Below are 45,728 nucleotides of genomic sequence, written 5' to 3' on the forward strand. Positions count from 1 at the left end.
GTTCATCCGGCTGGGCTCCTGGAAGTCTGGGAGTCCACTGTCATTGTGCAAGACCCTCCAGTCCGGCGCGGTCCCGGCGGGCGCCTGCGGTCATTCTGCGCCACAACGGCCATGGCCCGCCCGCACGGGGCCATGGCAGGGAAAAAATTCAGATCGGCTGCGAAAACGCTAAAGTCGGCGCCCCGGCGAACCGGGCGGCGCTCACGCCATCGCCGTGAACAGCAGGCCGGCGATGCCAAGCCCCACCGCGGCCAGCGCGTCGCCCGCGATCAGCCCGCCGCCCAGCAGCGAGGTCGTGCTCATGTCCTGCGGCAACGGATCCGCCGCGCCGCGGCGTCCCGGCAGGCCGTTGGCCACGCTGGCCACCACGCCGCCGGCGGCGAACCAGGCCGAAGTCGGCAGGTTCACGAAGCCGCCGAACGACGACGCATAGGGCGAAGGCAGCAAGACCGTATCCACCAGGAAATCCACCGCCCTGCCCCGCCCGCCCCCATCGACGAAGCGCCGGTACGCCGGCCACGACCGGACCAGCAGCCGCAGTACCGCCGTGGCCAGGCCGATGCCCATGCCGATCGCCACCGCCAGCCGCTGGTGCGGCAGGTCCTGCGCCAGCCCGCGCAGCGCGCCGACGATCTTGTAGGTCATGGCGGACGCCCAGCGGTGCGGCTGCGCGTCCGCCGCCAGCACCGTCTGGTCCAGCGCCAGCTCGGGATAGGCGCGCATGAACAGCCGCGCGAACAGCACCGCCAGCACCGCGCCGGCCACGATCCCGGCCACCTGGAAACGGAACTGGACGGTACGGTCCGTGCCCAGGCGCCACCCGGTGGAGCGGTCCTGCTGCATGTCGCAGGCCTGGCTGGTGGAGACCAGCAGCACCGTCGCCGCGATCAGCCCCACCTGCGGATCCTTCAGGCCGAGCGCCGCCATCAGGATCACCGACAGCACGAAGGCCGAGGAAATCGGGTTCTGGTCCACCATGCCGACCGAGATGCCATTGACCATCGCGAACACGAACACCAGCACCACCGCCAGCAGCAGGTAGCCCGCCGGCTGGTGCAGCAGGCCCGAGCCCACCGCGACGATGGCCGCCCCCCAGAACACCACCCACGCCAGCAGCCGCCATGAGGCGCCGCGCCCTTGCGCAGCCAGCCGCGCGCCGGGTGCGGCCCGGGCCTGGCGCAAGGCCCGGCGCAGGATCAGGGAGATATCGACCAGCGCCGCGCCCATGATCATGCCGAGCGCGATCAGGAAGGTGATCTTGCGGAACGGATCGCCCGGTGCCAGCCAGCCGATCGAGACGAAGTAAGGCACCAGCGCCTGGCCCGCGAGACCCGCCACCAGCGCCGCCAGCCCGATCCGCGCCCCCACGATCATGCCAGCGCCAAAGGTGGAGGCAGACAGATCGATGGCCGCCAGCCGCGCCACGCGCGCCGCGCCGACGCCGCACGCGATGCCCAGCAGCGTGCCGCCGGCCAGGCGCGACACCGAGTGCCGCAGCAGCACCGGATCGGTCAGCGCGCGCAGGATATTGGCCACCGCCAGCCCCGACGGGAACGTCAGTTGCAGGCGGTCCACCAGGACCGGCGTATACAACATGCCCACGCCCACGCCGAACATGCCCACGCAGAGCATGTACAGGATCAGCTGCCACAGCGGCGGCTCCGGCAGGCCCAGCCACGTCATCGCCTGGATCACCACGGCCATGCCGCTCATGCCGGCGACCGACGCGGCGATGGTCTGGATATAGTTGGCGCCGTGGCGGCCATCCGCGCCGTAGCCGTAGGTGATGGTCGAGCCGAGGATGCCGGCCAGCACCTGCCCGCCCACGAAGAACCCGAGCGAGAAGTTCATATAGGCCGCGGCGATCCCGCCCAGCGGGCCCAGCACCAGCACCCCGATGGCGCCCAGCAGCGTGTAGTAGCCCCACCCGCCCTGGGCGGGCAGCCAGGCCCAGCGGCGGCCGCTGGCGGCATCCGCGACCGGCGGGGCGTCGTATGGCGGTGGACCGCCGGCTTCCGTCATTGGTTTGCCCATGCGCGTTGGCGGGGATCGGATCTGCGGGTTGGAACGAGACGACGAGAACGACCAGGACGACGAAAAAACCCGGGAAAGCCGGGCGACGGGAACGCGGGGGATACAGGGACAGATGCTACCGCAACGCCGCGCGACCGGGCGATGCCGGGCGATGCCGGGCTATTTCTGGCGGTGCCGGGCGATTCCGGGCGGTGCCGGGCGATTCCGGGCGGTGTCGGGAGAACGAGATGCCGGAGGGAGACGGGCGCGGTGAATCCGCTGCCTGGAAAAAAAGTCCGGACACGAAGCGTGTCCGGAAACCCATTTGCTGACTCAGATCGTGTCACAAACCTGAGACTCAAATAATAATGATTATCATTTGATTGGTCAAGGAAGGAACGCGCCGGGCCCGGAGATTGCCGTCACGGACAGGCGCCGGGTCTGCTCCACCGCACCTCAATGCGCCGCCGGCACGGCAGGACGCGCCGCAATGACCACCCCGGCCCGATACCGCCCCAGCCGAAGCATGGTGGCACCCGCGATCACCGCCGGCACGCCCACGATCAGGAACAGCGCCGGCATGGTCAGCCCCATCGACAACATGGCGCCGCCCCCGACCGATCCCACCACCGAGCCCATGCGCCCTACGGCGTTGGCCCAGCTCACGCCGGTGGCGCGGCAGTCGGTGGGATAGTAGGCGGCCGACAAGGCGTTGGCACCGACCTGCGAGCCTGAGATGCAGAAGCCGRCGGCGAATACGGCCACGCTTGCCAGCCACGGCGCCGACGTCAGGCTGCCGATGGCGGCGATGAACAAACCCGCCAGGGCGTAGGTCACGGCCAGCACGTAGTGCGGGTTGATGCGGTCCATCAGCCAGCCAAGCACGATGGCGCCGACGGTGCCGCCGACCTGGAACATCATGGTCACCAGCGCCGCGGTCTTGAGCGACGCGCCGGTGGCGCGCAGCAGCGTGGGCAGCCAGCTCGACAGCAGGTAGATCACCAGCAGGCTCATGAAGAAGGTGAGCCACAACAGCAGCGTGCCGCGCACCAGTTCGGGCTTGAACAGGTGGGCCACCGGCGAGCCGGGCCGGGGCGCGTCGGTGATTTTGAAGCTGCCGGCAACGACCTGCTCGCCCGGTGCGATGCGCTGCAGGGTCGCCGCCACGCGCAGCGGATGCTTGCCGCGCATCACGAGATAGCGCACGGATTCCGGCAGTTGCCACAGCAGCAAGGGCAGCAGCAACAGCGGCAGCACACCGCCCAGCAACAGCACCGAACGCCAGCCGTGCTCTTCGATCAGGCTGGCCGAGGCCAGGCCGCCCAGCGCGGAGCCAACGGTGAAACCGCAGAACATCGTGGTCACCAGGAAGGAGCGGCGCCGCGCAGGGCAGTACTCCGAGGTCAGGGTGATCGTGTTGGGCATGGCGCCGCCGAGGCCGAGGCCGGTCAGGAAGCGCAGCGCGACCAGTCCCCACAGCGAGCCGGCAAAAGCACTGGCCAGGCTGGCGATGCCGAAGAACAGCACGCAGAAGACCAGCACGCCCTTGCGGCCGAAGCGGTCCGCCAGCGGGCCGAACAGGAAGGCACCGGCCATCAGGCCGGCCAGCCCGGCGCCGAACAGGGGCGCCAGATGGGCCGGGCCGAGCTGCCATTCGGCGCGGATGGCCGGGGCGATGAAGCCGATCGCGGCGGTGTCGAAGCCGTCGATGGCGACGATCAGGAAACAAAGCGCGACGATCATGACCTGGTATGCCGATAGCGGCCGGCCGTCGATGAACTCGGTGATGCCGATGGATGGCTTGGGGGTGGGCACTGCGGTCTCCTTTGTCTTTCTCAGGCGGCCGGCTGGAGCCGGCCCGTCCCTGCCCGGCCGGGTATCGCTGACCCTGGCGCGGCTTTGCTGCCTGTCGTTGTCTGCTGCACCCAGGGTGCTTAGCGCGCGCCCTCCAGGCAGTCCTCGGCACGCCAGCCATGCAGCCATTGCAGCGCGTCGTAGAACTGCTCCTGCGTGCGGCCCACCCAGAGCGAGTTGCGCACCAGCCGCTCCACGCCCTTGGCGTGGTAGAGCCGGCCCATCTCGCGGGCGGAATACAGCACGCGCGCGGTACGCGGGATGCGGACCTTCTCGTACAGCGCGAAGGCAGCCTCGAAATCGCCGTCCCTGGCCGCGACGGCCGCGCCCAGCGTGACGGCATCCTCCAGCGCCTGGCAGGCGCCCTGCGCGAGGTACTGCGTCATCGGGTGCGCGGCATCGCCGAGGATGGTGGCGCGACCGAAGCTCCAGCGCTCGACCGGGTCGCGGTCGGCGGTGGCCCAGCGGCGCCAGGAGGTCGGACGGTCCAGCATCTGGCGGGGACGCGCGTGGATGCCCTCGAAATAGGACAGCACTTCTTCCTTGCTACCGTCGCGCACGCCCCATACCTCCTGCTCGCGGCTGTGGAAGGTCACCACCAGGTTGTACTGTTCGCCGCCGCGCAGCGGGTAGTGCACGAGATGGCAGTGCGGGCCCGCCCAGACCACCGGCGCATTGATCTGCAGGTCGGCGGGCATGTCGGCCACGTCCACCACGGCGCGATACACCACATGGCCGGTCACCCTGGGTTCGTCGCCCAGCAAGGCCTCGCGCACGGCCGATTTCACGCCGTCGCAGCCGATCACCGCATCGGCCCGGTGACGTTCGCCATGCTGGTCGACCACGGTCACGCCGCGTTCGTCCTGCTCCAGGGCGCGCACCTGCGTGGCGGTGCGAAAGCGGATCAGCGCATGGTCCTGCACCGCTTCCAGGATGGAGAGATGGATGTCGGCACGGTGGATGACCGCGTAGGGGTTGCCGAAGCGCTGGCGGTAACGCTCGCCGACATCCACCCTGGCCACTTCGGTGGCGTCGATGGCGTCCATCATCACCAGGTGGTCGGTGAAGACCGAGCGCCTGCGCGCCGCCTCGCCCACGCCCAGCGCGTCGAGCGCGGCAAAGGCGTTGGCGCCGAGCTGGATGCCCGCGCCGATCTCGCCGATCTTCTCGGCCTGTTCGAGCAACTCCACGCGGATGCCCTGCCGGGCCAGCGCCAGCGCTGCGGCCAGGCCGCCGATGCCGCCGCCCACGACGATCACCTTGCGGTCCGTGCTGCGAATGTCATTCATATTGGTCTCCTGGTTGCGGGCCCCGGCCTTGGCGCCGGCTGCCCGCGCTACCGGTTAGCGCGCCGTGTAGTCCGGCTGGCGCTGGGGTTCTGCCTGCACGAACGCAGGGTGTTCGCTGGCGTGACGGTAGACGGCCATGGCGCGCGCAAAGGCGGTGGTGTCGCAACCCATGCGCTGCGCGTTGGCGATCTGCGGCACCAGGCAGCAATCGGCCAGCGTGGGCTGGTCGCCGAAGCACCACGGGCCGCGGCCGTCCCCGGCCAGCAGGCGCTCGACCATGCCCAGGCCGTCCTCGACCCAGTGCCGGTACCACGCGTCCTTCTGCTCCGGCGATGCGCCCAGCTTGTCCTGCAGGTAGCGCAGGACGCGCAGGTTGTTGACCGGATGGATGTCGCAGGCAACGGCATAGCTCAGTTCCAGCACCCGCGCGCGCAGCGCGGGCTCCAGCGGGATCAGGCGCGGCTGCGGGTGGCGGGCATCCAGATAGTCGATGATCGCCAGCGACTGGCCGAGGTGGAAATCGCCGTCCGCCAGCGCCGGTACCGCGGCCGACGGGTTGATGGCGCTCACATAGTCCGCGGCGCGATGCTCGCCGGTGCGGATATTGACCCCCCGGTAGTCGTACGGCAGGCCCTTGAGCGCCAGCGCGATGCGCACGCGGTAGGACGTGGAGCTGTTGAAGAAACTATAGATCTGCACGATGCAGCCCTCCTGCTGAAAGCCGCCGGTACATCAGGCCACGCGCACCGACAACTCGCCCAGGCGCTCCACGCCCACCGCCATCAGGTCGCCCGGCTTGACGGCGCCCACGCCTTCGGGCGTGCCGGTGTAGATCAGGTCGCCCGGTTCCAGGCGGAAGAACTTCGACAGGTCCGCCACGGTTTCGGCCACCGACCAGATCAGGTGGGTCACGTCGCTGCGCTGCTTGTCCGCGCCGTTCACGGTCAGCCAGATCGCGCCCTGCTCGAAATGGCCCACGTCGCCGGCCGGGTGGATCGGGCCGATCGGCGCGGACACGTCGAAGGCCTTGCCGATTTCCCACGGGCGGCCCATCTCGCGCATCTTCATCTGCAGGTCGCGGCGGGTCATGTCCAGGCCCACGGCGTAGCCCCACACATGCTCCAGCGCCTGTTCCAGCGCGATGTCGGAGCCGCCCTTGCCGATCGCCACCACCAGCTCGGCCTCATAGTGGAAGTTGGCGGTCTGGGCGGGGTACGGCAGCGTCAGCGTCTCGCCGTAGGCCACGGGCACCACGGCATCGGCCGGCTTGCAGAAGAAGAACGGCGGCTCGCGGTCCGGATCGAAACCCATTTCACGGGCATGGGCGGCGTAGTTGCGGCCGACGCAGTAGACGCGGCGCACGGGAAACTGATCCTGGCTGCCGACGACCGGAATGGCGACGGTGGCGGGCGGGGTGACAACGAACGACATGCGGAACCTCATGGATAAATGGAAAACGGGAGGGCGTGCCGGCAGGCGCGCGCGGCTCAGGCGCGGCGCCTTGCCTTGCCTGCCGGAAAGCGTGAGATCAGCTGCGCTCTTCGCGCAGCAGGTTGAGCGCGGACAGCACCGGGCGGTCCGAATAGCTGAACAACACCGTATCGTCCAGCGAGGCCAGTTGCACCGGCGCCCATGAGGGCACCACGAAGGTGTCGCGCGGCTCGAACTGGAACTGCGCATCGCCGATGCGCACGGTGCCGCGCCCTTCCACCACGGAATACACGGTGGCATCGGTGCTGCGGTAGGTCTTGCCCTGGAAACCCGCCGGCAGGTACTGCATGAAGGTCGCCATGGTTGGCATCGGCCAGCCGCCGGTGGCGGGATTCACATAACGCAGCTTCACGCCGTCCCAGGCGTCCAGCTCGCCATTGCGGTAAAGCTGGTCGAGCGCCTCGCGGCTGCGGGCATAGGGATAGCTGAAGATCGGCGAAGTCGGATCGGTCACGCGGTGGCGCACCGGCAGCATGTTGTGGCCGAAGCGCGCGAAGCTGTCGCCCTCGGGGCGCAGCACGGGCTGCGAAGCCTCCGGGTAGTTCTCGGCAAAGCCGGCATCCAGGTGCACCAGCAGCGGGATGTCCAGTCCGTCGAGCCAGACCACCGGCTCGCCGCCGTCTTCCAGCGAAGGATTGCCATGGTCGTGCCAGGTCCACGACGGCGTGATGATGAAGTCACCGGGTTGCATGGTGGTGCGCTCGCCGTTGACGGCGGTCCAGGCGCCGCGGCCTTCCACGATGAAGCGCAACGCGGACTGCGTATGCCGGTGGCTGGGCGCGATCTCGCCGGGCAGGATCAGCTGCAGGCCGGCATAGAGGGTAGAAGTGATGCTCGACTTGCCTGGCAGGCCCGGGTTTTCCAGCACCAGCACGCGGCGCACCGCCTCGGCCGCGCTGATGACATTGCCCGCCTGCATCACCAGCGGGCGCACCTCGGCGTACTTCCAGATGGCAGGCTGCGCCTGCGGGCGCGGCTGCGGCGGCACCAGGGCGTGCAGGGATTCCCACAGCGGCGTCATCTGGTTGCGGCCGATGCGGTCGTAGTAGGCCGCGCGCTCTGCATTCCTGTTTGCGTCTGACATGGTTGTCTCCGGATCCTGCGCCGTGGTCCGGCGAGGTGCAGCCGCGGGTGAATGGAAGGATGCGGGCTGCGATGACGTATTTATACTTCCGGAGATATACCCTGTAAAATAATCAATTCCTCTTATCCATATTCCAATGGATATACCTCAAAGGGATAACCCTTATGGATTGGACCCAGCGCCTCCGTCTGCGCAACCTTCAGATGCTGCTCAGCCTGGCCCAGACCGGCAATATGAGCCAGACCGCCGTGGCGCTCAGCACCACGCAGCCGGCCTTGTCGAAGTGGCTCAAGGAACTGGAGGACGACATCGGGCTGCCATTGTTCGAGCGCCATGCGCGGGGCCTGCGGCCAACGCCCTACGGCGAGTCGATGATCGCGCATGCCCGGCGCATCGAAGCGCACCTGGACACCGCCCGCGACGACATGCTGGCCATGCGCGAAGGCGGCAGCGGGCTGGTGGTGCTCGGTACCTCGGGCGCGTCGGCCGCCGATACCGTGCCGCTGGCCGTCACCGCACTGCTGCAACGCCTGCCCAGGGCACGAGTGCGGCTGGTCGAAAGCACCATGAACCTGCTGATGGCGCAGCTCGCGCGCGGCGAGGTCGACATCGTGGTGGGGCGTTCCGCGCCGGAACTGCAGGACGGCCATATGCGCACCGAAGCGCTATACATGGAGCCGATCCACTTCGTGACGCGCCCGCGCCATCCGCTGTTCGAACTGGCGGAGCCCGGCTGGAGCGATGTGCAGGCCTACCGCTGGATCATCTGGCCGCGCGGCACGCCAATCCGCAATACGCTGGAATCCGCCCTGAACGCCGCCGGCAAGAGCATGCCGGCCGACTGCGTGGAATCGAACTCGGTCATCCTGAACCTGACCCTGCTCAACCACAGCAATATGATCGGCGTGGCCTCCCATCGCACCGCGCGGCGGCTGGAACAGCTGGGCGCGCTGCGCATCCTGCCGCTGCGCCTCGCCGGGTTCGGCTCCGTGTCGATGTACTGGCGTGAAGATGGCTTCGGCAGGATTGCCGTCAGTGCCGCCCTGGACGCGTTGCGCCGGGTCGCGGCGCGCTCCGCCCTGGATGCTCCGGACGAGGAGGAAAGAAGCGTATGAGTCGCTTTTCGCCGCGCCGCGATTAGCGGTTTTCCTCCATTTTTTCCGCACATTGCTGCGGTGCACCGGCGCCGGAAAAACGGCCACATCCGCCAGCCCGCCCCAGTGCTGGCCTGGCGGACGCCTCGCCAGCCAAGGTGGCAAGTGCGTCATAATTTCTTGCAGTGCAATATATCGTTTCGCCTGCTTGTCATGACAAGCTTTCGGGCTCAGTGTATGGGGCGTACAGCAGGAGTCCGTCATGAACGCCACCAATCTCGCCTGGCACTACACCACGGGGAGCCATCTACCGACGATCGCCCAGTCCCAAGGGCTGATCCCGACCGCCTTGCCGGTGTCCGCCGGCGCCGCCAAGGTGCTGTGGTTCTCGCGCCGGCAACAATGGGATCCGTCCGCGGCCAAGACCGAATGGAAGCGCCGCGACATGTTCCGCCACCGCCCGCAGGCCGGCCTGCGCGCGCAGGCTCCCCTGTTCCGCTTCGGCCTGCCGCGCAACGACACCCGCCTGCTGCCGTGGCCGGCCATCACCCGCGTGGCAGGCATCGATGTGCCCGAAGCCATGGTCATGGTGACCAAGGGGCTGCGCGCCGGCGCGAACCCGACCGACTGGCTGGGAACGATGTCCGCCATCCCGCTGGCCGACCTGCATTTCCAGGCCTGGGACGGCAAGCAGTGGCAGGACGCCAGCCTGCATGAGCATGAACTGGCGGCGCGCCACGGCGATGCCGCCGCGCCGGCCGCATCGCCGGGCGTGCCGGGCGTCGCGGCCCGCAGGGGCGCGGCACACGATCTGCATTGAGCACGGCCGCGGCACCAGCCGACGAGCACGCTGGCGATGGCGCAGGAGATTCCGGCCGCGGACGCGGAACTGCCGCAGCGGCGCCCGGGCCATTCAAGCCATTCAAGCCATTCAGGCCGTCTTGCCCCGGCTCGCCAGGTGACGCCCCGCGTCCGGCGCAAGGCGGACATAGCCGATCAACGACACCAGCGTCAGGACCCCCGCGAACAGGAAGGCCCAGCGGAAATCGCCGAGGGTGAAATGCGGCATATCGGCCTGGCCGCTCTCCCCGCGCATCGACGCCGCCACGCGCAGCGACAGCGAGCCGAACGCGATGCCCAGGCCGATCGTCATCTGCTGGGCGGCGTTCCACAGCGTGTTGGCGCTGCTCATCTGCGGCTGCGGGATATCGGCATAGGCCAGCGTGGCGAGTGTGGAAAACTGCATCGAGCGCGTCACGCCGTAGACGAACACCACCAGCAGGACCACGGCCAGCGGCGTTGCGGGGGTGAGCAGGCCGCACGCGACGATAAACAGGCTGGCGAAAGCCACGTCCACGATCGCCGTGGTGCGGAAACCGTAGCGGTGCAGCACGCGCGTGGTCAGCGCCTTCATGCCGAGGTTGCCCAGCGCACTGGCCAGCAGCAGCAGGCCCGAGCGGAACGCCGACAGCCCGAAGCCGATCTGGAACAGCAGCGGCATCAGGTACGGCACCGCGCCGATGCCCACCCGCGTGACCGAACCGGTGAGCACCGTGACCGAGAACGTCGGCACGCGCAGCGTGGTGAAGTCGAGCAGCGGATGCGGGTGGCCCGCCGCGTGGCGCACGGCCAGCACGCCCAGCACCAGCCCCGCGGCCACGAAGCCGCCTGCCGTCGCCAGGCTGGAGCCTTGCTGGCTGGCCAGCTCGGTGCCGTACAGGACGAAGGTCAGCGTGGCGCCGCTGAGCAGGAAACCGACCACATCGAGCGGCCTGGGCTCGGTCTCGCGCACGTTGCGGATCATCATCAGCGTGGCGACCAGCGCCGCGATGCCGAACGGCACATTGAGCAGGAAGATCCAGCGCCAGGACGCGTAGGTCGTGATGAAGCCACCGATGGGCGGCCCCACCACCGGCGCCACGATGGCCGGCCAGGTGATGGTGGAGATGGCCTTGATAAGGTGGCGCTTGTCCGTATTGCGCACCACGATCAGGCGCCCCACCGGTACCATCATCGCCCCGCCGATGCCCTGCAGCACGCGCGCCGCGGTGAATTCGGCGAGCCCGCTGGACGCGCCGCACAGCACCGACGCCACCGTGAACACCACGATCGCGGCGCCGAACACGGTCCTGGAGCCAAAGCGGTCGGCCACCCAGCCGCTGACCGGGATAAACACCGCCAGCGCCAGCATGTAGGAAGTCATGCCCAGGCTGAGGTCGTTCGGCCCGACCCCGAACGAGTGTGCCATCTGTGGCAAGGCCGTGGCCAGCACGGTGGTGTCCAGGTACTCCATGAAAAAGGTAGCGGCGACGAGATACGGCAGGAATCTCATCGAGGACTGGCTTTGCGTGGTTTCCATTGACGGGCGTGCGTGGAGCGGCGCGATGCCGTCCGGGGCGGAGGATTGGCAGTCTCGGGAAGCGCACCGGGGCCGGCGCGCCGGGGCAAAAGCGCCATCATACCGGGCATCGCCATTTGCCGTTGCGCCCCGGGCACCCCGCCCTGCCGCGCGCTCAGCCCCGCGGGCGCACCGGATCCACGTGCGTCATCACGTCCAGCACGTCGGTCACCTGCATGGCGCGCCGGCGCGCTTCCACCGCGATGCGGTGGCCCGCCTCCACCGTGATCGCGCCGTCGATCTCCAGATGCACGTCGGCCAGGATGAAGTCGCCCATCTTGCGCGTGCGCAGATCGTGCAGGCCTTGCACGCCGGGGGTGGCGGCCATGGCCTGGCGGATGGCTTCCACGGTCTGCGCGTCGACGGCGCCGTCCATCAGGTCATGCAGCGCCGACCACGAGAAGCGCCAGCCCATCTTGCTCACCATCAGGCCGACCACCAGCGCCGCGATCGGATCCAGCATGTGCATGCCCAGCATATTGCCGCCGACCCCCAGCGCCACCACCAGCGAAGACGCCGCGTCCGAGCGCGCGTGCCAGGCATTGGCCACCAGCATGCCCGAGCGCACGCGCTGCGCCACCGCCAGCATGTAGCGGAACAGCAGTTCCTTGGCCACCAGCGCGCCCAGCGCCACCCACAGGGCAATGCCCTTGACCGCCTGCAGCAATTCGGGATGCTCGAGCTTCTGCACCGCCGTCCACAGCATGCCGACGCCCACGGCCAGCAACAGCACGCCGATGGCCAGCGAGGCGGCCGTTTCGAAACGCTGGTGGCCATACTGGTGATCGGCATCCGCGCCCTTGCGGCTATGGTGGCTGGCGAACAGCACCACGAAGTCCGAGACCAGGTCCGACAAGGAATGCACGGCGTCGGCGATCAGCGCCTGCGAGCCAGCGACCAGCCCGGCCACCATCTGGGTGCAGGACAGCAGGATATTCACCCCGACGCTGACCCAGGTGCTGCGGCGCGCCGCCGCCGACTTGGCGGGCGTGTCGGGGGCGTCTTTCTCGTTGATTGCGTGGGCTTCGGCCTTCATGCGTTCCATGTCTTCAGTGCGTGCCGCGGTTTGCCTGCGTCCCCGGCGCGCGGGTCCGCCCGAGCCGTTCCAGCCATTCGAACAAGACCATGCCCGCCAGCATGGCCAGCACGAAAACCATGCCCTGCCACACGCCGGAGCCCAGCAGCACCAGCGCCGGGCCCGGGCAGATGCCCGCCAGTCCCCAGCCGATGCCGAACAGCAGGCTGCCGGCGAGCAGGCGCCGGTCGATCTGGCGCGTGGCGGGCAGCTGCATGGGCAGCCCAAGCCATGACGCGCTGCGCCGCCGCGCCAGCGCGAACGCCGCCAGGCCGACCGCGACGGCGCCGCCCATCACCAGTGCCAGCGAGGGATCCCAGGCCCCCGCCAGATCGAGAAAGCCAAGCACCTTGGCCGGATTCGCCATGCCGGCCAGGATCAGCCCGAAGCCGAACACCAGGCCGGCCAGCAGCGCAGACAGCAAGGGCGCGACACGGCGAACCAGAGGGAATGGGGAAGCACGTACTGTCATCTCAGCCGCCCCACAGGTGGCGAACGCCATAGACAGTGGCGAAGCCGGCCGCCATGAACGCCAGCGTGGCCACCAGTGAACGCGGCGACAGCCGGGACAGTCCGCACACGCCATGCCCGCTGGTGCAGCCCGCGCCGTAGCGGGTGCCCACGCCGACCAGCAGGCCGGCCACGACCAGCACCCCGGTGCCCGCCTCGACGTGGATCCCGGGCAGGGCCGCGAACAAGCGCCAGGCCAGGGGCGCGCCGAGCAGGCCCGCCACGAAAGCCAGCCGCCACGCCACCTCCCGCCGCGCGGGGCGCAGCAGCCCGCCCACGATGCCGCTGATGCCGGCGATGCGTCCGTTGCACAGGACAAGGAGGGCCGCGGCCAGCCCGATCAGCAAGCCGCCGGCCAGCGCGGGCAGCGGCGTGAAATGCGCCCAGTCGATAGTCATGGTGAGCCCTTGGTGGTCCAGTCAGTGCGACATGAATACGGGGATGTCGGCCTGCCGCATCAGCGTGCGCGTCGTGCCGCCGGTGACCAGCTCGCGCAGCCGCGCGTGGCCGTAGCCGCCTGCGACCAGCAGGTCGGCCTGCAGGGTGCCCACCGCCTCCAGCAACAGCGGCCCGGGCCGCTGGCTGCCGCTCACGGCATGCACCGAGGCGGCGATGCCGTGCCGCGCCAGGTGCGCGCACAATGCTTCGGCGGTGGCGGGCGGCTGGAGCACGCCGGCGTCCGCGCCAGTGGCCGATACCACGGTCACGCGCGCGGCCTCGCGCAGCAGCGGCATGGCGTCGGCCACCGCGCGGGCCGCTTCCCGGCCACCATCCCAGGCGATCGCGATGTGCCCGCAGGACAGGCTGCGCACGCCGGGCGGCACCAGCAGCACCGGCCTGCCCGCTTCCAGCATCACGTATTCGGCGGTCTGCGCCACCAGCACGGGCAGCGCTTCCGGGCCCGCCAGCCGGGCCAGCACGATCAGGTCGGCCAGCCGGCCTTCCCTGGCCAGCGCCCAGCCCGTGTCTTCCTCGACGACGCGGTGGGCGCAGCTCACCGCGGGCGCCGTCTCCTGCATGACGCGGTGGAAGTCGGCACCGGCGGCGGCACCCTGCGCCAGCAACTGGCGCCTCGCCAGCTCGGCATAGCGGCCAGCATCATCGCCGGCGCCGCGGAACGGCTCGAGCCGCATGCCGGTCGCGGTCAGGCCGGTCACATGCGCCGCGCTGCGCTGCGCCAGCCCGGCCGCCAGCCGCACGCGATCGGCGCAGCCGGGGTCCGGGCCAAGTTCGACCAGCAGGCTCTTGTATTCCATCATGTCGGTGGCTCCGGGCGGAAGACGGTTGGCGGTTGACGGTTGACGGCTGCGAAACGCGCCGCGGCCAGGGGCAACGCGGCGTGCACTGCCGGGACTCGCCGCAATTATGCCAAGGCCAGGCGCCGCGTGGCAGGCCATTCGCCACCTGCCGGCCCAGACCGGCCCGCACCGTGCCGGGCCGGGCCGGGCCAGCGCCGAAAAAATAACTTCAGGTTCCAGCCCCGGATGCCGATAGCTGTCCCAGAGCCGAGTCATTGTCCCGCGAGGCCAAGCCGGGGCGGGCAGGCATTATCGGTCGTTAGCGACGCATACTCACTCATGTCAGACAGAGACAAAGCGCTCAGCATAGCCGACCCACATCAGCTGTTCCGCAACTCGCTCGAGCAGGCCACCGACGCTGTCTTCGTCCTGAACGCAGACAACCATGTGCTCTTCCTCAACGCTGCGGCGGAAGCGCTCTATGGCGCGAGCCGCAAGCAGGTCGTTGGCATGGATGCCGCGACGGTGGTGCAGCGGCTGCCCGCCGGCGCCGCGCCCGGCGCGCACCCGGGGCCGGCCGGCGAGCACGGCGAGCCCCTGCCGGCGGTGCAGATCCTGCGCGCGGATGGCCAGGTGCGCTTTGGCTTCGTCGCGGAATCGAGCACCACGCTGGGCGATGTCACCCTGCGCACGCTGCTGGTCAAGGTGGCCGGCGGCGCCGGCGCACGCCGCGAAGACCATCCGGTGCTGTCCGTGATCGCCGACGAGATCGACAGCGCGGTCCTGGTGGTGGATGCCGACTGGCGCATCGTCTATGTCAACGCCGGCCTGACGCGCATGCTCGGCTACGCGCCGCACGACATGGTAGGCAGGATGCCCTGCGAGGTCCTGGCCGGCGAATTCACCAATATGGCCGCCATGCAGCGCCTGCAGGCCAACCGTCCCACGCCGGGCGTGGAACGCCACGAGGCCCTGATCTACGCGAGCTGCGGCAGCCCGCTGTGGGTATCGGCCACCGTGCGGCATCTGGTCAGCACCGCGGGCCAGCACCACCACGGCATCGTCATCCTGTCCGACATCACGCAGAAAAAGACCTACGAGCTGCTCCAGCGCAAGGTGCTGCACGCCATGGTGATGGAACAGCCCCTGCCGGCCGTGCTGGAGCTGATCTGCCAGGAGGTGCAGCGCGTGGCGCCTTCGGTGATCGCCACGGTGCTGCGCGTGGATAGCGAACGGCGCCTGCGCCCGCTGGCGGCGCCGGCACTGCCGCCCGAGTATGCGGCCGTGCTCGACGGGCTGCGCATCGGCCCGCAGGTGGGCTCCTGCGGCACCGCCGCCTGGCTGGGCGAGGCGGTGGTGGCCAGCGATATCTCCACCGATCCGCGCTGGGTGGATTATCGCCACCTGGCCTTGCCGCTCGGCCTGGCGGCCTGCTGGTCGTACCCGATCAAGGCCGGCGACGGCCGCGTGCTTGCTACCCTGGCCTTCTATTTCCGCAGCGTGCGCGCGCCCGACGCCTTCCACCAGCAGGTGGTGGAGGTGTGCGCTTCGCTGTGCAAGCTGGCTTTCGAGCGCGACGACGCCGCCGAACGGATCCAGCAGCTTGACCAGTACGACTCCCTCACCGGCCTGCCCAACCGCAGCCTGCTGCAGCGCCAGGCCGGCAAGCTGCTGCTGGCCACGCGCCAGGCTGGCGCGGCGCTCAGCGTGCTGTTCGTCGACCTGGACCGCTTCAAGTACATCAACGACTCGCTCGGCCACAGCGGCGGCGACAAGATGCTGCGCGAGGTGGCCAAGCGCCTGACCGCCCATGCCGGCGAGAGCGCGCTGGTGGCGCGCCTGTCGGGCGACGAATTTGCCCTGGTGCTGCCGGAATCCGACCGCACCAAGACCATCGCCACGGGCCAGCGCCTGCTGGCCGCGCTGCGCCTGCCGCTGCGCATCGACCATGCCAGCATCGCCCCCTCGGCCAGCATCGGCATCAGCCTGTTCCCGTCGGACGGCGACACGCTGGACTACCTGCTGCATTGCGCCGAGATGGCCATGTACGACGCCAAGGCAGCCGGGCGCAATCTGTTCCGCTTTTTCAGCATCGAGATGAACTGGGCCGCGCAGGAGCGCCTGGCCCTGGAGTCGGCCCTGCGCGAAGCGCTGCTGGGCAACGAGCTGCACCTGAATTTCCAGCCACAGGTATTCCTCAGCGACGGCCGGCTGTATGGGCTCGAAGTGCTGGTGCGATGGCACCACCCGCATTTCGGCAAGGTCCCGCCCGACCGCTTCGTGCCGCTGGCCGAAGACAGCGGCCTGATCGGCACGCTGGACCGCTGGGTGCTCGAGCGCGCCTGCGCGCAGATGGCCGCCTGGCGCCGCGACGGCATCCCGGTGCCGACCATCTCCGTGAATATCTCCCCGGCCAGCTTCCGCGACCCGGCGCTGGCCGGCCATGTCGCCGAGACGCTGTCGCGGCACGGCCTGCCCGCCCAAGCGCTGGTGCTGGAGATGACCGAAGGCCTGCTGATGGAAGACGATGCCGGCATCGCCGCCACCGTGGCCGCCATCCACGCGCAGGGCGTGCGCCTGTCGATGGACGACTTCGGCACCGGCTACTCGAGCCTGGGCTACCTGCGCCAGCTACCGGTGCACCAGCTCAAGCTCGACAAGAGCTTCGTGATCGACCTGGAGAGCGACGCCGCCGCGCGCGAGCTGGCCAGCGCCGTGATCCGCATTGGCGACAGCCTGAAGCTCGCGGTGGTCGCCGAAGGCGTGGAGAACGAGGCCCAGCGCCAGTTCCTGCTCGCGCAGGGCTGCCACATGGGCCAGGGCTACCTGTTCTCGCGTCCGCTGGACGCCGGCGCGGTAGCGCAATGGATCAACACGCCGCGGCCGCTGGAGCGCCCCGCGCCACCRCCCGGCCATTCGCTGCGATAGGCGCCGCACCCGGCGGCGGCGGCCCGAGGGCCGGGGCCTGCGCGCGCGGGGCCTACTTCGCCGCCGGGCGCTTTTCCAGCAGCGGCTGGCTCACGCCCTGCACGCCCACCAGGCCAAGCACGGTGGTGAGCCCGACCTGGGCGCCTTCCCAGGCGTTGGCCGGGTCATACCATTCGTCGCGCGCGTGGAAACCGCCGGTCTTGCCGCCGCTGCCGATGATGATGGCCGGAATGCCGAGCGCCATCGGCACGTTGGCGTCGGTGCTGCCGCCGCGCAGGCTGGGCTTGCCCTTGCCGTAGCCGTCGATGGCGCGCACCGCGGCCTGCACGATCACCGCGTCGGGCGGCGTGCGGCCGGCCGGGCGGTCACCGATCTGGCGCACCTGGTAGGTGATCTGGCTGCCGGCGTGGGCCGGGTGCCAGCGCCGGTTTTCCTCGGCCACGCCGGCATCGATCGCCGCCATGATCTGCTTTTCCGTCTCGAGCAGCGMCGGCGTGGCGTTGGAGCGGATATCCACGGCCATGCGCGCATCGCCGGCAATCGCGTTGACCGACGTGCCGCCGCCTACGGTGCCCACGGTGAAGGTGGTCTTGGGATCCTCGGGCGGACGTACGTCGCTCACCTTGGCGATCGCGCGGCCCATCGCATGGATGGCGCTGGGCAGGCCGAACGCGCCGAAGCTGTGGCCACCGGGGCCGCGGAAGGTCACTTCGTAACGGTGGCTGCCGGTGCCCAGCGCCAGCACGCGGTCGCCCTCGCCCGGCTCCATCCCGACCATGCCGTCGATCTCCGGATGATCGCGGAACACCGCCTTCATGCCACGCAGGTTGCCCAGCTCTTCCTCGCCCACATTGCCCACGAAGACCAGGTCGCCGACGGTGCGGACATTGTTGTCGTTGAGCACCTTCAGCCACGACAGCAGCACGGTCAGGCCGCGCGTGTCGTCCGAGATGCCGGGCGCGTACAGGCGGCCGCCGCGCGGCTTGACGGTGACGTCGGTGCCCTCGGGGAACACGGTGTCGAGGTGGGCGGAGATCAGCAGCACGGGGCCGTTGCCGCTGCCCTTGCGGGTCCCGATGGCGTTGCCTTCGGCGTCGAGATGGGCGTCGGCCAGCCCCAGCGCCTTGAGGCGGCCCAGGAAATATTCGGCGCGGGCGCGCTCCTTGAAAGGCGGCGCGGGGATCTCGGTCAGGGCCTTGAGGTCGCCCAGCGAGCGCGCATCGTCCGCCTTCACATCGGCCAGGACCTTCTTGAACAATGGATCGGCTTCCAGGCTGGCGTAGGCGCGGTCCACCGCGGGCGACACCGCCGGCACCGGAATGGTCTGCGCGAAGGCCGGCGTGGCGGCCAGCACCAGCGCCGCGAGGGTCAGCGAGAACGGGCGGGACGCGATGGCATCGGGTTGGGGGCGTGCTTGCATGTTGTGGCAATGGCTCCGGTGACGTTGGGTCGATGGGCTGAGATGGGGGCGCGCGCGCACGACGCGGGCCAGGCGAGGCGCCGCCGCGTGCGGGCGAACCGCCATTCTGCCAGCGGATGGCCTCCGGCGTGGCGTATCGGGCATGCCGGCGCAAGGCCCGGGGTGGATTACCATCTGAGGCAAACGCCCACGGCCCCACGGCCGCCCACGGAACCCGCCATCATGCCGATCCCTTACCTGCGCAGCCTTGCCGGACGCCGGCGCAGCCCGCAGGCCAACCGGCAGCTCGCCTGCTACCTCAGCTTCGTCGCCGGCGCCACCAACGCGGGCGGCTTCCTGGCGGTCCAGCAGTACACCTCGCATATGAGCGGCATCGTCTCCGCCATGGCCGACCACCTCGCGCTCGGCCAGGTGGCGCTGATCCTGGAAGGGCTTGGCGCGCTGCTGTCGTTCGTGGCGGGCGCCGCGACCTCGGCCATCCTGATCAACTGGGCGCGGCGCGAAGACCTCCACAGCGAATATGCCCTGCCCCTGCTGCTGGAGGCCGTGCTGCTGTTGTGCTTCGGCTTGCTCGGCGGCAACCTCGGGACCCACAAATGGATCCTCGGCACGGCCACGGTGATGTTGCTGTGTTTCATCATGGGCCTGCAGAACGCCATGATCACCAAGGTCTCCAATGCCGAGATCCGCACCACCCACATCACCGGCATGGTCACGGATATCGGCATCGAACTCGGCAAGCTGTTCTACTGGAACGCGGCCGGCGCCGGCCGGCCGCCGGTGCTGGCCAACCGCGCCAGGCTGCGCACGCTGGCCACGCTGGTGGCGCTGTTCTTCATCGGCGGCGTGACCGGGGCGCTGGGATTCAAGCATCTGGGCTTCAGTGCCACGCTCTGGCTGGCGGCGCTGCTGCTGGCGCTGGCCGTGGTGCCGGTGGCCGACGACGTGCGCGGCCACCTGCTGCGCCTGGGCGCGTGCTGGCGCGGCTGGGCCCGCGATGCGCTGCGCGATGTGCATGCCCTGTGGCTGGCCGCGCGCGACGCGCGCACGCCCTGGTATGCGAAGGCAATGGCCCTGCTGGTGGCGGGCTACGCGCTGTCCCCGATCGACCTGATCCCGGATTTCATCCCCGTGCTGGGCTACCTGGATGACGTGGTGCTGGTCCCGCTCGGCGTGCTGCTGGCCGTACGGATGATCCCGCCCGAGCTGATGCACGAATACCGCGCGGCAGCCGTTGCTGCACAGCAACGCCCCCGCAGCCGGGCCGCGGCGGTGGTGATCGTGGTGTTGTGGATTTGCACTACCTTGCTGGCTGCGGGGCTGCTTGCCCGCCACTTTGGCTGGATCTGAAGTGGCGCTTCGAATCCTTGCGCCACAAAGGGTTCGCGCGGACACATTCCCTTGCATTTGCCCTGCCCCCGGCTCACTACACTCGAATCATCGAGCGGCACAAACCGCCTATCCAGAGCCAGCAACGCATCATGCAGCAAGAAGCCAATATCCCCACCGTGATCGGCCTGCAGGGCCTGCGCGATCTCGCGGCCCTGCTGACCACCGGATCCCTGCTCCAGCGCGCCACCCTGCAGGTCATCGCCGAGTACGAGCGCGAGGCGCGCAGCTCCGAAGACCGCTACTGCGCCCTGCGCCATTGCTGGGACTAGGTCGCTCAGGCAACACGGGCGGCACGGGCGGCACAGACAACACAGGGCAACACAGGGCAGCGCAGGCGGCAGCCCCCGCTCCCCCGCTCAGTGCTTGCAGGCCAGCGGCGAGCGCACGCCACCGTCGCGCACCAGCGGCAGGATGGTCGGCGCCAGCGATCTCARCAGCGCCACCGACAAGGCACTCGTGAAGTTGTAGCGTGCCGCATAGGGTTCCTGCACGTAGGCGGTGACATTGCCGAAGTAGCGCTCGCCAAGGAAAAACACGAAGGTGGCCGAGCGGCTGACCACGCGCGACGAGATCAGCCTGCCGCCCGGCCCGTAGACCTCGTAGCGGTGGTCGCCGGTACCGGTCTTGCCGCCGGCCACGATGCCGCTGCTGCCCAGCGCGGTCCGCAGCGACCCCGCCGTGCCCGACTGCACCACGCCCACCAGCGCCGCGCGCACCACCGTGGACAGTTCCTCGCTCAGCAGCCGCTTGCCCTCCATGCCCAGTCCGAAATCGGTGGCATACGGCGTGCCTTGCGCAAAGTCCAGGTTGCGCAGCGCGGTGGCCTGCTGGCGCACGCCGTTGTTCTGGATGATGCCGACCAACTCGGCCAGGGCCGCCGGGCGGTCGCCGGCGGCGCCGATGGCCGAGGCATAGGACGGCGTGATGGCGCTGAACGGATAGCCCAGCCGCTGCCAGCGGCGCGCGATCTCGGCGAAGGCCTGGCGCTCGAGCTGCCCGCGGATGCGCCGGGTCTGGCCGCCCGGATTGCGGGTCTTGAACAGCCAGGCGTAAACCTCCTGGCGCTGCTCGGTGCTGTCGCGCAGGACCTCATCCAGGCTGGCATCGGGGCGCTCGCGCAGGTAGTCCAGCAGCCATAGCTCGAGCGGATGCACGCGCGCCAGGTAGCCGCGATCGTTCAGGTTGAAGCTGCGCGGGCCGTACTTGTTGTACATCTTGGCCAAGACTTCGTCGGTCAGCGGCGCGCCCGCGATCTTCGGCAGCGTGGCCCGCATGGTCTTGCTGAACTGCTCGAGGTCGGCGTCCGGCTCGATGCTGCGCAGCGTGACCGCCAGCCCGACCTGGCTGAAGCGCCGGTTCTCCAGCGCGCGCCGGACCCGCTCCGGCCAGGTCTTGCCGCGGTACTTGCCGTAGAAGGCGCGCAGGTAGTCGCTGCCTTCCTTGTCGGCAAAGCGCACCAGGTAGCCACGGCGCTGCGGCGCGGCCGGGTTGTTGAGCCATTCGTCGGCATCGGGATGCAGCCGGTAGGTCTCGTAGCGCACGATGTCGCGCATCAGGCGGACAAAGACCAGGTTGACCGAATGCTCGAAGGCTTCGCGCACCGGCATGATCTTCAGGTTTTCCCAGCGCTCGAAATTGGTGAAGGTTTGCAGCCCGCCGCCGGTGAAGAAGGCTTCGCCCGCGCCGCCGGAATACTTGCGCAGCATGGCGGCATCCAGTATGGCGCGCAGGCTCTTGTCCGGCGCGGTGAGCATGAAGTTCTGCACCCACAGGCTGAGCGCGTCGAGCTTGGCCGGCTTGACCTCCTTGAGTTGCTCGGGCGTTATCGAGGAGAACTTCTCGTGCAGCTCCGAGATGATCTCCAGGTAGGCCACCAGGGTGCGCAGCTTGGCGGTCGAGCCCAGGTTCAGCCGCGCGCCGCGGTTGAGGTCGAATGGCAGGTCGAGGTTGTCGGCCTGTACGCGCAGCAGGTTGGCGCCACCGATGCGCTCGTACAGGGTGAAACTGATCGCCAGGCGGCCGGGGTCGTCGCCCTCGCGCAGGAGGTTGTGCCCGTATAGCCCGGTGGCGCGCGCGCCGTCGCGCGTGCCGGCCTTCAGCAGGGCATCGGTCACCACGCCCTGCAAGGTGGTGTTGATGGTGCTGTGCGCGGTCAGGTCGAGCCGGTCCAGCTCGTAGCTGCTGTCCAGGTTGAGGTAGCGCAGCAGGTCCGTGCGCACGCCGCTGATGGCCTTGCGCGACACAAAGGAGATCTCCGGGCGATCCTGCGCGCCGGCGGCCAGCTTCAGCGGCTGGGCCAGCGAGGCGTCGCGCAGCCAGGGCGGGATGGCGCCGGCGGCCGAGAGCAGCCGGATATAGCTGTCGGTCAGCGTGGACAGCGTGGCGGTATCGCGCCGCAGGAAATGCGACGGGCCGCGCTGCGCGATGATCAGCGAAAGCGCTTCCTTGAACACGCGGGCCTGCTTCTCGCCCTGCTCGCCGGCGGCCTGCCCGCTGTCCGGTCCCGGCCCCGCGCCGGCGGCGCCGGCCAGCAGCCGGTTGGTCTCGTCGAAATCCTGCCCGTACCAGGCCCACAGCCCGTCGCCCAGCCCGTTGACCTCCCCGAGGCCGGGGCGCGCCGACAGCGGCACGGTGTTCAGGTAATCCAGCAGGATGCGCTGGCGCGCGCCGATGGTGTCCGGGCCGTCGAGATAGGCCCGCATGGACGCGCTCGCCATCTGCTTGAGCTTCTCGCGCGGCGAGCCGGTGCGCCCGGCGCGCGAATGACGGTATTTCTCGATCTGGGTGGCCAGCGTGCTGCCGCCGGGCGCCTCGTGGCGCTCGTTGAAGAAACGCAGCCCCTGGTCCATCGCGGCGCGCGTAAAGCGGCGCACGTCCAGCGCGGGGTTGCGAGTGGGAAACTCCGGATCGAGCAGGTCGCGGTTCTCGATATAGAGCAAGGCGTTCACCAGCACCACCGGAATGTCATGGAAGCTGCCATAGGCGCGGCGCGGCACGCTGCGGACATTGAATGGCTCGTCATTGCAGTCGAGCAGCTCCAGCCCTGCGAAGGTCTTCTCGCGGTACGGCGCAAACAGCCCGGAATCGGTCAGCTCCAGCATGCGGTCGGACCAGCGCGCCTGCCGCTCGCGCTTGTAGCCGCGCGCTTCCAGCAGCTCGGTGAACTGCGGCAGGCGGCTATAGCCGAAACGCACGTCATAGGGCCCGTCTTCCGGGAAACGGATGCGCTCGCTCGGCCCCGGCGCTTCTTCGTAGGCCACGCCCTTGACGCGCCCGCTGAAGTAGCGTGCCTGCAGGCGCGAGGTGGCAAGTTCCTCCGCGACGATCGCGCACAAAACGTAGATGCCCCCCACGAGCAGGGCCAGTATCACGAGCCTGGGCCAGAGACGTCGTCGCACGATTCAGGTCCGTTTGCGAGGAAACCGGGGAATGCCCGGCGCTTCGGCCAATGCTGGCATGCTGGCCGCCTGCTGGCAACGATGGCACCATTCAGGCGCCCTCGTCACAGCGTATACCCTAGTCCAATGGGGCCTAACGCACAAAGTGCGCGTGCTGCATCTTGACCACGGAAGCTGCGGCGTGCCGTGGACAAGCCGGAAAGCGCCTCGCGTGGCGGCAGCCACCGCCGGCGAATGCCCGGACCGGACTCCGGACCGGGCGCCTTCGCCCGCGGGCGCGACGCGGCGCCGCCGGGGGCCAGTGCCGCGCCGCGCCCGCGCGGGTGAACGCCGACGCACCCCGGCAACGGTGCCTCCGGTTTGATCTGGCGCAAAAATCCGGCACCCGCGCGCGCGGCGACCATCAAGTCCTGACCGCGCCGTCCGTTAGCGTAAGGATCCCAATTTCCGGCCTGTCCCGGCCTGTTCCCGAGCATGAAAAACCTGAGCGTACGCACAGCCTTGCTGGCGATTCTGGTGACCTTTGCATTGATGATCGTGTTCGGCGCGGTGGTCGGCGTGTTCGCCCTCGGCGCCGCCAACCAGGCCACCGGACGCGTGCAGCAGCTCTCGGCCAGCACCCTGCTGCTCAACGATGCCTACAAGGACATGACGCGGGCCCGCTCCGCGCTGACCCGCGCCTATGCCTCGGCGCGCGAAGGCGGCGGCGACGTGAATGCCAGCGCGCTGGAATCCGCCGCCAAATCGCTGGGCCGCTCGGCACAGCAGATGCAGCGCTTCGCCGCGCAGCCCGCGCAGGAAGGCGAGGCCGACGGCCAGCGCCGCCTGCTCGCCGAGGCCGCGCAGCGGCATGCCGGCGCGGTCGAACGCGCCGCCGCGGCGCTGCGCGCGGGCGACCCTGCCGGCTATGCGGCGATCAACGACAAGGAGATCACGAGCTCCGGCGCCGATTTCTCCGGCGGCGTGGAACGGTTCCAGCAACAGGCGAGCGAACTCGCCCAGCACGAAACCGAGGCCAGCAGCGCGCGCTACCGCCTGGTGGTCAAGCTGGTGGCGGTCGGCATCGCCGCCGCGCTGGCCTTGATCGTGGCCGTGCACCTGGGCCTGCGCGCCTTCGTGGTGGCGCCGCTGGCCGCCGCCGCCGAGCATCTCGACCGCGTGGCCGAGGGCGACCTGACCCAGCGCGCCGAAGCCGCCAGCGGCAACGAGGTCGGCCGCGTGCTGGGCGCCGTGGCGCGCATGCAGGCGGCGCTCACCCGCACCGTCAGCCAGGTGCGCGCCAGCTCGGACTCCGTCAATATCGGCGCGCGCGAGATCGCCGCCGGCAATACGGACCTCTCCTCGCGCACCGAACAGCAGTCCGCGTCGCTCGAACAGACCGCCGCCAGCATGGAGCAGCTCACCTCCACCGTCGGCAACAACACCGAAAGCGCACGCCAGGCCAGCGAGCTGGCCGCCGAAGCGGCCCGCCTGGCCACGCGCGGCGGCGACGACGTGCGCGGCGTGGTGCAGACCATGGGCGATATCAGCAGCAGTTCGCAGCGCATCGCCGACATCATCGGCGTGATCGACGGCATCGCCTTCCAGACCAATATCCTGGCGCTCAACGCCGCCGTGGAGGCCGCCCGCGCCGGCGAGTCGGGCCGCGGCTTCGCCGTGGTGGCGGGCGAGGTGCGCGCACTGGCGCAACGCAGCGCGCAAGCCGCGCGCGAGATCAAGAACCTGATCGACGATTCCGCCGGCAAGGTCGCCGCCGGCAATGCGCTGGTGGCCCAGGCCGGCCAGACCATGAGCGAGACCGTGGACGCCGTGCAGCGCGTGGCGAGGATCGTGGAAGACATCTCGGCGGCCTCGCTCGAGCAGAGCGCGGGCATCGTCCAGGTCAGCCGCGCGGTGACGCAGATGGAGGACGTCACCCAGCAGAACGCGGCGCTGGTGGAACAGGCCGCGGCCGCGGCCGGCTCGCTGGAGACGCAGGCACGGCAGCTGGCCGAGGCGGTGGGCGCGTTCCGGCTGGCGCCGGCGGCCTGAGCGGCGGCAGTTCTCCGGGGCGCCGGCGCCACGCCGCCGCCCCCGGGTCCGTCATCCCGCCAGCCCGCGTTGCAAGGTGGTCTTGAGCATCGAGAAGACCTGGCGCGCGACCGGGTTGGCCGCGTTGGGCCGGGCCCACAGGTAATACGTCACGTCCGGCAGGCGCGGCAGGCCATCCTTGTCGCCCAGCACCCGCATGTCCGCGCCGAGCAGATCGATGCTGCGGGCGGTGATGCCCAGCCCCGCGCGGATCGCTGCCTTGATGCCGATCAGGCTGGGCGCCAGGTATGCCGCGCGCCACGGCACGCCAGCCTCCTTGAGCGCCTCGAGCGCCAGCTTGCGGAACAGGCTGGGCTCGTCGGCCAGGATCAGCGGCACGGTGCTGCCTTGCTCGTAGGCAAAATCCGCCGCGCATACCCAGATGGTGGGCGAAGTGCGCAGCACCAGGCCGTCCAGGCTGGCGTCTTCGCGCGTGGACACCGTCAGGTCGATCTCGCCGCGCCGCAGCGACTCCATCAGGAAGGGGCTGCGCCCCACGTGAATCTCCAGCCGCAGCGCCGGCGACGCCTTCGCGATATGCGACAGCAGCGGCGGCAGCATGGTGTCGGCCACGTCGTGCGGTGCGCCGATGCGCAGCGAGCCGGTCAGGTCGCCCTCGCGCAGCACGCGCAGCGCTTCGTCGTTCAGGCCGAGCAGCTGCCGCGCATATTCCACCAGCTTGTTGCCGTGCCGGGTGAGCTGCTTGCCGCGCCCCTGCCGCTCGAACAGCGCCAGCGCCACCTGTTCTTCGAGCCGCTGCATCTGCTGGGTCACGGCGGACTGCGTGCGGTGCAGGCGCTCGGCGGCGGCGGCGAAGGTGCCGTGGTCGGCAATGGCGACCAGGGTGCGCAGCAGGTCCAGATCGAGATTACGCATTCATTAGACTTGCTTAAGTGTTTTCATGGCTGATTTAGTGGTTTCGGGCGGCTGTCTTCATTAAAGTGAAACCCAGCAACGATAGCCAGCGCCCCGCAAACCCCGAAACATCAAGATTCAGCAAGGATTCTAAAGACATGTCGATCGTACAACAACGCCAGGAAGCCGTTGGGGACACCATCCGATCCATCAAGGAAATCGTAGCCGGCGGCGTTACGCGCGCTTCGCTGGCGGCCGTGCTGGGCCAGGTCGAGGCGCTCGCGGCGCGCCCGCAGTTGTGGGCCGAGAGCGAGTTCGCCCCGCCCGAGGAAGGCGAGCGCCAGGCCCGCTACCTGATCGCCGAAGACCCGGACCAGACCTTCGCGCTGTACCTGAACGTGATGCGGCCCGGCAAGCGCATCCCGCCGCACAATCACACCACCTGGGCCTGCGTGGCCGGCGTGGTGGGCACCGAGTTCAACGACGTCTACCTGCGCACCGACGACGGCAGCGAACCGGGCGTCGGCACGCTCGCGCACTCGCACACGGTGGAAGTCGGCCCCGGCGGCGGCATCGCGCTGCTGGCCGACGACATCCACTCCGTGGAGATCCGCGGCGACAGCGTGATCCGCCACCTGCATATGTACGGCCGCGCGCTGGAAACCCTGACCGAGCGCCTGTCCTTCGACCTCGAGACCGGGCGCTGCCAGGTCATGAGCATGGGCGTCAAGACACGGCGCTGAGCGGCACCGGGCTGGTGCACCGCACCAGCCCCGCACCCTCCGGGGCCGCCCCGGATCCCCATTCGAACGCATTACCGCTTGCCTTCCGCCCTTAGCACGGCCAGGAGGTCAGGCCCCCTTCTTGCCTGGACAAACACACATGCCGGACAACGCTCACGACCTGCCCCGCCACATCGACCCCGCCACGCTCAAGACCTGGCTGCACGGCGAAGGGGAAATCGCCCTGTTCGATATCCGCGAGCACGGCCAGTATGGCGAAGGCCATCCCTTCCATGCGGTGCCGCTGCCGTACAGCCGGCTGGAACTCGAGATCGGCCGCCTGGCGCCGAATACGGCTGCGCGCATCGTGCTGGCCGACGATGGCGACGGCGTGGCGGCGCGCGCCGCGCGGGCGCTGGCCGGCCTCGGCTATGCGCAGGTATTCGTGCTCGCGGGCGGCGTGCCGGGCTGGCAGGCTGCCGGCCATGCGCTGTTCGCCGGCGTCAACGTGCCCTCCAAGACCTTCGGCGAACTGGCCGAGCATCACTACGGCACGCCGCGCGTATCGGCCGCGGAACTGGCCGCCATGCAGGCCGGGGAGCGCCCGCCGGTGGTGCTCGACGGACGGCCCGTGGCGGAATTCCGCAAGATGAATATTCCGGGCGCGATCTGTTGCCCGAACGGCGAACTGGCCTACCGCCTGCGCGACCTCGTGCCCGACCCCGCCACGCCCGTCGTGATCAACTGCGCCGGGCGCACCCGCAGCATCATCGGCGCGCAGACGCTGATCAACTTCGGCGTGCCGAACCCGGTGTTCGCGCTGGAGAACGGAACGCAGGGCTGGTACCTGAACGATTTCAAGCTGGAGCATGGCGGCACGCGGCGCTACCCGGACAACGCCGTGCCGTCGGGGCTGGCCGATGCCCGCGACGCCGCGCAAGCCATGGCCACGCGCTTTGCCGTGCCGCGCATCGGCGCCGCCGAAGCCGCTGCCTGGCTGCGCGACGCCTCGCGCACCACCTTCCTGTGCGATGTGCGCACGCCGGAGGAATTCGCCGCCGGCTCGGTGCCCGGCGCGCAAAGCACGCCCGGCGGCCAGCTGATCCAGGCCACCGACCAGTACGTCGGCGTGCGCCGCGCGCGGCTGGTGCTGATTGACGCCGATGGCGTGCGGGCCACCGTGGTGGCGAGCTGGTTGCGCCAGATGGGCCATGACGCAGTCGTGCTCGAAGGCGGGCTCGATGCCGCCCGCCCGGCACAGCTGGCCGCGCCGTCCGGCCCGCGGGCGCCTGCCTGCGCGCTGCCGCGCATCGACGCCCGGACGCTGGCCGCCGGGCTGGCCGGCCAGGGGCTTGTGGCGCTCGACGTGCGCCCCAGCATGGCGTACCGGGCTGGCCACGTGCCTGGCAGCCGCTGGTCGATCCGCCCGGTCTTCGCGCGCGGCCTTGACAGCGTGCCGCGCGATACGCCGCTGGCGCTGGTCAGCGACGAAGACGGCGTGGCCGCGCTGGCCGCGGCAGAGCTGGCGGCGCTGGGCTACCGCGACGTGCGCCTGCTCGACGGCGGCACGCAGGCCTGGCAGTCGGCCGGCCTGCCGCTCGCCAGCGACGGCGGCGAACACACCCTGCCGGACGCGCGCTGCATCGATTTCCTGTTCTTCGTGCACGACCGCCACGACGGCAACAAGGAGGCCGCCCGCCGCTACCTGGCCTGGGAGACCAACCTTATCGGCCAGCTCGACGCCCAGGAACTGGCCACCTTCCGCTTCGCCTGACCCGCACTTCCCCTGCCCCAGACGTCCCCCACGAACAAAGCACAGAAGGAGGTTCTCATGTCCCGCCCCACGCAAGTCCTCGCCGGCGCGTTCGCCGCCATTGCCGTGCTTTGCGCCGGCGCCGCCGCGGCCCAGCCGCTGGCGCCGCTCGCCCCCGTAGGCGGCTTTCCCGCCCAGCCGTTGCGCATCGTCTCGCCCTTCCCGGCCGGCGGCGGCAACGACGCCGTCACCCGCATCGTGGCCACGCGGCTGGGCGAAGTGCTGGGGCAGACCGCCGTGACCGACAACCGCGGCGGCGCCGGCGGCAATATCGGCACGCGCTTCGTGGCCGAGGCCAAGCCGGACGGCTATACCTTGCTGACCTCGCAGGTGTCGGTGATGGCGGTCAACCCGACGCTGTACAGCGCGCCCGGCTTCGACCCGGTGAAGAATTTCGCGCCGGTCACGCAGATCAACGCCGCGCCGCTGGCCATCGTGGTGGCCGCCAACGCGCCGTGGCAGAGCTTCGCCGAGCTGGCCGCGCAGGCCAGGGCGCAGCCGCAGAAGATCACCTTCGCCACGCCCGGCAACGGTACCTTGTCGCACCTGGTCGGCGTGGTGCTAGACAAGGACAGCGGCATTGCCTTGCAGCACGTGCCGTACAAGGGCGCCGGCCCCGCCATCAACGACCTGATGGGCGGACAGGTCAACGTGCTGATCACGTCGACGTCCTCGGTGGCAAGCTTTATCCAGAGCGGGCGCATGCGCGCGCTGGCCGTCACCAGCCCGCGCCGCCTGGGCGTGTTCGCCAAGGTGCCGACGCTGGAAGAGCTCGGCTACCGCAATGCCCGCTTCGAAGACTGGTATGGCGTGTTCGCGCCGGCCGGCACCTCGCCCGAACGCATCGCCCTGCTCAATCGCGCCATCGTGCAGGTGCTGCAGATGCCCGACGTGGTCAGGCTGATCAACGAGGGCGGCAGCGACGTGGTGGCCAGCAAGCCCGAGGCCTTCGCCAGCCAGCTCAAGGGCGACATCGCACGCTGGTCGCAGATCGTGAAGCTGTCCGGCGCGCGGGTGGACTGAGGCCATGCCGATGAAACACAGCGCCCTGACCCAGCTCGCGCACGGCGGCCGCGCAGCCGCCGTGGACGGCGGCCGGCCGGTCAACCCGCCGGTGGTGCGTGCCAGCACCGTATTGTTCGAATCCACCGCGCAGATGCGCGAGATGCGCAGCCGGCGCGGCAGCGAACGGCTGTTTACCTATGGCGCGCGCGGCAACCCCACCGCCTTCGCCCTGGAGGACATGGTCACCGAACTGGAGGGCGGCTACCGCACGCGCCTGTTTCCCAGCGGGCTGGCCGCCGCCGCGATGACCCTGCTGGCCTTCCTGCGCCCCGGCCAGCACGTGCTGCTGCCCGACTGCGTCTACGAGCCGGTGCGCAAGCTGGCCGCTGGATTCCTCGCCCGGCATGGCATCGCCGCCAGCTTCTACGCGGCCGACGGCCATGACCTGCAGCGCTGCCTGCGCCCGGAAACCCGGCTGGTCTACGTGGAAACGCCCGGCTCGCTCGCCTACGAGATGTGTGACCTGCCCGCCATCGCCGCCATCGCGCACCGCCATGGCGCGCTGGTCGCCGCCGACAACACCTGGGGCTCCGGGCTGCTCTACCGCCCGCTGGCGCTCGGCGCCGATATCTCCCTGATGGCCGCCACCAAATACCTGTCCGGCCATTCCGACGTGATGATGGGCACCGTGTGCACCACCGAAGCCGCGTGGCCGGCGCTGGCCGACGTGGCCGATGCCTTCGGCATCGCCGTCAGCCCGGATGATGCTTACCTGGTACAGCGCGGCATGCGCTCGCTCGGCGCGCGCATGGCCCAGCACGAACGCAGCGCGCTGGGCGTGGCCCGCTGGCTGCAGGCGCGTGCCGAAGTGGCCGAAGTCTTCTGCCCCGCCCTGCCCGGCGACCCCGGGCATGCGCTCTGGCTGCGCGACTGCCACGGCACCAACGGCCTGCTGTCGTTCTCGCTGCGCAGCGCCGCGCCCGGCGCCGCCGAGCGCTTGGTCGACAGCCTCGCGCTGTTCGGCATCGGCGCCTCCTGGGGCGGCTTCGAAAGCCTCGCCGTGGTCGCCGACATGCGCGGCGCGCGCAGCGTGACCGACTGGTCCACGCGCGGGCAGGTGATCAGGCTGCATATCGGCCTGGAAGACGTGGACGATCTCGTCGCGGACCTGGCGCGGGGATTCGCGGCCATCGCGCAGCAAGCGCAGGTGGGCGAACCGGCGGCAATGTAACGCGGCGGTGGCCGGCAAATCTGCCGGCATGCGCGTTCGCGACCGGCCCGCCTGCGGGGCACAGGCGGGCGCCGCACGCCTGCGCGCCTACAATGCCGCCTTTGGCGTCCGCGCTCCCAAGGCATTGCCCATGACCGACACCCCCAGCACCGTCTTCTCGCCCGAGGAACGCGAGAGCTTCTACCGTCTCGTGGCGGCGCGCCGGGATATGCGCCATTTCATCGCCGGGGCGTCGGTCGACGAAGCGGTGCTGCTGCGGATCCTGCAGGCTGCGCATGCCGCGCCTTCGGTCGGCCTGATGCAGCCCTGGCGCTTTATCCGCATCGCCGATCCTGCCGCGCGGCTGGATATTGCGGCGCTGGTGGAGGCGGAGCGGCAACAGACCGCGCAGGCGATGGGCGAGCGCAACAGCGAATTCCTGCGGCTGAAGGTGGAAGGCGTGCGCGAATGCGCGGAGCTGCTGGTGGTCGCGCTGGCGCCCGACGACGGCACCGTGTTCGGGCGCCGTACCATGCCGCGCGAGATGGCGCTGTGCTCGGCGGCCTGCGCCATCCAGAACCTGTGGCTGGCGGCGCGCGCCGAGAACCTGGGCATGGGCTGGGTCTCGATGTTCGCGCCCGCTGCGCTGGCGCAACTGTTGCGGCTGCCGCCAGGCGGCGAGGCGGTCGCCATCCTCTGCCTGGGCCCCGTGCAGGCTTTCTATCCGGCGCCGATGCTGGAACTGGAGGACTGGCGCCACGCCCGCCCGCTGGCCGCGTTCCTCTGCACCGATCGCTGGGAAACGCCCGCGGCCTGAGCGCCGACCCTCTCAGGGCTCGACGGAGGGCTCGCGCTTCATGGTGCGCAGCACGAAGGTGGAATGGCTGTGCCGCAACCCGGGCAGCTTGTAGAGCTTGTGGCGCAGGAATTGCTCATAGCCCTCCGTGCCGGCCACCGCCACCTTGATGAGGTAGTCGTACTCACCCGTCAGCAGGTAAGCCTCCATCACCTCGGGCAGTTCCGCCAGGGCCTCGCCGAAGCGGTCGAGCATGTCGTCGTCGTGCCGGTCGAGCGTGACTTCGATCAGCACGGTGTCGGGCAGGCCCAGCGCCTTCTGGTTCAGCAGCGCCGCGTACCCCTCGATCACCCCGCCTTCCTCCAGTGCGCGCACGCGGTTCCAGCACGGCGTAGGCGAGAGGCCGACCTGCTCCGCGAGCTTGAGGTTGGAGAGCCTGCCGTCGCGCCGCAGCGCGCGCAGGATGCGGCGGTCGGTTTCGTCGAGCTTGGGAGAGGTTGGCATGGCTTCACGGGTCAAAGAAGAATAATTCACCAACATTAGCACATATCAAAGACAAATTATCCACAATCAAGGCAAAACAGAAGACAACAAAGAAGCTCATTCCGGGCCGGCGCTGGTAAATTTTCTGCATGTATCCGGTACCTCTTTCCTACTTCTTTGCGCTTGCGCCCTGTCTCCCATGCCTACCCTGAATCTCGCACTCCGGCTCGATCGCAGCGATGTCTTCGGCACCATCGAATGGACGCTTGCCAATGCCCGCCGCACCGGCCTGACACTGGCCGGCATGGACTTCGATCCTGCCGCGCCCTATCCGCTCGCGCTGTCGGTCGCCGCCGAGGACGCGGACCTGCTGTCCTTGTTCGTCAGGCGCCTGGAGAACGGCGTGGACGTGCTCGAAGTGCGGGAGATGCCCGGCCTGGCCGGACTTGCCGGTGATGCGCACGAACACGATGCGCGCACGCCCGCCCTGCCCGCCCTTGCGGCCGCAACCCCGGCTCGGTATGCTCAGGCCGCCAACAGGCTGCCTTCTGGACCGTCTCATGCCGCTTCGTCTTCCGCCCCTCTCGGCGCTGCGCTTCTTTGAAGCCGCCGGGAGGCACCAGAGTTTCAAGCTGGCCGCCGCCGAGCTGAACGTGACGCCGGGCGCCGTGAGCCACGGCATCGCCGGCCTGGAACAGGCGCTCGGCGTGGCGCTGTTCGTGCGCGAGCCGCGCGGCCTTTCGCTGACGCCGGCGGGCGCGGACTACCTGAGCTATATATCGGAAGCTTTCGCGCTGATCGCCACCGGCACGCAGCGCCTGCCGGACCGCCGCGCCGGCCGCACCATCGCCGTGAGCTGCGCGCCGACCCTGGCCTCGCGCTGGCTGTTGCCGCGCCTGCACGATTTCCGCCAGCGCTGGCCGGAGATCAATGTCACCGTCGATACCTCGCGCCGGCAGGTAGGCTTTCCCGCCGACGGCTTCGACTTTGCCATCCGCATGAGCCGGGCGCCGGCCGCCAGCGCGGCCTGGTGCCGCCTGTTCGGCGAGCAATTGCTGCCGGTGTGCAGCCCGGCCTGCCGCGCTACGGTGCTCGATGCGCAAGGCAACTTCGATCCGCGCCGCGCCACGCTGATCCATGTCGAGCCGGCCAGCGAGGACTGGCCGGCCTGGCTCGACAGCACCGGCATGGCGCACGTGACGCCTGCGGGACACCTGCGCCTGGACACCTTCGGGCTCGCGCTGGAAGCCGCCGCCGCCGGCCTCGGCGTGGCGCTGGGACGACGCCCGCTGGTCGATCGCGATCTGGCGGCCGGCACGCTGGTCGCGCTCGGCGCGCAGCCGCTTGCCGCGCAGACGGCGTACTGGCTGGTCAGCGCCGAAGGCAGCGGCGAGGCAAGGCAGCGCCCCGATCTCGCCGGTTTCCGCCAGTGGCTGCTCGACCAGGCCCGGACCTGCGATGCCGGCGCCGTGGCCGGGCACGCTGCCGCCCCGTGATCGCCGGCCGCGCCCTGCGCAAGTGAGAAATCCTCACTTGTAGTCGACGTCTTTTCCTTTGCCGCGCCATCCGCCCGCTGCCACTATTGGCGCCAGGAGGAACCCGACATGCTGACGGCACAAGGCAACGACCAACGCTTTGCCACCCTGAAGAACCCGGCGCTGCTGGTGGTGATCTCGGCCGCGCTGATCCTGAGCGCGGCGATAGGCGTGCGGCAGACCTTCGGGCTGTTCCTGGGGCCTTTGTCATTCGACCGCGGCATGCCGGTCACGCTGATCGCCTTCGCGATAGCGCTGCACAATCTCGTGTGGGGTCTCGCCCAGCCGTTTGCCGGTGCCGCCGCCGACCGCTACGGCTGCGCCCCGGTGGTGGCCTTCGGCGCGGCGGCGTTTGCCGCGGGCCTGGGCCTGGCGGCGGTGGCGCCCACTGGCGCGATGCTGGTGGTCGGCATGGGGATGCTGGTGGGCATCGGCATCAGTTGCACCAGCTTCGGCGTAGTGCTGACGGCGGTCGGGCGCGTGGCCAGTCCGGAACAGCGCAGCATGGCGATGGGCCTTGCCAGTGCCGGCGGCTCGCTCGGGCAGGTGCTGCTGGTGCCGCTGGCGCAATCGGTCCGCGCGGGTGCCGGCGTGAGCGCCTCGCTGTTCACGATGGCGGCCGTGATCCTGCTGGCGGCGCCACTCGGCCTCCTGCTCGAAAAACGCAAGCCGGGGAGCGCCCATGCGCCCGCGGTGCCGGCGGCTTCCCTGCGCGCGGTGCTGGCGCTGGCGTGCCGGCATCGCGGCTACCGCCTGCTCACGCTCGGCTTCTTCACCTGCGGCTTCCAGCTCGCCTTCATCGGCACGCATCTGCCGGGCTACCTGACGCTGTGCCACCTGCCGGCAGGGCTGGGGGCAACCGCGCTGGCGCTGATCGGCTYGTTCAATATGGCCGGCAGTTGGGCATGCGGCTGGCTGGGCGGGCGTTTCCGGCAGCAATACGTGCTGGGCTGGCTGTACCTGACAAGGGGCGCCGCCATCGGGATCTTCGTGCTGCTGCCCAAGAGCGCCGTCTCGGTGATCGTCTTCGCGGCCGTGATGGGCCTGACCTGGCTGGGCACGGTGCCGCTCACGAGCGGGCTGGTGGCCAAGGTGTTCGGCACGCGCCACCTGGGCACGCTGTTCGGCGTGTGTTTCCTCAGCCATCAGGTCGGCTCCTTCCTCGGCGCCTGGCTGGGCGGCTTCATGTTCGACCTGACCGGCTCCTACTCGATCGTGTGGGCCGGCACGGCGCTGGCCGGGCTGGTGGCCGCGCTGCTGCACTTCCCGATCGACGACACCGCGGCCGGCACGCCCGCGCCGCAGCCGGCAGCGCTCAGCGCTGCTCGAAACTCCGCGTGAAATACACCAGCCCGGCCTGTTCCCGCAGCTTGTAGAGCGACGCGGGGCGGCGCCCGGTCTCCTTCTGTTCGCCCAGGTCTTCCAGCAGGTCGGCGGCCAGCATGCGCGTGCGGAAGGCCTTCTTCTCCAGCGCCCGGCCGAGCACGGTTTCATATACCTGCTGCAGCTCGCCCAGCGTAAACGCCGCCGGCAACAGATGCGCCGGCAGCGAGGTGTACTCCGTCTTGCCGCGCACGCGCGCCAGCGCCGCGCCCAGCAGCACCGCGTGATCGAAGGCCAGCGGCACGGCCACGCCGTCGCCCTCCACCGGCGCCCAGCGCAGGTCCGCCGCGTTGCCGCCCTTGTGCGGCGCCAGGCTGGCATCGGCCAGCAGCGCCACATACACATGGGTGGCCGACCAGCCGCGCGGATCCCGCGTGGCGCCGCCCCAGCTGCCTACCTGTTCGAGGTAGGGACTTGCCACGCCCGTCTTCTCCGCCAGCTTGCGCAAGGCGCAGCCTTGCAGGTCTGCGTCGCGCGCGATATCGACAAAGCCGCCCGGCAATGCCCAGCGCCCGGGATACGGCTCGCCCGCCTGGTCCGGACGCTGCACCAGCAGTACCTGCAGCGCACCGCCGCGCACGGTGAGGATGACGACGTCCACCGTGGTCAGCGGCCGCGGAAAATCGGCGCCGGCCGCGTCTTCCCTGGCGGGTGTCGTGGCGGAGGTCGGTGCGTTCCTGGCGGGCGTGGGCATCTTGGGGTGGCGTCCGGTGTGCGATGAGGCGGATTATAAATTGACAAGTGTCACAGTGCCACTTATATTAGTGGCACACACACACTTATTCGCGCCGGACCGGCCAGGCCGGCGCGGGCACCACGGCAACCAGGAAAGGAACCATCATGTTCGGCATCCGTTTCATCAAGGCAGATCCCACCACCTACCTGATGCAGATGAAGGGCGGCAGGATCCTGCGCGAAGGCAGCGGCCAGTCGTTCTACTACTACGCGCCCACCACGTCGCTGGTCGCGGTGCCGGTGGGCAGCCAGGTGCTGCCCTACATCTTCGAGCTGATCACGGCGGATTTCCAGTCGGTCACGGTGCAGGGCAACCTCTCCTACCGCATCACCGAGCCACGCAAGACCGCGGCCATGCTGAACTTCGCGCTCAAGCCGGACGGCCGCAGCTATATATCCGAAGACCCGCAGAACCTGCGCGCACGCGTCGAAGGCGTGGTCGAAGTGCTGGTGCAGCAAGCCGTGAGCGCCGAGACGCTGCGCGCCGCGCTGCAGGGCTCGGACCGCATGGCACGGCAGGTCGAAGCTGCGCTCAAGAGCCACCCGGACGTGCTGGCGCTGGGGCTGGAGGTGCTGTCCTTCTCGATGGTGGCCGTGAAGCCGCGCGCCGAAACCGCACGGGCGCTGGAAGCCGAAGTCCGCGAGCAGATCCTGAAGGCCGCCGACGACGCCATCTACGCGCGCCGCAATGCCGCGGTGGAGAACGAGCGCGCCATCAAGGAAAGCGAGCTCGATACCGAGGTGGCCGTCGAGCTCAAGCAGCGCACCATCCGCGAGACGCAGATGGAGGCCGAGGCCGCCGTGCAGGAAAAGCAGGCGCAACTGCAGGCCAGCGCCATGGAAGCGCGGATCACGCTGGAAGCGCGGCGCAAGGAGTTCGTCGGACTCGAGGCGGACAATACCCGCACCACGGCCGAGGCCGAGGCGCACCGCCTGGGCGCCGTGATGCAGGCGCTGCAAGGCGCGGACGCGCGCATCGTGCAGGCGCTGGCCGCCTCCGGCATGGCGCCGGGACAGCTGATAGCGCAGGCCTTCGGCGGCATCGCCGACAAGGCCGAACGGATCGGGCAGCTCAATATGTCGCCGGAGCTGCTGCAATCGCTGCTGGCACCGCAGGCCAGGGGCCGCGCCCGCGATTGAGCCACGCTTGCTTCAAGCCTCGGGAGCAGACACACCATGAGCAACGCCGCCGACCGCAAGGTAGTGCTGGTCACGCGCAAGACGCGCCTGGAGGAACTGCTGGCGCGCTATCACTCGCTGGCGCAGGCACGCTTCTACCTGGAGCACCTGGGGGCGGACATCAGCGACTACCAGCGCGAACACGACGCCTACCAGGCCGCGCGCGCCCAGGTGGGCAACGCGCTGTCGCGCTACCAGCGGCGGCAGGTGGTGGACCGGCAGTTCCTGCCCAACTTCCTGTTCGGCCCGGACGATATCGTGGTGGCGCTAGGCCAGGATGGCCTGGTCGCCAACACCATGAAATACCTGGACGGCCAGCCGCTGCTTGGCGTGAACCCGGACCCGGCGCGCCATGACGGCGTGCTGCTGCCGTTCCGGCCCGGCGATGTGGCGCGCGTGCTGGCCGAGGCCATGCAGGACCGCCGCCCCGCCCGCCCGGTCACGATGGCACGCGCCGAGCTCTCCGACCAGCAGGTGCTGTACGCGGTCAACGACTTCTTCGTCGGGCCGCGCAGCCACACCTCGGCGCGCTACGAGATCCAGCTCGGCGGGCGTGGCGAGGTGCAATCGTCGAGCGGCATCATCGTCTCCACCGGTCTCGGATCCACCGCCTGGCTCAAGAGCATCGTCACGGGCGCGCGCGCCATCGCGCTGCCGGACGGTGGCGAGGCGCCCTACCAGCCGCTGCCCTGGGATACCGACCGGCTGGTGTTCGCCGTGCGCGAGCCCTTTCCCAGCCGCGCCAGCCAGGCCACGCTGGTGTACGGCGAGATCCCGCGCGGCGAGCAGATCGTGCTGCGCTCCCTGATGCCCGAGGCCGGCGTGATCTTCAGCGACGGCATCGAGGCGGATTTCCTGCAATTCAATGCAGGCACCGAGGCGCGCATCGGCGTGGCGCAGCGCCGCGGACAACTGGTGCAATAGCGCGGCTCTGCGCCGCTATCTTCCTTCCGCCAGCAGTTCGATGCCGTCCAGCTCGGCGGCGCAGGTATCGCGCACGATAGAGACGAAATCGCGCACATAGGGCCGCCCGGCCAGTCCCGCCGGCGTGGTGGCGTACAGCTCGCTCCACAAGCCCTTGGCCCCGATGCGCTTGGCCAGCACGTAGTCATGGTCCACGTAGTTCTTGACGCCCCAGTTGGGCAGCGCGGCCACGCCGCGGCGGCTGGCCACCAGTTGCAGCACCGCCACCGTCAGTTCGGCCGTGCGCCGCTGCAGCTTGATGCCAGCCGGCTCCAGCACTTCGCGGATCAGGTCGATGCGCTGCTCGGGCACCGGGTAGGTGATGAGGGTCTCACCGTCCAGGTCGGCTGCCTCGATACGGCGCTTGTTGCGCAGCCGGTGCTCGTTGGCGATCACCGCCAGGATCTCGAAACGGAACAGCGGCGCCACCGCCAGCCCGCGCTTGGCCGGCGGCAGCGAGCCGATCACCATGTCGGTCCGGCCCTCGGCCAGCAGCGCCAGCGGATCGGCGTGGAAGCCCGCCACCAGGTCCACCTCGACCTCGGGCCAGCGGCGGCGGAACTCGTCCATCACCGGCATCAGCCAGTCGAAGCAGGTGTGGCACTCCAGCACGATGCGCAGTTCGCCGCGCGTGTCGCCCTTGAGCCGGATCAGGTCGCGCTCGGCCGTACTGATGGCAGCCAGCGTCTCGCGCGCCAGCGCCAGCAGGCGCTCCCCCGCCGGCGTGAAGCGCAGGCCCTGGCGGGTGCGGTCGAACAGCGGCAGGCCGTAGTGCGCCTCGATGCCCTTGATCTGGTGGGACAGCGCAGACTGGCTCACGTGCACGCGCTCGGCGGCGGCCGCGAGCTTGCCGGACTCCGCGATGGCCACCAGGGAACGCAGGTGCCTGACTTCGATCACGGCGCGCTCCACCCTGTACATCCGCACGCCCGAAAACCTGGATATGGTTTGATATGAAATCCATTCATACGTTGATTAAATCTTATCGCTTGATTCATTTTACGCCGGATTCCACACTGGGCGCCATCGTCACATACCAATTGCGAGAGCACCTGATGGCAAGCACACATATCGCGGGCTTCCCCCGCATCGGCGCCCAGCGCGAGCTGAAATTCGCCCAGGAGGCATTCTGGCGCGGCGAGACCGGCGAAGCCAACCTGCGCGAAGTGGCCGCCGGCCTGCGCCAGCGCCACTGGCAGGCCCAGGCCGAAGCGGGCCTGGACAGCGTGGCGGTGGGGGACTTCGCCTACTACGACCAGGTGCTCGGCCTGAGCGCGCTGCTCGGCGCCCTGCCCGCGCGCTTCGGCTTCGAGCCCAGGCAGCTGAGCCTGGCGCAGTATTTCGAGCTGGCGCGCGGCAACAAGGCGCAGCCCGCCATGGAAATGACCAAGTGGTTCGATACCAACTACCACTACCTGGTCCCTGAACTAGGGCCGCAAACGCGCTTCGACGGCGGCGTGGACTGGTTCTTCGATGAAGTGGACGAAGCGCTCGCGCTGGGCCTGGCAGCCAAGCCGGTGCTGATCGGGCCGGTCACCTACCTGTGGCTGTCCAAGAGCCATGCGGAGGGCTTCGAGCGCCTCAGCCTGCTGCCGGCGCTGGTATCCGCCTACGCCCGCGTCCTGGGCCGCCTGCGCGAACGCGGCATCGAATGGGTGCAGATCGACGAGCCGGCGCTGTGCCTGGATCTGGAGCCGGCCTGGCTCGACGCCTATGACAGCGCCTACGCCGCGCTTGCCGGCTCGGGCGTCAAGCTGCTGCTGGCCACCTACTTCGACACCGCGGCCGACCACGCGGCGCGCGCCGCCGCGCTGCCGGTGCAGGGCTTCCATCTCGACCTGGTGCGCGCGCCGCAGCAGCTCGACGCCTGGCGCAAGGTCCTGCCGGCCGGCGCGGTGCTGTCCGCCGGCGTGATCGACGGCCGCAATATCTGGCGCACCGACCTGCGCCGCGCGCTGGCCGTGCTGGCGCCGCTGCACGCGGAGCTGGGCGAGCGCCTGTGGGTGGCGCCGTCCTGCTCGCTGCTGCATGTGCCGGTGTCGCTCGAGGCCGAGCAGAGCCTCGATGCCGAGATCCGCGACTGGCTGGCCTTCGCCACCGAGAAGCTCGACGAGGTAAGCGTGCTGGCACGCGCGCTCAACGAGGGCGAAGCCGCCGTCGCGGCGGAACTGGCCGCCAACGAGGCCGCGCTGGCCTCGCGCCGCGACTCGCGTCGCGTGGTCAACCGGCAGGTGCAGGCGCGCGTGGCCGCGCTCACCGCCGGCATGGCCGAGCGCAACAGCCCGTTCGACGCGCGCATCGCCCGCCAGCGCGACGCGCTGCAATTGCCGGCGCTGCCCACCACCACCATCGGCTCCTTCCCGCAGACCACGGCGATCCGCCAGACGCGCGCGGCCTACAAGCGCGGGGACATCGGCGCGCTGGAATACCTGCAGCGCATCCGCGCCGAGATCGAGACCGCCGTGCGCAAGCAAGAAGCACTGGGCCTGGACGTGCTGGTGCACGGCGAGGCCGAGCGCAATGACATGGTGGAATATTTCGGCGAACAACTGTGCGGCTACGCCTTCACCGCCAATGGCTGGGTGCAGAGCTATGGCTCGCGCTGCGTCAAGCCGCCGGTGATCTACGGCGACGTGTACCGGCCCGAACCGATGACCGTGGAGACCACGCGCTACGCGCAGTCCCTCACCGAGCGGCCGATGAAGGGCATGCTCACGGGCCCGGTGACCATGCTGCAATGGTCCTTCGTGCGCGACGACCAGCCGCGCGCGGCCACCACGCTGCAGCTCGCCCTGGCGATCCGCGATGAGGTGTCCGACCTGGAACAGGCCGGCATCCGCATCATCCAGATCGACGAGCCGGCGCTGCGCGAAGGCCTGCCGCTGCGCAAGGGCGACTGGGAAGCCTACCTCGCCTGGGCCGTGCATGCGTTCAAGATCTCGGCCGCCTCGGTAGCGGACCAAACGCAGATTCACACCCATATGTGCTACGCGGAGTTCAACGACATCCTGCCCGCCATCGCGGCGCTGGACGCCGACGTGATCACCATCGAGACGTCCCGCTCGGCGATGGAGCTGCTCGAGGGCTTCGGCGCGTTCGACTACCCCAACGAGATCGGGCCGGGCGTATACGACATCCACTCGCCGCGCGTGCCGAGCGTGGAAGCCATCACGCACCTGCTCGAACGCGCCTGCGAGGTGATCCCGCCGCAGCGCCTGTGGGTCAACCCGGACTGCGGCCTCAAGACGCGCGCCTGGCCGGAAACCGAAGCGGCGCTGGCCAATATGGTGACAGCCGCGCGCAGCCTGCGCGAGCGGGTCGGCAAGGCTGGCGCCACCCGGTGGCAGCGCGCCACGCGGGCGGCCGGGCCGGGCGGCCTCACGGGCCATCACGTAGCGCATCAGGCAACACATCAGGCAGCACATCACGCCGGCCATGCGGCGGGCTGCGTCGATTGCGCGACGCACGCCAGCTAGCCCGGCATCCTCCCGCGCCCCCCTTGCGCGGCGCGCCAACCGGCCGGTGTGCTGCGCCAGTTCCATGGCCAGAGCTATGGCGTGCTGGCCGGTTAGCTGTATTGTGTTCCCTTGAGCGCCTGCAGGCGGCAGGAATGTGCCGCATTCCACACGGTTGCGGCACTGTGTCACATAGCGCGCGGCGGGCGATATTCCGTATCGTACGCGGCTATCCAAGCACGGTAAAAAAGRCGCGGCCCCACGCAGGTCCGGCGCCACAAGGGAAAACATGAAGAGAGCCAGACACTGGAAGCGGCGCGCCGCCGCCCTGCCCGCCGCGGCATTCACGACCGCCGCACTGGCCCAGGCCACCGCCCCGGCAGCGCCGGATGCCACGGTGACGCTGCCGACGACCACGGTGACGGCCAAGGCGCATGGCTCGCTGACGGCGCCCTCGGTGGGCCAGCAGAAAGAGACGCTGTTCGGGACTGCCGGCTCGGTGGGCTTCGTCGATGCGGCTTCCTACAGCGACACCTACGCCAGTAACCTGCGCGACGTCCTCAAGGACTCGCCAGGCGTCTATGTGCAGGAGCGCTACGGCCAGGAACTGCGGCTGTCCATCCGTGGCTCGGGCATCGCGCGCGGCTTTCATACGCGCGGCCTGGACATCCTGCAGGACGGCGTGCCCACCAACTTCGCCGACGGCAGCGGCGACTACTACCAGATCGACCCCCTCGGCCTGAGCGCGGCCGAAGTCTACAAGGGCGGCAACGGCCTGGCCTACGGCACCACCACGCTGGGCGGCGCGATCAACTTCACCACGCCCACCGCGCTGACCGCCGACGCGCCCAACCTGGTGCGCGTGGACGGCGGCAGCTTCGGCACGGCACGGGCCAGCGGCCAGGTCTCGCGCCAGATCGGCGCCTTCGATTTCCTGGGCAACCTGAGCGTCAACCATTCCAACGGCTACCGGGACCACGAGCGCGGCCAGTACGAGCAGTTCAACGCCAACTTCGGCTACCGTTTCAGCCCGGCGGTGGAAACCCGCTTCTACCTCGGCGCCTACATCGTCGACCAGCAACTGCCGGGCTCGCTCTCGCTCAGCGATGCGCTGAACAACCCGCGCAAGGCCTCCGCCAGCGCGCTGGCCGGCGACCAGGCGCGCAACACCCGCACCGAGCGCGTGGCCAACGTGACCACCGTCAAGCTGGACAGCGGCCAGCTCGACTTCAGCACCTGGGTCATCCACAAGAGCCTGTACCACCCGATCTTCCAGGTGATCGACCAGGACTACTGGACCTACGGCTTCGCCCCGCGCTACACCGGCAACCAGACCATCGGCGGCCTGCGCAACCAGGTGATCGTCGGCGCGCGCTTCTTCGGCGGCAACAACGATGCGCGCCAGTTCATCAACATCAACGGCAACCGCGGCGCGCAGACGCTCAACGCGGCGCAGGACGCCTACAACTACGAGGCCTACTTGGAGGACCGCCTCTGGGTCGTGCCCACGGTCGCGCTGATGGCCGGCGCCAAGGCCTACCGCAACGTGCGCGACTACCACGACTACGGCGGCCTGGCGGCGAACCCCACGCCCAAGTCGGATCGCACCACCTACAGCGGCGTCAATCCCAAGTTCGGCGTGCTGTGGGAACCGGTGCGCGACGTGCAGGCCTTCGCGGACATCACGCGCAGCGCCGACGTGCCCGACTTCACCGACCTGACCCAGACCATCGCCACCACCACGCGCTTCGTGCCGCTGGCCGCGCAACACGGCTGGACGCTGGAACTCGGCACGCGCGGCAAGCGCGAACGCTTTTCGTGGGACGTGACGGCGTACCGCTCGCTGGTGCGCGACCAGCTGCTTCAGTTCACCACCAACCCGGATGTACCCGCTGCCACCTTCAATGCCAATCGCACCACGCTGCAGGGCGTGGAGCTGGGCGTGTCCGGCGACGTGCTGCAGAACGTATTCGGCAGCGGCGACAGGTTCACGCTGTCGCAACTGTGGAACTACAGCGATTTCCGCTTCGACAATGATCCGCAGTATGGCAACAACCGCATCGCAGGCGTGCCGGAGCATGTGTTGCGCACCACCGTCGCCTACAGCCGCGCGGCCGGCCTGCGCGTGGCAGGCACCATCGACTGGGTGCCGGGCGGCGCCTACGTCGACTACGCGAATACGCTGCGCACGCCGGGCTACGTGCTGCTGGGAGTGCAGGCCAGCTACGACTTCCAGCGCGGGGTCACGGTATTCCTCGACGCCAGGAACCTGACCAACAAGCGCTACGTGAGCGATTTCAGTACGGTGGCCGATGCGCGCACCGCCAATACCGCGGTCTTCTATCCAGGCACCGGGCGCGCCTTCTATGCCGGGGTGAAGTACAAGTTCTGAGGCCCGCCGCCATGGCGCAAGGGGCAGGGGTGCTCGCCGCGCAGCGCCCCTGCCCCTTTGTCTTTCCTGCCGCTGTTCCCTTCCCTGCGCCTTAGTCGATCCGCTCCACCGGCGGGACCACCCAGGTGCCATCGAGCATGGCCTGCTTGGGCCAGTAGACTCGCAGCATCAGGTTGAAACCGTCCGCCGGCGCTGGCAGCCAGTTCGGCAGCTGGCTGGCCGGCGGACGTGCATTCTGGATGACGAGGTCGAGCGAGCCGTCGCGGTTGTACTTGAGGCGGTCGCGGTCGCCGATGGCGTAGCGGTTCAGCGGGTTCGCCGCGAACGCCTGCTTGTCGTTGTAGAGCGTGAGCGACCAGAAGGCGCTGGTCGGCGGCAGCTGGTTCTTGTCGAAATGCATGACATAGCGCTTCGCTCCGCTGAGCGGCTTGCCGGCCGAGTCGACGCGCGTGCTGGGGTAGAGCGCGTCCGCCGGCAGGTTCGCCCCGAGGCCGACCCACGCCACCAGCGCGCGCTTGCCATAGGCGGTGCCATAGCTGCCGAGGTCGCGGCGGATGTTCCACTCCGCGCCGGTGTCGGCGCCGCGCCTGGCAGCGCCCGAGATGCCGGCCAGCGCGGCGGTGGCGCCTTCCTGCACGGCACGGGCCGTGGAGGGCTCGAGCGCGGTCACGGAGAACGGGGCGCCGGGCACGATGCCGAGCTTCTTGATCGATGCCACCATGGCGGCGTCTGCCGGCGCGGGCGGATTGGCAGGCAGCAACTCGGCGAAGCGCGTGAAGAACGCCTGCGCGTCCATGGCTGCCACCTGCTCCACCGGCGGGGTTTCCACATCGGCCGTGCTGCTTTCCGGCGCGGCGGCCGGCGCGGCCTTGCCGCGTGTCTTGCCGGCGCGCTGCCAGGCCGACAGCGGCATCAGGCGGTATTGGTTCTGCAACTGGCGCACCGCCGCGTAGTCCTGCTTGCCGTTGGTCTGGGTACGGCCGATCAGCCAGACCATTTCGGTGGGTGCGTGGATTTCCTTCACATCAGGCGGCAAGGTGCCCGTCCACTTCGGGCCGGTGATAGCGAACACGGCCTTGCCGGTGCCGGTGGTGCGCTTGCCCGGCGAAGCGAACACATTGGTCCAGCCGTCCATCAGCGGCATCAGGTAGTAGCGGCCGTGGGTATCCGGCAAGGACAGGATCACCGGTTCCGCGCTCAGGTCCAGCCATGCCGACGAGTAGAGCGTGTCGGCATTCGGGCTGACCACATCCGTAAAGGTGGCGTCCGGGAAGCTGCGCTTGTGCGCGAAGGTATTGGCCGGCGTGCGCGCGGTCATGACCTCGCGCGTGACATCCATCAGCACCAGCGGATAGGCGTAGGTGAAGACCTGGGCCGACAAGGCCTTGATGGTCGCGTCCGGCTGGGTGGAAGCGCCCTTCGGCGCTTCCACCTTCTGCGGTGCCGTGGCGCACCCGGCCAGCAGCAGGCCGAGCGCCGCTGCGCCCGCGATCTGGCGAATCGAAAAACTCATGACCCCGATCCCTTGTTTTTGGATTGACTACCCGACACGTCGGTCACGTCGGTTACCGCTGGAGCGGCGACATTTTTCCCGCGTGTGATTGAGCGATTTTATTCGATCGATGATGTGCTGGCGAGTCCGCACTTGTCAATTCCGGGCACGGGAATAATGCGGCATAACGCACCAAAGGCCGAGTCTTATGGCGCGCTTCCGGGCGGGGAGCGGCGCTCCCGCCTGGCCGCGCCTCCTGCGTCCCGCGTGCCTCTTGCATGGGGCGCCGGCTTCGTCCGCCAGGCCCCCGCAGGTTCCTCGCGTTGCCTTCTGATCTTAGATATGCCGCGCCCTGCGCGCCATCCGGATTTTCTTCCCCGTCAGCCGCCGGGATTAAAGGGTAAACCACACTCTGATCGACCCTGAAATACCATCAAAAATAGGACTGCTCTTATA

The 45,728-nt window shown here is 69.5% G+C and carries 37 protein-coding genes (1 of these 37 running past the window's edge); 18 read left to right on the forward strand and 19 right to left on the reverse strand.

Going from position 1 to position 45,728, the window contains the following annotated elements; genetic code table 11:
• The 7 genes from AC1DK4_RS17695 to gtdA all read right to left on the reverse strand — a co-directional run.
• Positions 1–6, reverse strand: the start of a protein-coding gene (locus tag AC1DK4_RS17695; RefSeq protein WP_441620346.1) for a hypothetical protein. Its footprint begins 120 nt before the window's first position; only the first 6 of its 126 coding nucleotides appear in the window; the start codon lies at positions 4–6; its stop codon lies off the left edge, out of view.
• A gap of 195 nt (positions 7–201) precedes the next feature.
• Entirely contained in the window at positions 202–2,034 is a 1,833-nt protein-coding gene (locus AC1DK4_RS17700) for an OPT/YSL family transporter (protein WP_441620276.1), read from the reverse strand.
• A gap of 435 nt (positions 2,035–2,469) precedes the next feature.
• Positions 2,470–3,828 (reverse strand): MFS transporter, encoded by a 1,359-nt coding sequence (locus AC1DK4_RS17705; protein ID WP_477131669.1) that lies wholly within the window; start codon positions 3,826–3,828, stop codon positions 2,470–2,472.
• A 119-nt stretch (positions 3,829–3,947) separates the two neighbouring features.
• Entirely contained in the window at positions 3,948–5,156 is a 1,209-nt protein-coding gene (locus AC1DK4_RS17710) for a 3-hydroxybenzoate 6-monooxygenase (protein WP_441620280.1), read from the reverse strand.
• A gap of 54 nt (positions 5,157–5,210) precedes the next feature.
• On the reverse strand, positions 5,211–5,855 hold the full coding sequence (maiA, locus tag AC1DK4_RS17715; protein WP_441620282.1) for a maleylacetoacetate isomerase: 645 nt from the start codon (positions 5,853–5,855) through the stop codon (positions 5,211–5,213).
• A 33-nt stretch (positions 5,856–5,888) separates the two neighbouring features.
• Complete coding sequence (locus tag AC1DK4_RS17720) at positions 5,889–6,587, reverse strand: fumarylacetoacetate hydrolase family protein (RefSeq protein ID WP_441620284.1); 699 nt, start codon at positions 6,585–6,587, stop codon at positions 5,889–5,891.
• Between the two features lie 97 nt (positions 6,588–6,684).
• Complete coding sequence (gtdA, locus tag AC1DK4_RS17725; protein WP_441620286.1) at positions 6,685–7,731, reverse strand: gentisate 1,2-dioxygenase; 1,047 nt, start codon at positions 7,729–7,731, stop codon at positions 6,685–6,687.
• Positions 7,732–7,895: 164 nt separating this feature from the next.
• Here gtdA and AC1DK4_RS17730 point away from each other — a divergent pair, with 164 nt between their 5' ends.
• Together AC1DK4_RS17730 and AC1DK4_RS17735 are read left to right on the forward strand one after the other, a co-directional pair.
• The gene (locus tag AC1DK4_RS17730) at positions 7,896–8,846 is read left to right on the forward strand and encodes a LysR substrate-binding domain-containing protein (protein ID WP_441620288.1); all 951 of its coding nucleotides are present in this window, start codon (positions 7,896–7,898) and stop codon (positions 8,844–8,846) included.
• Positions 8,847–9,087: 241 nt separating this feature from the next.
• Positions 9,088–9,645, forward strand: coding sequence for a hypothetical protein (locus tag AC1DK4_RS17735; protein WP_441620290.1), 558 nt, complete (start codon positions 9,088–9,090; stop codon positions 9,643–9,645).
• Between the two features lie 111 nt (positions 9,646–9,756).
• Here AC1DK4_RS17735 and AC1DK4_RS17740 read toward each other — a convergent pair whose 3' ends face one another.
• The 5 genes from AC1DK4_RS17740 to AC1DK4_RS17760 form a co-directional block, all read right to left on the reverse strand.
• Complete coding sequence (locus AC1DK4_RS17740; RefSeq protein ID WP_441620291.1) at positions 9,757–11,184, reverse strand: MFS transporter; 1,428 nt, start codon at positions 11,182–11,184, stop codon at positions 9,757–9,759.
• A gap of 154 nt (positions 11,185–11,338) precedes the next feature.
• Positions 11,339–12,259: a cation diffusion facilitator family transporter gene (locus AC1DK4_RS17745; protein WP_441620344.1), complete on the reverse strand. Its 921-nt coding sequence runs from the start codon at positions 12,257–12,259 to the stop codon at positions 11,339–11,341.
• Between the two features lie 13 nt (positions 12,260–12,272).
• Positions 12,273–12,770 (reverse strand): DUF6691 family protein, encoded by a 498-nt coding sequence (locus AC1DK4_RS17750; protein ID WP_441620293.1) that lies wholly within the window; start codon positions 12,768–12,770, stop codon positions 12,273–12,275.
• A gap of 1 nt (position 12,771) precedes the next feature.
• Positions 12,772–13,206: a YeeE/YedE family protein gene (locus AC1DK4_RS17755; protein ID WP_441620295.1), complete on the reverse strand. Its 435-nt coding sequence runs from the start codon at positions 13,204–13,206 to the stop codon at positions 12,772–12,774.
• Positions 13,207–13,227: 21 nt separating this feature from the next.
• Positions 13,228–14,067 carry a universal stress protein gene (locus tag AC1DK4_RS17760; RefSeq protein WP_441620297.1) on the reverse strand — a complete coding sequence of 280 codons (840 nt, stop codon included), beginning with the start codon at positions 14,065–14,067 and terminating at the stop codon, positions 13,228–13,230.
• A gap of 318 nt (positions 14,068–14,385) precedes the next feature.
• Between AC1DK4_RS17760 and AC1DK4_RS17765 the strand changes: the two genes are divergently transcribed.
• Positions 14,386–16,974, forward strand: a complete 2,589-nt coding sequence (locus tag AC1DK4_RS17765; RefSeq protein ID WP_441620299.1) for an EAL domain-containing protein — start codon at positions 14,386–14,388, stop codon at positions 16,972–16,974.
• Positions 16,975–17,026: 52 nt separating this feature from the next.
• Here the strand turns inward: AC1DK4_RS17765 and AC1DK4_RS17770 are convergent, their stop codons facing one another.
• Positions 17,027–18,394, reverse strand: a complete 1,368-nt coding sequence (locus tag AC1DK4_RS17770; RefSeq protein ID WP_477131670.1) for a M20/M25/M40 family metallo-hydrolase — start codon at positions 18,392–18,394, stop codon at positions 17,027–17,029.
• Positions 18,395–18,616: 222 nt separating this feature from the next.
• Here AC1DK4_RS17770 and AC1DK4_RS17775 point away from each other — a divergent pair, with 222 nt between their 5' ends.
• Positions 18,617–19,744, forward strand: a complete 1,128-nt coding sequence (locus AC1DK4_RS17775; RefSeq protein WP_441649946.1) for a DUF1275 domain-containing transporter — start codon at positions 18,617–18,619, stop codon at positions 19,742–19,744.
• Positions 19,745–19,875: 131 nt separating this feature from the next.
• The gene (locus AC1DK4_RS17780) at positions 19,876–20,055 is read left to right on the forward strand and encodes a hypothetical protein (RefSeq protein WP_441620305.1); all 180 of its coding nucleotides are present in this window, start codon (positions 19,876–19,878) and stop codon (positions 20,053–20,055) included.
• Between the two features lie 87 nt (positions 20,056–20,142).
• On the opposite strand, the gene AC1DK4_RS17785 is transcribed toward AC1DK4_RS17780, so the two are convergent.
• Entirely contained in the window at positions 20,143–23,184 is a 3,042-nt protein-coding gene (locus tag AC1DK4_RS17785; RefSeq protein ID WP_441620306.1) for a transglycosylase domain-containing protein, read from the reverse strand.
• A gap of 474 nt (positions 23,185–23,658) precedes the next feature.
• On the opposite strand from AC1DK4_RS17785, the gene AC1DK4_RS17790 reads away from it, so the two are divergent.
• A complete protein-coding gene (locus AC1DK4_RS17790) occupies positions 23,659–25,215 on the forward strand; it encodes a methyl-accepting chemotaxis protein (protein ID WP_441620308.1) in 1,557 nt (518 codons plus the stop codon).
• A 51-nt stretch (positions 25,216–25,266) separates the two neighbouring features.
• On the opposite strand, the gene AC1DK4_RS17795 is transcribed toward AC1DK4_RS17790, so the two are convergent.
• Positions 25,267–26,130 carry a LysR substrate-binding domain-containing protein gene (locus AC1DK4_RS17795; protein WP_441620310.1) on the reverse strand — a complete coding sequence of 288 codons (864 nt, stop codon included), beginning with the start codon at positions 26,128–26,130 and terminating at the stop codon, positions 25,267–25,269.
• 137 nt (positions 26,131–26,267) lie between these two features.
• On the opposite strand from AC1DK4_RS17795, the gene AC1DK4_RS17800 reads away from it, so the two are divergent.
• The 5 genes from AC1DK4_RS17800 to bluB all read left to right on the forward strand — a co-directional run bounded on the left by AC1DK4_RS17800 (position 26,268) and on the right by bluB (position 31,676).
• Entirely contained in the window at positions 26,268–26,852 is a 585-nt protein-coding gene (locus AC1DK4_RS17800; protein WP_441620312.1) for a cysteine dioxygenase family protein, read from the forward strand.
• A gap of 139 nt (positions 26,853–26,991) precedes the next feature.
• Positions 26,992–28,605, forward strand: a complete 1,614-nt coding sequence (locus AC1DK4_RS17805; protein ID WP_477131671.1) for a rhodanese-like domain-containing protein — start codon at positions 26,992–26,994, stop codon at positions 28,603–28,605.
• A 57-nt stretch (positions 28,606–28,662) separates the two neighbouring features.
• Positions 28,663–29,667: a Bug family tripartite tricarboxylate transporter substrate binding protein gene (locus AC1DK4_RS17810; protein ID WP_441620316.1), complete on the forward strand. Its 1,005-nt coding sequence runs from the start codon at positions 28,663–28,665 to the stop codon at positions 29,665–29,667.
• Between the two features lie 10 nt (positions 29,668–29,677).
• Positions 29,678–30,880: a cystathionine beta-lyase gene (metC, locus tag AC1DK4_RS17815; RefSeq protein WP_441620318.1), complete on the forward strand. Its 1,203-nt coding sequence runs from the start codon at positions 29,678–29,680 to the stop codon at positions 30,878–30,880.
• 130 nt (positions 30,881–31,010) lie between these two features.
• Positions 31,011–31,676, forward strand: coding sequence for a 5,6-dimethylbenzimidazole synthase (gene bluB / locus AC1DK4_RS17820; RefSeq protein WP_441620320.1), 666 nt, complete (start codon positions 31,011–31,013; stop codon positions 31,674–31,676).
• Between the two features lie 12 nt (positions 31,677–31,688).
• On the opposite strand, the gene AC1DK4_RS17825 is transcribed toward bluB, so the two are convergent.
• A complete protein-coding gene (locus AC1DK4_RS17825) occupies positions 31,689–32,159 on the reverse strand; it encodes an Lrp/AsnC family transcriptional regulator (RefSeq protein WP_441620322.1) in 471 nt (156 codons plus the stop codon).
• 178 nt (positions 32,160–32,337) lie between these two features.
• On the opposite strand from AC1DK4_RS17825, the gene AC1DK4_RS17830 reads away from it, so the two are divergent.
• From AC1DK4_RS17830 to AC1DK4_RS17840, 3 genes are all read left to right on the forward strand, one after another.
• The gene (locus tag AC1DK4_RS17830; RefSeq protein ID WP_441620324.1) at positions 32,338–32,742 is read left to right on the forward strand and encodes a hypothetical protein; all 405 of its coding nucleotides are present in this window, start codon (positions 32,338–32,340) and stop codon (positions 32,740–32,742) included.
• A complete protein-coding gene (locus AC1DK4_RS17835; RefSeq protein WP_441620326.1) occupies positions 32,699–33,634 on the forward strand; it encodes a LysR substrate-binding domain-containing protein in 936 nt (311 codons plus the stop codon). Before AC1DK4_RS17830 ends, AC1DK4_RS17835 begins: the two co-directional genes overlap by 44 nt.
• A 108-nt stretch (positions 33,635–33,742) precedes the next feature.
• Entirely contained in the window at positions 33,743–35,014 is a 1,272-nt protein-coding gene (locus AC1DK4_RS17840; protein ID WP_477131672.1) for an MFS transporter, read from the forward strand.
• Here the strand turns inward: AC1DK4_RS17840 and AC1DK4_RS17845 are convergent.
• Positions 34,989–35,750, reverse strand: coding sequence for an NUDIX hydrolase (locus tag AC1DK4_RS17845; RefSeq protein ID WP_441620330.1), 762 nt, complete (start codon positions 35,748–35,750; stop codon positions 34,989–34,991). The genes AC1DK4_RS17840 and AC1DK4_RS17845 overlap by 26 nt on opposite strands.
• Before the next feature lie 146 nt (positions 35,751–35,896).
• On the opposite strand from AC1DK4_RS17845, the gene AC1DK4_RS17850 reads away from it, so the two are divergent.
• Both AC1DK4_RS17850 and AC1DK4_RS17855 read left to right on the forward strand, forming a co-directional pair.
• The gene (locus tag AC1DK4_RS17850) at positions 35,897–36,931 is read left to right on the forward strand and encodes an SPFH domain-containing protein (RefSeq protein WP_441620332.1); all 1,035 of its coding nucleotides are present in this window, start codon (positions 35,897–35,899) and stop codon (positions 36,929–36,931) included.
• A 36-nt stretch (positions 36,932–36,967) separates the two neighbouring features.
• On the forward strand, positions 36,968–37,894 hold the full coding sequence (locus tag AC1DK4_RS17855) for a diacylglycerol kinase catalytic domain-containing protein (RefSeq protein WP_441620334.1): 927 nt from the start codon (positions 36,968–36,970) through the stop codon (positions 37,892–37,894).
• Between the two features lie 15 nt (positions 37,895–37,909).
• Here the strand turns inward: AC1DK4_RS17855 and AC1DK4_RS17860 are convergent, their stop codons facing one another.
• Positions 37,910–38,833 carry a LysR family transcriptional regulator gene (locus tag AC1DK4_RS17860; protein WP_441620336.1) on the reverse strand — a complete coding sequence of 308 codons (924 nt, stop codon included), beginning with the start codon at positions 38,831–38,833 and terminating at the stop codon, positions 37,910–37,912.
• 155 nt (positions 38,834–38,988) lie between these two features.
• Here AC1DK4_RS17860 and metE point away from each other — a divergent pair, with 155 nt between their 5' ends.
• Together metE and AC1DK4_RS17870 are read left to right on the forward strand one after the other, a co-directional pair.
• Positions 38,989–41,409, forward strand: a complete 2,421-nt coding sequence (metE, locus tag AC1DK4_RS17865; protein ID WP_441620338.1) for a 5-methyltetrahydropteroyltriglutamate--homocysteine S-methyltransferase — start codon at positions 38,989–38,991, stop codon at positions 41,407–41,409.
• A 268-nt stretch (positions 41,410–41,677) separates the two neighbouring features.
• Positions 41,678–43,780, forward strand: a complete 2,103-nt coding sequence (locus AC1DK4_RS17870; protein ID WP_441643242.1) for a TonB-dependent receptor family protein — start codon at positions 41,678–41,680, stop codon at positions 43,778–43,780.
• Between the two features lie 91 nt (positions 43,781–43,871).
• On the opposite strand, the gene AC1DK4_RS17875 is transcribed toward AC1DK4_RS17870, so the two are convergent.
• Positions 43,872–45,293 (reverse strand): DUF1254 domain-containing protein, encoded by a 1,422-nt coding sequence (locus tag AC1DK4_RS17875; RefSeq protein ID WP_441616837.1) that lies wholly within the window; start codon positions 45,291–45,293, stop codon positions 43,872–43,874.
• Positions 45,294–45,728 lie beyond the last annotated feature (435 nt).

Source organism: Cupriavidus sp. 05N38 (genome assembly GCF_056397345.1).

Coding starts and splice junctions, on each gene's coding strand:
- AC1DK4_RS17700 (WP_441620276.1), bottom strand. CDS start 2,034: ATGGGCAAACCAATGACGGAAGCCGGCGGTCCACCGCCATACGACGCC.
- AC1DK4_RS17710 (WP_441620280.1), bottom strand. CDS start 5,156: ATGAATGACATTCGCAGCACGGACCGCAAGGTGATCGTCGTGGGCGGC.
- AC1DK4_RS17720 (WP_441620284.1), bottom strand. CDS start 6,587: ATGTCGTTCGTTGTCACCCCGCCCGCCACCGTCGCCATTCCGGTCGTC.
- gtdA (WP_441620286.1), bottom strand. CDS start 7,731: ATGTCAGACGCAAACAGGAATGCAGAGCGCGCGGCCTACTACGACCGC.
- AC1DK4_RS17730 (WP_441620288.1), top strand. CDS start 7,896: ATGGATTGGACCCAGCGCCTCCGTCTGCGCAACCTTCAGATGCTGCTC.
- AC1DK4_RS17735 (WP_441620290.1), top strand. CDS start 9,088: ATGAACGCCACCAATCTCGCCTGGCACTACACCACGGGGAGCCATCTA.
- AC1DK4_RS17740 (WP_441620291.1), bottom strand. CDS start 11,184: ATGGAAACCACGCAAAGCCAGTCCTCGATGAGATTCCTGCCGTATCTC.
- AC1DK4_RS17745 (WP_441620344.1), bottom strand. CDS start 12,259: ATGAAGGCCGAAGCCCACGCAATCAACGAGAAAGACGCCCCCGACACG.
- AC1DK4_RS17750 (WP_441620293.1), bottom strand. CDS start 12,770: ATGACAGTACGTGCTTCCCCATTCCCTCTGGTTCGCCGTGTCGCGCCC.
- AC1DK4_RS17755 (WP_441620295.1), bottom strand. CDS start 13,206: ATGACTATCGACTGGGCGCATTTCACGCCGCTGCCCGCGCTGGCCGGC.
- AC1DK4_RS17760 (WP_441620297.1), bottom strand. CDS start 14,067: ATGATGGAATACAAGAGCCTGCTGGTCGAACTTGGCCCGGACCCCGGC.
- AC1DK4_RS17775 (WP_441649946.1), top strand. CDS start 18,617: ATGCCGATCCCTTACCTGCGCAGCCTTGCCGGACGCCGGCGCAGCCCG.
- AC1DK4_RS17780 (WP_441620305.1), top strand. CDS start 19,876: ATGCAGCAAGAAGCCAATATCCCCACCGTGATCGGCCTGCAGGGCCTG.
- AC1DK4_RS17790 (WP_441620308.1), top strand. CDS start 23,659: ATGAAAAACCTGAGCGTACGCACAGCCTTGCTGGCGATTCTGGTGACC.
- AC1DK4_RS17795 (WP_441620310.1), bottom strand. CDS start 26,130: ATGCGTAATCTCGATCTGGACCTGCTGCGCACCCTGGTCGCCATTGCC.
- AC1DK4_RS17800 (WP_441620312.1), top strand. CDS start 26,268: ATGTCGATCGTACAACAACGCCAGGAAGCCGTTGGGGACACCATCCGA.
- AC1DK4_RS17805 (WP_477131671.1), top strand. CDS start 26,992: ATGCCGGACAACGCTCACGACCTGCCCCGCCACATCGACCCCGCCACG.
- AC1DK4_RS17810 (WP_441620316.1), top strand. CDS start 28,663: ATGTCCCGCCCCACGCAAGTCCTCGCCGGCGCGTTCGCCGCCATTGCC.
- metC (WP_441620318.1), top strand. CDS start 29,678: ATGAAACACAGCGCCCTGACCCAGCTCGCGCACGGCGGCCGCGCAGCC.
- bluB (WP_441620320.1), top strand. CDS start 31,011: ATGACCGACACCCCCAGCACCGTCTTCTCGCCCGAGGAACGCGAGAGC.
- AC1DK4_RS17825 (WP_441620322.1), bottom strand. CDS start 32,159: ATGCCAACCTCTCCCAAGCTCGACGAAACCGACCGCCGCATCCTGCGC.
- AC1DK4_RS17830 (WP_441620324.1), top strand. CDS start 32,338: ATGCCTACCCTGAATCTCGCACTCCGGCTCGATCGCAGCGATGTCTTC.
- AC1DK4_RS17835 (WP_441620326.1), top strand. CDS start 32,699: ATGCCGCTTCGTCTTCCGCCCCTCTCGGCGCTGCGCTTCTTTGAAGCC.
- AC1DK4_RS17845 (WP_441620330.1), bottom strand. CDS start 35,750: ATGCCCACGCCCGCCAGGAACGCACCGACCTCCGCCACGACACCCGCC.
- AC1DK4_RS17850 (WP_441620332.1), top strand. CDS start 35,897: ATGTTCGGCATCCGTTTCATCAAGGCAGATCCCACCACCTACCTGATG.
- AC1DK4_RS17855 (WP_441620334.1), top strand. CDS start 36,968: ATGAGCAACGCCGCCGACCGCAAGGTAGTGCTGGTCACGCGCAAGACG.
- metE (WP_441620338.1), top strand. CDS start 38,989: ATGGCAAGCACACATATCGCGGGCTTCCCCCGCATCGGCGCCCAGCGC.
- AC1DK4_RS17870 (WP_441643242.1), top strand. CDS start 41,678: ATGAAGAGAGCCAGACACTGGAAGCGGCGCGCCGCCGCCCTGCCCGCC.
- AC1DK4_RS17875 (WP_441616837.1), bottom strand. CDS start 45,293: ATGAGTTTTTCGATTCGCCAGATCGCGGGCGCAGCGGCGCTCGGCCTG.